Source organism: Streptomyces sp. NPDC043870, assembly GCF_056435785.1.
This window is the reverse complement of sequence record NZ_JBWKDT010000018.1, coordinates 1-54,661: the sequence shown is the minus strand read 5'-3', so window position 1 is coordinate 54,661 and position 54,661 is coordinate 1. Positions and strand designations below refer to the sequence as shown.

The 54,661-nt window shown below is 67.6% G+C and carries 63 protein-coding genes and 2 pseudogenes; 33 read left to right on the top strand and 32 right to left on the bottom strand.

What is annotated here, in order from left to right:
- Window positions 1-86: 86 nt before the first annotated feature.
- Window positions 87-200, top strand: a pseudogene (locus AC0699_RS22275) (IS5/IS1182 family transposase); the annotation flags it as partial.
- A 12-nt stretch (window positions 201-212) separates the two neighbouring features.
- On the opposite strand, the pseudogene AC0699_RS22270 reads toward AC0699_RS22275, so the two are convergent.
- Window positions 213-398 (bottom strand): annotated as a pseudogene (locus AC0699_RS22270) (hypothetical protein); the annotation flags it as partial.
- A 1-nt stretch (window position 399) separates the two neighbouring features.
- Here AC0699_RS22270 and AC0699_RS22265 point away from each other — a divergent pair.
- Window positions 400-825, top strand: a complete 426-nt coding sequence (locus AC0699_RS22265) for a contact-dependent growth inhibition system immunity protein (RefSeq protein WP_478662893.1) — start codon at window positions 400-402, stop codon at window positions 823-825.
- A gap of 1,514 nt (window positions 826-2,339) precedes the next feature.
- Here AC0699_RS22265 and AC0699_RS22260 read toward each other — a convergent pair.
- Window positions 2,340-2,828, bottom strand: coding sequence for a hypothetical protein (locus AC0699_RS22260; protein WP_478662890.1), 489 nt, complete (start codon window positions 2,826-2,828; stop codon window positions 2,340-2,342).
- 304 nt (window positions 2,829-3,132) lie between these two features.
- Here AC0699_RS22260 and AC0699_RS22255 point away from each other — a divergent pair, with 304 nt between their 5' ends.
- Genes AC0699_RS22255 through AC0699_RS22240 form a run of 4 tightly spaced genes read left to right on the top strand, consistent with a single transcriptional unit; the run spans window position 3,133 to window position 5,946 of the window.
- Entirely contained in the window at window positions 3,133-3,573 is a 441-nt protein-coding gene (locus tag AC0699_RS22255; RefSeq protein WP_478662887.1) for a hypothetical protein, read from the top strand.
- Entirely contained in the window at window positions 3,570-4,157 is a 588-nt protein-coding gene (locus AC0699_RS22250; RefSeq protein ID WP_478662885.1) for a toxin, read from the top strand. The genes AC0699_RS22255 and AC0699_RS22250 overlap by 4 nt, the downstream gene beginning before the upstream one ends.
- A gap of 14 nt (window positions 4,158-4,171) precedes the next feature.
- On the top strand, window positions 4,172-5,374 hold the full coding sequence (locus AC0699_RS22245) for an MAB_1171c family putative transporter (RefSeq protein WP_478662883.1): 1,203 nt from the start codon (window positions 4,172-4,174) through the stop codon (window positions 5,372-5,374).
- Complete coding sequence (locus tag AC0699_RS22240) at window positions 5,371-5,946, top strand: hypothetical protein (protein WP_478662881.1); 576 nt, start codon at window positions 5,371-5,373, stop codon at window positions 5,944-5,946. The genes AC0699_RS22245 and AC0699_RS22240 overlap by 4 nt, the downstream gene beginning before the upstream one ends.
- 208 nt (window positions 5,947-6,154) lie before the next feature.
- Here AC0699_RS22240 and AC0699_RS22235 read toward each other — a convergent pair whose 3' ends face one another.
- Window positions 6,155-6,367 carry a hypothetical protein gene (locus AC0699_RS22235; protein ID WP_478662878.1) on the bottom strand — a complete coding sequence of 71 codons (213 nt, stop codon included), beginning with the start codon at window positions 6,365-6,367 and terminating at the stop codon, window positions 6,155-6,157.
- Window positions 6,367-7,596: a hypothetical protein gene (locus AC0699_RS22230; RefSeq protein ID WP_478662877.1), complete on the bottom strand. Its 1,230-nt coding sequence runs from the start codon at window positions 7,594-7,596 to the stop codon at window positions 6,367-6,369. The genes AC0699_RS22235 and AC0699_RS22230 overlap by 1 nt, the downstream gene beginning before the upstream one ends.
- Window positions 7,597-7,699: 103 nt before the next feature.
- On the opposite strand from AC0699_RS22230, the gene AC0699_RS22225 reads away from it, so the two are divergent.
- Entirely contained in the window at window positions 7,700-7,900 is a 201-nt protein-coding gene (locus AC0699_RS22225; protein WP_478662875.1) for a hypothetical protein, read from the top strand.
- A 489-nt stretch (window positions 7,901-8,389) separates the two neighbouring features.
- Here the strand turns inward: AC0699_RS22225 and AC0699_RS22220 are convergent, their stop codons facing one another.
- The 5 genes from AC0699_RS22220 to AC0699_RS22200 form a co-directional block, all read right to left on the bottom strand.
- Entirely contained in the window at window positions 8,390-8,794 is a 405-nt protein-coding gene (locus AC0699_RS22220) for a hypothetical protein (protein WP_478662872.1), read from the bottom strand.
- Window positions 8,795-8,866: 72 nt separating this feature from the next.
- Entirely contained in the window at window positions 8,867-9,775 is a 909-nt protein-coding gene (locus tag AC0699_RS22215; RefSeq protein ID WP_478662869.1) for a deazapurine DNA modification protein DpdA family protein, read from the bottom strand.
- A gap of 143 nt (window positions 9,776-9,918) precedes the next feature.
- A complete protein-coding gene (locus tag AC0699_RS22210) occupies window positions 9,919-11,643 on the bottom strand; it encodes a hypothetical protein (protein WP_478662867.1) in 1,725 nt (574 codons plus the stop codon).
- A 195-nt stretch (window positions 11,644-11,838) separates the two neighbouring features.
- Entirely contained in the window at window positions 11,839-12,258 is a 420-nt protein-coding gene (locus AC0699_RS22205; RefSeq protein WP_478662864.1) for a hypothetical protein, read from the bottom strand.
- A 208-nt stretch (window positions 12,259-12,466) separates the two neighbouring features.
- Window positions 12,467-12,886: a hypothetical protein gene (locus AC0699_RS22200; RefSeq protein ID WP_478662862.1), complete on the bottom strand. Its 420-nt coding sequence runs from the start codon at window positions 12,884-12,886 to the stop codon at window positions 12,467-12,469.
- 265 nt (window positions 12,887-13,151) lie between these two features.
- Between AC0699_RS22200 and AC0699_RS22195 the strand changes: the two genes are divergently transcribed.
- The 6 genes from AC0699_RS22195 (at window position 13,152) to AC0699_RS22170 (ending at window position 17,169) form a co-directional block, all read left to right on the top strand.
- Window positions 13,152-13,814, top strand: coding sequence for a hypothetical protein (locus tag AC0699_RS22195; RefSeq protein ID WP_478662859.1), 663 nt, complete (start codon window positions 13,152-13,154; stop codon window positions 13,812-13,814).
- Window positions 13,814-14,032: a hypothetical protein gene (locus AC0699_RS22190; RefSeq protein ID WP_478662855.1), complete on the top strand. Its 219-nt coding sequence runs from the start codon at window positions 13,814-13,816 to the stop codon at window positions 14,030-14,032. The genes AC0699_RS22195 and AC0699_RS22190 overlap by 1 nt, the downstream gene beginning before the upstream one ends.
- A 206-nt stretch (window positions 14,033-14,238) precedes the next feature.
- Window positions 14,239-14,616 (top strand): hypothetical protein, encoded by a 378-nt coding sequence (locus AC0699_RS22185; protein WP_478662853.1) that lies wholly within the window; start codon window positions 14,239-14,241, stop codon window positions 14,614-14,616.
- A 112-nt stretch (window positions 14,617-14,728) separates the two neighbouring features.
- Window positions 14,729-15,409, top strand: coding sequence for a hypothetical protein (locus AC0699_RS22180; RefSeq protein WP_478662851.1), 681 nt, complete (start codon window positions 14,729-14,731; stop codon window positions 15,407-15,409).
- An 87-nt stretch (window positions 15,410-15,496) separates the two neighbouring features.
- The gene (locus AC0699_RS22175; RefSeq protein WP_478662850.1) at window positions 15,497-16,144 is read left to right on the top strand and encodes a hypothetical protein; all 648 of its coding nucleotides are present in this window, start codon (window positions 15,497-15,499) and stop codon (window positions 16,142-16,144) included.
- Between the two features lie 170 nt (window positions 16,145-16,314).
- Window positions 16,315-17,169: a hypothetical protein gene (locus AC0699_RS22170; RefSeq protein ID WP_478662848.1), complete on the top strand. Its 855-nt coding sequence runs from the start codon at window positions 16,315-16,317 to the stop codon at window positions 17,167-17,169.
- A 252-nt stretch (window positions 17,170-17,421) separates the two neighbouring features.
- Here AC0699_RS22170 and AC0699_RS22165 read toward each other — a convergent pair whose 3' ends face one another.
- On the bottom strand, window positions 17,422-18,324 hold the full coding sequence (locus AC0699_RS22165) for a hypothetical protein (RefSeq protein WP_478662847.1): 903 nt from the start codon (window positions 18,322-18,324) through the stop codon (window positions 17,422-17,424).
- Window positions 18,321-18,974, bottom strand: a complete 654-nt coding sequence (locus AC0699_RS22160) for a hypothetical protein (protein WP_478662844.1) — start codon at window positions 18,972-18,974, stop codon at window positions 18,321-18,323. The genes AC0699_RS22165 and AC0699_RS22160 overlap by 4 nt, the downstream gene beginning before the upstream one ends.
- A 318-nt stretch (window positions 18,975-19,292) precedes the next feature.
- Here AC0699_RS22160 and AC0699_RS22155 point away from each other — a divergent pair, with 318 nt between their 5' ends.
- The 11 genes from AC0699_RS22155 (at window position 19,293) to AC0699_RS22105 (ending at window position 28,930) form a co-directional block, all read left to right on the top strand.
- A complete protein-coding gene (locus AC0699_RS22155; RefSeq protein WP_478662842.1) occupies window positions 19,293-20,621 on the top strand; it encodes a DNA cytosine methyltransferase in 1,329 nt (442 codons plus the stop codon).
- Window positions 20,622-21,174: 553 nt separating this feature from the next.
- Window positions 21,175-21,675 carry a hypothetical protein gene (locus AC0699_RS22150; RefSeq protein ID WP_478662839.1) on the top strand — a complete coding sequence of 167 codons (501 nt, stop codon included), beginning with the start codon at window positions 21,175-21,177 and terminating at the stop codon, window positions 21,673-21,675.
- Complete coding sequence (locus AC0699_RS22145; protein WP_478662837.1) at window positions 21,647-22,333, top strand: HU family DNA-binding protein; 687 nt, start codon at window positions 21,647-21,649, stop codon at window positions 22,331-22,333. The genes AC0699_RS22150 and AC0699_RS22145 overlap by 29 nt, the downstream gene beginning before the upstream one ends.
- Before the next feature lie 248 nt (window positions 22,334-22,581).
- Window positions 22,582-23,052: a hypothetical protein gene (locus AC0699_RS22140; protein WP_478662836.1), complete on the top strand. Its 471-nt coding sequence runs from the start codon at window positions 22,582-22,584 to the stop codon at window positions 23,050-23,052.
- A gap of 92 nt (window positions 23,053-23,144) precedes the next feature.
- Window positions 23,145-23,498, top strand: coding sequence for an HNH endonuclease (locus AC0699_RS22135; protein WP_478662833.1), 354 nt, complete (start codon window positions 23,145-23,147; stop codon window positions 23,496-23,498).
- On the top strand, window positions 23,495-23,791 hold the full coding sequence (locus tag AC0699_RS22130; protein WP_478662831.1) for a hypothetical protein: 297 nt from the start codon (window positions 23,495-23,497) through the stop codon (window positions 23,789-23,791). The genes AC0699_RS22135 and AC0699_RS22130 overlap by 4 nt, the downstream gene beginning before the upstream one ends.
- 290 nt (window positions 23,792-24,081) lie before the next feature.
- The gene (locus AC0699_RS22125; RefSeq protein ID WP_478662828.1) at window positions 24,082-24,678 is read left to right on the top strand and encodes a hypothetical protein; all 597 of its coding nucleotides are present in this window, start codon (window positions 24,082-24,084) and stop codon (window positions 24,676-24,678) included.
- 290 nt (window positions 24,679-24,968) lie between these two features.
- The gene (locus tag AC0699_RS22120; RefSeq protein ID WP_478662826.1) at window positions 24,969-25,220 is read left to right on the top strand and encodes a hypothetical protein; all 252 of its coding nucleotides are present in this window, start codon (window positions 24,969-24,971) and stop codon (window positions 25,218-25,220) included.
- A 224-nt stretch (window positions 25,221-25,444) separates the two neighbouring features.
- Window positions 25,445-27,238, top strand: a complete 1,794-nt coding sequence (locus AC0699_RS22115; protein ID WP_478662824.1) for a hypothetical protein — start codon at window positions 25,445-25,447, stop codon at window positions 27,236-27,238.
- Between the two features lie 279 nt (window positions 27,239-27,517).
- Window positions 27,518-27,808, top strand: coding sequence for a hypothetical protein (locus AC0699_RS22110; RefSeq protein ID WP_478662822.1), 291 nt, complete (start codon window positions 27,518-27,520; stop codon window positions 27,806-27,808).
- Window positions 27,809-27,880: 72 nt separating this feature from the next.
- Window positions 27,881-28,930 (top strand): hypothetical protein, encoded by a 1,050-nt coding sequence (locus AC0699_RS22105; RefSeq protein WP_478662819.1) that lies wholly within the window; start codon window positions 27,881-27,883, stop codon window positions 28,928-28,930.
- 67 nt (window positions 28,931-28,997) lie between these two features.
- Here the strand turns inward: AC0699_RS22105 and AC0699_RS22100 are convergent, their stop codons facing one another.
- From AC0699_RS22100 to AC0699_RS22040, 13 genes are all read right to left on the bottom strand, one after another.
- The gene (locus AC0699_RS22100; protein WP_478662817.1) at window positions 28,998-29,411 is read right to left on the bottom strand and encodes a hypothetical protein; all 414 of its coding nucleotides are present in this window, start codon (window positions 29,409-29,411) and stop codon (window positions 28,998-29,000) included.
- Window positions 29,412-29,560: 149 nt separating this feature from the next.
- Complete coding sequence (locus AC0699_RS22095; RefSeq protein WP_478662814.1) at window positions 29,561-32,641, bottom strand: type I restriction endonuclease subunit R; 3,081 nt, start codon at window positions 32,639-32,641, stop codon at window positions 29,561-29,563.
- A 3-nt stretch (window positions 32,642-32,644) separates the two neighbouring features.
- A complete protein-coding gene (locus AC0699_RS22090; RefSeq protein WP_478662812.1) occupies window positions 32,645-33,838 on the bottom strand; it encodes a restriction endonuclease subunit S in 1,194 nt (397 codons plus the stop codon).
- Entirely contained in the window at window positions 33,831-35,402 is a 1,572-nt protein-coding gene (locus tag AC0699_RS22085) for a type I restriction-modification system subunit M (RefSeq protein ID WP_478662809.1), read from the bottom strand. Before AC0699_RS22085 ends, AC0699_RS22090 begins: the two co-directional genes overlap by 8 nt.
- Before the next feature lie 409 nt (window positions 35,403-35,811).
- Complete coding sequence (locus tag AC0699_RS22080; protein ID WP_478662806.1) at window positions 35,812-36,246, bottom strand: hypothetical protein; 435 nt, start codon at window positions 36,244-36,246, stop codon at window positions 35,812-35,814.
- A 74-nt stretch (window positions 36,247-36,320) separates the two neighbouring features.
- On the bottom strand, window positions 36,321-36,644 hold the full coding sequence (locus AC0699_RS22075; protein WP_478662804.1) for a hypothetical protein: 324 nt from the start codon (window positions 36,642-36,644) through the stop codon (window positions 36,321-36,323).
- Complete coding sequence (locus tag AC0699_RS22070) at window positions 36,634-38,595, bottom strand: FtsK/SpoIIIE domain-containing protein (RefSeq protein ID WP_478662802.1); 1,962 nt, start codon at window positions 38,593-38,595, stop codon at window positions 36,634-36,636. The genes AC0699_RS22075 and AC0699_RS22070 overlap by 11 nt, the downstream gene beginning before the upstream one ends.
- Window positions 38,596-38,836: 241 nt before the next feature.
- Window positions 38,837-39,196 carry a hypothetical protein gene (locus AC0699_RS22065; protein ID WP_478662799.1) on the bottom strand — a complete coding sequence of 120 codons (360 nt, stop codon included), beginning with the start codon at window positions 39,194-39,196 and terminating at the stop codon, window positions 38,837-38,839.
- Between the two features lie 38 nt (window positions 39,197-39,234).
- Window positions 39,235-39,492 carry a hypothetical protein gene (locus AC0699_RS22060; RefSeq protein WP_478662797.1) on the bottom strand — a complete coding sequence of 86 codons (258 nt, stop codon included), beginning with the start codon at window positions 39,490-39,492 and terminating at the stop codon, window positions 39,235-39,237.
- On the bottom strand, window positions 39,489-40,133 hold the full coding sequence (locus tag AC0699_RS22055) for a hypothetical protein (RefSeq protein WP_478662794.1): 645 nt from the start codon (window positions 40,131-40,133) through the stop codon (window positions 39,489-39,491). Before AC0699_RS22055 ends, AC0699_RS22060 begins: the two co-directional genes overlap by 4 nt.
- Window positions 40,130-40,450 (bottom strand): hypothetical protein, encoded by a 321-nt coding sequence (locus AC0699_RS22050; RefSeq protein WP_478662792.1) that lies wholly within the window; start codon window positions 40,448-40,450, stop codon window positions 40,130-40,132. Before AC0699_RS22050 ends, AC0699_RS22055 begins: the two co-directional genes overlap by 4 nt.
- 73 nt (window positions 40,451-40,523) lie before the next feature.
- Entirely contained in the window at window positions 40,524-40,907 is a 384-nt protein-coding gene (locus AC0699_RS22045; protein WP_478662790.1) for a hypothetical protein, read from the bottom strand.
- 322 nt (window positions 40,908-41,229) lie between these two features.
- Window positions 41,230-41,502: a hypothetical protein gene (locus AC0699_RS22040; protein WP_478662788.1), complete on the bottom strand. Its 273-nt coding sequence runs from the start codon at window positions 41,500-41,502 to the stop codon at window positions 41,230-41,232.
- Between the two features lie 308 nt (window positions 41,503-41,810).
- Between AC0699_RS22040 and AC0699_RS22035 the strand changes: the two genes are divergently transcribed.
- From AC0699_RS22035 to AC0699_RS22025, 3 genes are read left to right on the top strand one after another with little or no spacing between them, the layout of a single operon-like run.
- Window positions 41,811-42,737, top strand: coding sequence for a hypothetical protein (locus tag AC0699_RS22035; RefSeq protein WP_478662785.1), 927 nt, complete (start codon window positions 41,811-41,813; stop codon window positions 42,735-42,737).
- A complete protein-coding gene (locus tag AC0699_RS22030; protein WP_478662783.1) occupies window positions 42,731-43,858 on the top strand; it encodes a tyrosine-type recombinase/integrase in 1,128 nt (375 codons plus the stop codon). Before AC0699_RS22035 ends, AC0699_RS22030 begins: the two co-directional genes overlap by 7 nt.
- 2 nt (window positions 43,859-43,860) lie before the next feature.
- Window positions 43,861-44,199, top strand: a complete 339-nt coding sequence (locus AC0699_RS22025; RefSeq protein ID WP_478662781.1) for a GNAT family N-acetyltransferase — start codon at window positions 43,861-43,863, stop codon at window positions 44,197-44,199.
- A 26-nt stretch (window positions 44,200-44,225) separates the two neighbouring features.
- Here the strand turns inward: AC0699_RS22025 and AC0699_RS22020 are convergent, their stop codons facing one another.
- The 8 genes from AC0699_RS22020 to AC0699_RS21985 form a co-directional block, all read right to left on the bottom strand.
- A complete protein-coding gene (locus tag AC0699_RS22020) occupies window positions 44,226-44,699 on the bottom strand; it encodes a TrmO family methyltransferase domain-containing protein (RefSeq protein WP_478662779.1) in 474 nt (157 codons plus the stop codon).
- A gap of 37 nt (window positions 44,700-44,736) precedes the next feature.
- Complete coding sequence (locus tag AC0699_RS22015) at window positions 44,737-46,128, bottom strand: Tat pathway signal protein (RefSeq protein ID WP_478662776.1); 1,392 nt, start codon at window positions 46,126-46,128, stop codon at window positions 44,737-44,739.
- A gap of 175 nt (window positions 46,129-46,303) precedes the next feature.
- The gene (locus AC0699_RS22010; protein ID WP_478662773.1) at window positions 46,304-47,137 is read right to left on the bottom strand and encodes an aminoglycoside phosphotransferase; all 834 of its coding nucleotides are present in this window, start codon (window positions 47,135-47,137) and stop codon (window positions 46,304-46,306) included.
- Entirely contained in the window at window positions 47,118-47,873 is a 756-nt protein-coding gene (locus AC0699_RS22005; RefSeq protein WP_478663076.1) for an aldo-keto reductase family protein, read from the bottom strand. The genes AC0699_RS22010 and AC0699_RS22005 overlap by 20 nt, the downstream gene beginning before the upstream one ends.
- A gap of 8 nt (window positions 47,874-47,881) precedes the next feature.
- A complete protein-coding gene (locus tag AC0699_RS22000) occupies window positions 47,882-49,105 on the bottom strand; it encodes a JmjC domain-containing protein (protein ID WP_478662770.1) in 1,224 nt (407 codons plus the stop codon).
- Window positions 49,106-49,177: 72 nt separating this feature from the next.
- Window positions 49,178-49,348, bottom strand: coding sequence for a hypothetical protein (locus AC0699_RS21995; protein ID WP_390730670.1), 171 nt, complete (start codon window positions 49,346-49,348; stop codon window positions 49,178-49,180).
- A gap of 174 nt (window positions 49,349-49,522) precedes the next feature.
- The gene (locus AC0699_RS21990; protein ID WP_478662766.1) at window positions 49,523-50,050 is read right to left on the bottom strand and encodes a GNAT family N-acetyltransferase; all 528 of its coding nucleotides are present in this window, start codon (window positions 50,048-50,050) and stop codon (window positions 49,523-49,525) included.
- On the bottom strand, window positions 50,047-51,300 hold the full coding sequence (locus AC0699_RS21985; RefSeq protein WP_478662764.1) for a helix-turn-helix domain-containing protein: 1,254 nt from the start codon (window positions 51,298-51,300) through the stop codon (window positions 50,047-50,049). The genes AC0699_RS21990 and AC0699_RS21985 overlap by 4 nt, the downstream gene beginning before the upstream one ends.
- A gap of 414 nt (window positions 51,301-51,714) precedes the next feature.
- Between AC0699_RS21985 and AC0699_RS21980 the strand changes: the two genes are divergently transcribed.
- The 6 genes from AC0699_RS21980 (at window position 51,715) to AC0699_RS21955 (ending at window position 54,528) form a co-directional block, all read left to right on the top strand.
- Entirely contained in the window at window positions 51,715-52,149 is a 435-nt protein-coding gene (locus AC0699_RS21980) for an ATP-binding protein (protein ID WP_478662762.1), read from the top strand.
- Window positions 52,149-52,565 carry a DUF6415 family natural product biosynthesis protein gene (locus AC0699_RS21975; RefSeq protein ID WP_478662760.1) on the top strand — a complete coding sequence of 139 codons (417 nt, stop codon included), beginning with the start codon at window positions 52,149-52,151 and terminating at the stop codon, window positions 52,563-52,565. Before AC0699_RS21980 ends, AC0699_RS21975 begins: the two co-directional genes overlap by 1 nt.
- The gene (locus AC0699_RS21970; RefSeq protein ID WP_478662757.1) at window positions 52,562-53,116 is read left to right on the top strand and encodes a DUF6302 family protein; all 555 of its coding nucleotides are present in this window, start codon (window positions 52,562-52,564) and stop codon (window positions 53,114-53,116) included. Before AC0699_RS21975 ends, AC0699_RS21970 begins: the two co-directional genes overlap by 4 nt.
- Window positions 53,113-53,580: a helix-turn-helix domain-containing protein gene (locus AC0699_RS21965; protein WP_478662752.1), complete on the top strand. Its 468-nt coding sequence runs from the start codon at window positions 53,113-53,115 to the stop codon at window positions 53,578-53,580. Before AC0699_RS21970 ends, AC0699_RS21965 begins: the two co-directional genes overlap by 4 nt.
- On the top strand, window positions 53,568-53,963 hold the full coding sequence (locus tag AC0699_RS21960; protein WP_478662750.1) for a DUF6415 family natural product biosynthesis protein: 396 nt from the start codon (window positions 53,568-53,570) through the stop codon (window positions 53,961-53,963). The genes AC0699_RS21965 and AC0699_RS21960 overlap by 13 nt, the downstream gene beginning before the upstream one ends.
- Before the next feature lie 376 nt (window positions 53,964-54,339).
- Window positions 54,340-54,528 (top strand): FxLD family lanthipeptide, encoded by a 189-nt coding sequence (locus tag AC0699_RS21955; RefSeq protein WP_478662745.1) that lies wholly within the window; start codon window positions 54,340-54,342, stop codon window positions 54,526-54,528.
- Window positions 54,529-54,661 lie beyond the last annotated feature (133 nt).

Below are 54,661 nucleotides of genomic sequence, written 5' to 3'. Positions count from 1 at the left end.
GAGGAATGCGGCGGCGGCGCGGGCGTCGGCGGCGACACCGACCGTGACCCAGGTGCCGTGGTCGTCGAGTTCGAGGAGGAGGCGCGGAGGTCGAGCGCACGATCAACCGGCTCAAACACTCCCGGGCCGTGGCGACGCGCTACGACAAGCGCGCCTATGTCTTCCACGGCACGGTCACCGTGGCTTCGATCCACCTCTGACTCAAGCCGTGATCAGCGCGTTTCCAGAGCATCGGCCTGCCTCGTCAGATCCGCAGCGATGTCGTCCCAGTCCGGGCCGTGCATCCACAGATTCTCGGCAGCCTCCCGCATCAGGGCCGGCTCATCCGGCCGCTGCAAGAGCGCCAGCCGATATGCCAGATTCCGGACCCAGACCGGCAGATAGCCGTCAACCACCCCTATGGACAATCTGCTGCACCTCGACCGCACGCTCGATGAGCTGGACCCACCCCACTGGGCGCCTCCTGCCTCTGACTCGACCCATTTGGTCTGCAGGGTGCATGAGTTGCGGGGTGTTCCACTGGGCGAACTCGGTCCGGCGGATCTGCGCACCCTCATCTCTCAGCAGGTGGCGCTGCCGTACGTCCTTCCGCTCGCAGTGCGCTTGCTGCTTGAGGAGCCGCTGCTTGACGCCTACTTTTACGAGGGCGACCTGCTGCTTGCCACCGTAAATGCCCCCGCTTCGGCCTGGTCCCTGCTGCCAGACCTCGGCGCGCGGCTGCGCACCGTGATCACGACATTGCCAGAGGCCGTAGTCGCCAGCCTGCCACGCGGCGCCGCCGAGGAGCTCGCCCGCTTCGTCGCACCGCCCGAATCGCTTCGCTGACCCGTTGAAGGTGCGGGTGAAGGAACTCGCGAAGGGCTAACGATCCAAACCAGAGATTCGGTGGCAGTAGGCGGCGTTGGCCGCCTTATGGGCGAGGGTCTTGGACGCCACAGCCGCGGGGTTGGCCTCACGGGTGCGATCGTGGTTTTGGCCTCTGGCCGAATTGATGATCTGGCCCCAGAGCTTGTCACAGGTGACAGCCTGCTGAGCAGTCGCGATGCACGACGACAGTGGCGAAGGCAGGTGCTGACCCTGTTCCTGTTCACTCTTGGCATCGCAGGAGTGGTGTTCGCTTTCGCCTCATCGGGCATTGCCGTCGCCGTCGCTACCGTCGCTGCGACAGTGCTCCTCGGCTCGTGGACGAAGGTCTTCCGACTTCCGACCAGCCAGCCGGAGACCACACCCCCAGCATCATCGGACAGCATCAACGCGACTGGTACTCCGGGGCCTAATCAGCCGGCCATGAGCAGCAGGGTCTGAGGCAGGTCCGCCTGCGAGGACCGCGGCCCATTCGCCGATGGAGCCGAGCCGATTAGGGACGTGCGCGGGTGCCACAGCGGGACGAAGTGCTGGCCGTCGACGATGGCGAACAGCGGCGCGCGGACCTGCGGCTCGGGCCGGGCGGGGCATAGGTGACGTGCTCGGTGGCGACGAGACGCCCACTGATGAACGGGGAAGATGCGCCCCCGTGAGGCGGCCGACTCTCCCCAGAAGCTCCCCACGGGCCCTCTGGATCATGAAATGTGGCGCCTCGCCCCTGGTCAGGGGCGGGAGTGGCAGACGAGTCGGGCTATACGCCGGGGAGTGTCACCGCAGCGCTATGACCTGCACATACGCGCAGGATGGCCATGTCCGTGGCTACTTTGATGGCTACGCAAGTTTATGATCTTGCTCTACGGCCGCTTACTGTGGCTTCACTTCCCGTCGCAGCCCCAACGAACCCCCAGGCTGGCCAGCCTCCCAGGGAACGCACGCGAGGCCTTCGCGCCGGCGCATGCCCGCCCCGAGCATGTCCAACATATGGACACGATCTGTGATGCGCATCACGCTACCCCGGTAGGTAGACGTTTCCAGTGAGGGTGTCTCCGGAATTCAGGGCACCGAGCTGAACCAGACACCAACTCGCTACGGACGAGATATTGCCGGCCATCGGCTCACGCTGCCCGAACGCACAGCCGGATCGATTCCAGTCCAACCCCGATTAGTTCCGGTGGCCTCATTCTGAAGCCTGCCGACGGACGGAGCGGGACGACCTACCCCCGACCCTTGAACTTGCAGCGGACCCGCGGAACGAAGACTCACCAATTCCGAAACGGCAACTGCCCAGATATGCAGAGCCATACCCATCACGATCGCCCCCGCGAGCCCGAGTGGTCATCAGTGATGGGCCTCCATGACGTGATCGCGGCGGGAGTCGCCGGGCAGCGGGAGTGCGGGCCGCACCTGGACCTCCGGAGGCAAGCTGCGGGCGATGGCACCCGGAGAGGCATCCGGGGGCGACCGTACCGGCAGGGCTACCGAGCCTTCGGCAGAGTCGGCACGGACGCCCAGGTCACGTACCCAGCTTCGTCGCCGCGGTACTGGCCAATGTCGTCGACCGAGCGGTGCACGATGAACAGGCCCGGCTCCGCCTCCGGATCCGGCAAGGGCCGGTCCATCTCTCCGACGGTGAGCAAGACGTGAGCCCCGTCGTATGAGATCCGACCCGCCAGGTCAACGCTCGCGCGATGCCGCGCGGTGACGTCGACCAATTCCGTGAGCACTTTAAGCACTGACTCGGCGACGGCTACAGCATCCGGCATCTCGCCGAGTAGCGCAGGCAGCACCATTTCGGCGAACCGGCGTGAGCGGCGCAGGGCTTCGGCGGGCTCATGCTCGGGGCCGAGTCGGAACTCAAGGGAGTTCGCCGCGCCGAGAACCTGCGGCACGGCGGCGTTCTGCCTGGCCGCGGGAGTCCGCAGGCTGGAGGCCCAGAGCAGTGGCACTGCGTCGGAGATCGTCATGGTTCTCCATCACTCCATCGCGTCGAACGGACGCACGGAGCTGCCCGCTCCCCCGAGCCGGGCAGTCCCGTGCGCAGCTTCAGGGCACGGCGAAATCCGGCCGCACCACCCCTACAGGCGGCCCTGTGTGTCATCGAGTTAACAGTGACGTAGAGTGTTTACGCAAGCGAGATGAGAGTCCGGCGAATCACGAGGTCAGAACGTAGACAGGGGGCGAACTCCTGCCCGACAGCGGTGGACTAGAGTGACGAAGCCATTAGAAGCAAACGACGCAAAATCGGACATGAGTAGCCTGGGGGCGGAGATGAGTGCTGGCGAGAAGGATGAGCCACGCACCTTGCAGGAGAAGATCAACTACCTGCTGCAGGAGTCGTTCCCCGACGGCGCCCCGAGCGACCGCGAGTTCTGTCGAATCGTGGAGGCCCGCGGCGGCGCCTTGTCTCACAGTTACTTCGGCAAGCTCCGCAAGGGCCAGCTCACCGAGGTCAGGGAGGAGACTCTGCAAGCCCTGGGATTGGGCTTCGACTGCGACTGGCGCTTCTTCAAACCGGAATCGCAGGTCGAGGCGGAAGTCGCCGCCGGGCTCCGCTTCCTGGCCGACAAGCGCGCCGGTGGCATCAGCGGAATCGCCGGGCGAGGCCTTTCCGAAGAGGGGCTCTCGCCCGATCTGCTCAACTTCGCACTCGACCTCGTTGAGAAGGCGCGCCAGGAGGCGCAGGAACGTCCGGCGGACCCGCAGAAATGACGGACGCACCTTCTTCCGAGCCGTCTCTGAGCGAGGTGCAGGAGCTGTGTGAGACCGGCCTGGCAGACCTTCCGATCCCCAACCCGTTCTCAGTAGAGCAGCTGCGGATCAACATGGAGAAGGCTCGCGGCCGCCGGATCATCATGCAGCCCATCCCTGACTCGATGGTCACCGCGAGCGCGGCGTGCGGGCTGAGGATCAAGGACACCGACTTCAGCGTCGTCCTCTACCGCAAGCGCCCGTCGGCCTACTTGACCGAGCACGTCATGTTGCACGAGCTGGTCCACGAGTGGCTCGACCACGGCACCCAGCTCGGCCCGGACGAACTCAGGGCACTGGTGCCCGTCTTCGGGCCGGACCTGATCAAGCGCGTCATGGCCGGCGAGGCCACCGTGCAGGCACGCTCCAACTACCGCACCGTCGAGGAGAAGATCGCCGAAGTCGGCGCCTCCCTCATCCCCCGCATGGCCCGCGACGTGCCGAGCGACGACATGTTCGGCCGCCTGGGCGACACCCTCTCCCGGCCAGCCGGAGGCAGCTACCGACTAGGACGCCGCCTTCGCAATCTCTTCCGCCGTTCGTAACTGAAGGACCCCCCTTGCTCGACATAGCCGGCTACCTCGTAGCCGCCCTGATGACCGCTGTCGCCATTTGGCGTGCGCTCGGCGGTTCCGACGCCCGTCGAAGATCCCTCTGGGGCTGCTTCGTGGGCTTCTCCATCGCCCTGTGGACCAAGACAGAGGTCGTACGGATCGGGCTCAACAACAGCTCGATCACCGATGCCTCGATCCTGCTCAAGCACTACTCGGCGGGCGCAGCGATCTTGGCGATCATGTACTACATCGTCGCCGTGTACGGGCAGTACCCCGCTGACGGCGAGATGGCCCGCGCCGTACGAGTAGCCCGCGTCATCCAGCGCGCAGCGACCAAAACGGCTCTCGCCAGCTTCGCCTTGATGACGATCATGTTCTTTACGATCGTCGACCGTTCGGTACCGAGCGACCGCTTCGTCAGCGATCACGCCGGGCAGTGGGGCGCCACCGCCTACATGACCGTTTTCTACGTCTACCTGGGCTCCGCATCCGCCATCTGCCTCTACCAGTGGGCCGGAGCCTTCCGCCGTGAGGAACGCGGGCTGCTGCGCGTCGGCCTGGGCATGATGGCTTTCGCCATGATCCTCGGCGTCATCTACTCCTTCGGTCGCATGCTGGCCATGTGGGTCTGGCTCGCCGACCAACCCAGCTTCGCCGTCGCCCGCAGGATCGAGTCCTCCACCGAGGCGATGCAGCTTCTCCTCTTCGTGCTGTTCGCGCTCGGGGTATCGGTCCCGGCCTCGGAGAATGGCCTCCGCCGCGCCCGCGCCTGGTGGGCCCTGGCCCGCCTGTATCCGATGTGGCACGAGCTGATGACCGCCTTCCCCGCCATCCCGATGGAGCCGCCGCGCTCCCGGTACCGCGAGCTGACCCGCCGCGACATGGACGCCGAGCTCCGGCTCGACAGGTGGATCCACGATGGCGCCGACGCGATCGAGAAACTGCGTCATCACGTCCCCGACACCCTGATGGCGGCCGCCACGGAAAAGGCTGCCCACGGTGCCGCCGCCCAGGCGTACTGGATCAAGGCCGCGCTCGCAGCCAAGGCGGAAGGCGCGCCCGCGGGCCCGGTCGCGGCGTTCGAGCAGCCCGCAGCCACGGACCAGGACGGAGAGGTCGCGTGGCTCCGCCGAGTGGCCAGGGAGTACAAGAAGACCAGTCCGGCCCAGGCGCAAAGCCTGCTCGCCGCCGCGGGGATAGCTGCATGACGAGCGACGCCACTACGGCCCGAACCGTCACCGATGTTCTCCAGCCGCGCAACGTGCTCGTGGTCGGCATGGTCGGTATCGGCCTGGCGGCCGCCGGCGACTGGACCGGCATCCCGTGGGGCCTGCTCGGCGCGCTGTGCGCCGGGCTTGTCCCGGCGGGGTACATCGAGTGGGAGCGCAAGCGCGGCACTTGGGGTGACCGGCACGTGGTGGACCGCACGAAGCGGGCTCCGATCTTCTTCGTCATTCTGGCGTCGATCGGCTTCGGCTCGCTCGTCATGGTCCTCGGCCACGCACCGAGCGGCATCCTCGTCGCCATGCTTGCGCTGTGGGCCATGACCGTCGTGCTGCTGACGGTGAACACCGTATGGAAGATCAGCGTGGACAGCGCGGTTGCCTCCGCCGTCCCCGCGCTGCTGGCCGTCGTCCACTCACCGTGGTGGCTGCTCGCGTACACGCTGACGATGGCGGTGTGTTGGTCTCGAGTGGCGCTGACTTACCACACCGTGGCCCAGACCATGGCGGGCGCCTCACTCGGCGCAGCCACTGCGACGGCTTTCCTGTTCTCGTAAGACCCCAGACGCACCGGAGCCCGGCCAGTCATTGGGACCGGCCGGGCTCCTGCGTGGACTGCCGTCAACTGCGCAGCGAACCTGGGGCCCTCTGTGCTGTTCCGCTGGGCGCGGGCGGCATCGGCCCGACAGGCCGCACGGCCGGGGTCCTCTCTGTGATGGTGGGGCAAGGATGCCGGGCAGCACCGACACCGCCCGGCTGCGAGGGTTAGAACAACTCGGATTGGCCCGCGTCCTCGAGGGCCTGCCGCTCGGCGCCCGCCTTTTCGGTGGCGGCCTGCTTGCGCAGCAGCGCGACGAGCGGGGCTTGCCGTTCGGCCTGGGTCCGCTTGCGGGCCTGCAGTTCCTCCGACGTCGCCCACCGGACCAGGACCTCGTGGTCGCCGAGGTGCGGAGCGTCGGAGAGGACGCGGGTATGCACTATCTCCTCGCAAGTCGGTCGACTTGGCGGTCGATTTCCTCAGTCTGATGCACGAGATTCGCCGACGCCGCGATGGCACGCCCATCTACCAGAGAAGTTTCCGCCGTCCTTATATCCCCCATCGCAGAGTGATAGCGCGCCAACGCCCGCGAAAGCCTGACAGCATACAACGGGCTGAGCTTAGATCTGTCCACTCCGGTCAGGCGCTCTGCTAGTCGCCCGGCCCTTCGCATACTGGACCGAGCCACATAGTTGTCCAATAGTCTGCACTCTATTCCGGTCCTTTGCGGCATCATCGATTCGGCCAGATTGCACGCTTCGTCGGCCTGCCTCTCTGCATCACTAATCCTCATTCTGGGCATTCCGGCCATAGACCTCAGAGATTCGTCGAGGAAAGATCGCCTCCAGCCTTCGTATCCCGGCGCCTTCCCCGCTCGCTCGGACGTCTCCGTGGCGTTCATTTGAAGGCCGAGATTGTTGAGTGTGACGACTTCAGCAAATAGCGCGTTCGCCCTGAATCGCTCGACAAGGTCTCTAGATCCGCGTTCGCTGCCGCCAGTGCCGAGTACAAGCGAGGCGCGGCGGGCGTACCCAAGCGCAAGGTCATGCCGGTTCAAGACAGATGCCGCATCATGTAGATACAGAAGAAATTGAGCATGCTCGACAGGGAAATCAACAGGATCCACCCTCTCGATAATAGGTCGAGCCGAGATCCACATTTGGGAGTACGTGTTCGCAGTGTCCTGAGGGTCTGTCGCGTGAAGCGCAACAGCATGGATGTCGCCAATCAGCCTCATTGCCTGCGCGACCTCATCCCCCCTCAGCGGCGCCGTCAATATTTCCGGCGAGCTCGGACTACGGGCTGCCGCCATCCTCATGTGATGATAGAGGACCTCGCGTCGCTCTCTATTCGAGCACAAACTTTCCGCTATCTGCCTTGCCCGCAATTGGGACGGCGTCTTCATGTACTTCAAGACATTGGAAAGCTCATCCAGGGCAATCTCCTGAGAGTCGCCCCAGTAGGCATATCGCCGCTTTTCTTCCGGGGTCCTACGCTCTGCGCTAGGAAGCCGAAACGGCTCCAACATGAAGGATACGTATGCGTCCTTAACGTCAAGCGCCCGCGCAAGTTCCCTCTGCGTTCCGTAATCAGCAAGATAGGCGCGGACCAAGTCAACATACATCTGCCGGTGAAGTATGCGGAGTCGAGGCCAGGTCGAACTGTCCACGTGAACCTCCCGTCGCAAACTCTGCACGGTTTTAACCAGACTGCCGCGCTCACGCCCTGAAGGCTAGGAGAGCAAGGTCACCAACGAGCTCGGCAGGTGTCACATGGGGAGCAAGGTCGGGATAGCTGTGGCGCTGGTCATCATCGCGCTGTTGATCGGCCTCATCGTCGGTTTGGTGTGCGGATGGCTCACCCGTGCCACCGGGGCCAGGTGGGCAACGTGTGCCATGCGGGCGGGCGGTGCCTTCGCACTCGCCACGGGCACCGCGATCGCGATCTTCAGCTTCCTCGGGCTGGGCCCCTAGGGCGGTCAGTCCGGTGACCAGAAGTGCACAACCGAGAACGCGTAGTGCGCGGGATAAACAGGGTCAGCGCTCTCATCGTGCTTCTCCTGGGATGATCGGCATTCCCAGGCTTACGGTGCCGCGTCCGATTCCGGGCGAGTCGGTCGCGCGAGGCGAGTTTGTTCCGCGCGGCTTCGAGGCTGGTCTGGAGTCCTTGGACCTCGCCGAGCCAGCCGTTGACGCGGGCCTCCTCGATGCGGTCACCGAGGTTGCGGATGACTGCGGATCACCGCGTTGCTGTGGCGGATCGTGCGTACGGCGTACTGGTCTCCCGGGTGCTGCTTGCACGTGATCGGGTTGATCGTGCCGGCAGTGGCGGCCGTCTTCTCGGGGCGGGGGCGTCGGCGAACAGGGTCAGTTGGGCGCTCACGGTGTCCTCGTCGGGAAGGTGCGGGCGGGGGCGGGGAGGGTGCCGGGGCGCGGCGGTCTGCGTCGCGCCCCGGCGGGCGGTCAGGCCGCGAGTGCGGCGCGGGCGTCGGTGTCCCAGGCGGGGACGGCGAGGCCGAGTTCGATGTAGCGGGCGGCGCGCACATTGGCGCGGTGCGGCCCGGAGAACTTGCAGCCCTTGTGGCGGCGGGGCGGGGCCGGGTTCTTGCCCTGGCGCTCGCGCATGTGGCTGTAGAAGACCTCGATGTCGACGGCGCACAACCTGCAGTGCAGGCTCCATCGGTGTTCGCTGCCCGGGTAGCCCTCGTGGACTCCGGCGCATCGGCTGCGGGTGCAGCCGTCAGGCTCGTCTACGGGCTTGGTGCGGGTGGTGTAAGCAAGTTCGAGCATGCGCTGCCAGGCGGCGGCGAGGCTTTCGCGGTTGCGCGGGGTGTCGGGCAGGAACGTGGACAGGAACGGCGCGATCATGGCGCTGAGCCCTTTCGGGAGTGGTGGAGGAGAAGGGAGGCCGGGGCGCGAACGGGCGCCCCGGCGGGGCGGTCAGGCCGCCAGGTCGAGCAGGGAGACGGCGCTGTCCTGCTGCCAGTCGGACAGGGAGGCCAGGAGCCGGTTTCTCCAAGCGAGTGCGTACCTGGAGCAGTTGGAGCACGTCTTGTGCGTGCAGCCGGGCAGCGGGGCGTGGCGGCGGGCGTTGAACGACCACGCCAAGGAGTCGGAGCTGTAGAGCAGGTGGTGGACCTCGCGCAGGCCGGTCACCTTGAAGCCGAAGCCGTGCAGGCGGATGCCGAGTCCGTACAGGGTCTCGACGATCCGGACGGCTTCCTTGGTCGACTGCCGTCGGCATACGGAGCCGAGTCCGACCAGGGGTTCAAGGGTGAGGTCGACGCCCATGGAGGCGTACATGTCGACGCACCGGAGGTAGTCGTCGAGCGTCCAACCTTGGAGGACGGGCATCCACGGAAGTTCGTCGTCGTGCCACATCAGGTTGAGGTACGAGGCGACCGTGCGGCACTGGTGGTCGTAGACCGTCTGGCCCGTCTTGGCGAGGATCTGGGGCTCGCACATCCAGTCCTGGATTGCCGCGCGCTCCAGTTCGCCGATCTCGTCGGCGTACCGGCGGACGGCGGCCGCGTACTGGGCTGGGGGCACGGTCCACTGGCCGTACAGGCTCAGTTCCGTGAATCCGCCGGAGTCCAGCATCCAAGAGGTGACGGCGCGCGGGAGTCTGCGGCGACCGGCGAGGCGGCGGTGCGAGACGCACAGCGGTACGGCCATGCTGCCGCCGAACTCGGGCCGTTCCAGCCATGACGGCTGGTGCGTGCCCAGGTAGCTCCAGCGGTCGGCCTCTCCGTACTGGAGGTAGGTGCGGCCGGGGTCGACGGGGCCCGGCGGTAGCGTGGGGGCGACTACCGCGGAGGCGGGCATATCGAAGAGTGCGACGGACTGCACGAGAGAGTCCCTTTCGGTTCGGGTCTGTGGCGGTTGCTCTCCGCCAACACTCAAAATAGTACAGCACGCGTCACACGTGGGCTAGTGACCCCTGGAAAACCCGCGTGGTTCGGTCCCGTCGTGCTGCGCGCTGTGCTGCTGAACTAGTTAGTCATCATGTTGGTCAAGTGCGGGCCCACGTACCCGACAACCAGGCGGCCGGCACTTCCGTCCCGCGCGCCCTTCACCTCGTCCAGGAAGTACACGCGCGGCGCGATCCGACCGCGGGCGGCGAGCTTCAGGTGCGCCTGCATCTCCACGCGCTCCCCGCCGGGCACCGGGAACAGCCGCTCGTGCCCGTACTTCTCCATCGTGGGCCCGCTCTCCACCATCGACACCTGCTTGATCGGGTACGGCCTCGCGCCCGCGGGCGGGGTGGTGCAGAACTGATAGAAGCCGCCCTGGAATCCGTCGCGTGCCGCCGCGGCGTACGAATCGAGCGAGACCAGAGCTGTCCACCCCTTTGCCGCCCACGTGCGGGACATGGGGTGCTCGTCGAGACGGAGCGCGATCCGCGGATCTGCGGTGACCGTCAGGTTCCCCAGCCCCTCCAGGCGCTCCCACAGCTCCTCGAAGGACACGGGAATGCTCGGCAGACTCTCGGCAACCTCGGCCACCTCTTCGGAGCGGCCCTGGCGCAGCAGCAGAAGCCGGAGCCGGTCCGCCTCGGCTCGGGCCTGCTGCAACGCGTCCAGCGTCGTCAGGTGGTCCTCGATCTCGTTGTCCCGCTCGGCGATGACGACCTGAAGCTGGTCCCGTGTCGACGTGTTCGCCCGCTCGGCCAGATCGGCGCTGCGCCCCAGCTCGGACAGCTCCTTGTCGGCCTGCTCCAACAGCCCGGTGAGTAGAGCCACTTCGGCACGCAGCTTCTCGTCTTGCTCGCCCGTGCGCTGCGCCGGTATGGAGGCGAGCACCCGCGCCTTGTCCATGGACTCGCGGCGCTCCTGCCGGTGCTGCTCGGCGACGCGGTCGAGGAACGCCACGGTGGAGAGCTGCCGGGTAAGCGGCCGCTCCAGGGCCAGCGCGTGCACGCGGCGGGCGACGCTGCGCCATGTCTGATCTGCCGTGTCCAGCCAGCGGGCGGAGACCATGATCCGGTGCCGTGACGCGTCCGCCGCCCAGGCCGGGTCGACCATCGGCAGGAAGGTGCGCACCGAGCCGGGACCGACGCGGTGGTCGTAGCCGATCGCCTGGCGGAATGCGTCCACCGCAGCCAGGTCCCACAGCAGGTACGTGGAGGCGTCCCCGGCGACGTTCCGCACGGTGTCGGCTACGCGCTCCGACCACAGAGGATCGGCCTGGGTGGGCCGTGCGGCGACGATGGCGGGCATCTGCCGCCCGGGGTCGCACAGCACGTCGACGAGCGAGTGCACGCGGTCGTGGGTGACGCGCAGCGGGTTGACGCTCAGCCGGGACAGCCCGTCGCGCGGCTCCAGTTCCGCCACGAGGGTGCGGATCAGGTTCGGCTTGCTGGTGCGGAAGGTCTGTGTGGTGTTCGGGAAGCACTCTAGGTCGACGCTCACGGTGCCGCCGTCGCCCGCGGTGGAGCGGGCGGCCGTCACGGTGGTGCGCCAAGTGGCTTCCGCCTTGTCCTCGCGGAGCTGGATGCGGGTGGCGTACTCGGAGCCCTGGTCGTCGTACGCTGCCTGCGTCAGGAGAAGGGACGACTCGTCGAGCGCGTGCTGTCCGGTGCCGAGCTGCACGGCGGCATGCGGGAACTTCTTCCGCAGCCACGCCCCGGACACCCATCGGACGGTGTCGAGCAGCGTGTCCGCGTCGGAGACAGCGAACGCGGAGCGATGGGCAAGAGTGCTGGCAGGTGTACTCACGGGAACCTCAACGTGTGCGGGGTCTGGCCTGTGACCAGACCGGGGGTTGGGCCCCGTACGCAGCCAGAGAGCCTATGAGCGGTCGCTGACGGCGTACGGGGAGATCACGGAAGCTGGCCGACACCCGACCCCCAGTTAGGGGTGGGCGCGGCGTTGAGCGGGTGCAGCGGCAGGGCTGCCGGATGGGCGAGCGCGTCACGAACCGAAGTGGCTGCGCCCGTCGTGGTGCAGGTGGATGCCGTGCACGTGCAGGTGCTTGGTGGCGTCGTAGTCCTTCCAGGTGCGCGCGTCCGAGTCCCAGCCGGAGGCGCCGACGATCCAGCCGTAGAAGTACCCGGTGCCGAACCGCTCGTACTGGCCAAGGCCCTGTTCGTCGGGGTGCGCGGCGAGAACGGCCTCGAAGAGCGTCCGGATGGCGCGCGTCTCGTACGTGTCGGCGTCGAAGCGGCGGGACTCAAAGTGGCAGTAGCCGTAGTCCTTCACGTCCGTGCGGGAGGAGGCGGCCAGCCGTGCAGCGACGTCGTCGGGCAGCACAATGACGGGCCGCTCCCACTGGTCGAGCGTGACGGTCACGTGCGCCACGGTCAGGTCATCGGCGGTCGTTGGAGAGGTCATCGGAAAAGGTCCTCCAGGGATGAGTGGACGAGGTTTTGAGCGGTTTCGAGCGGTCTCTACGCGCGCGCACGCGTAAGGGCGCGCTGGTTCACGCTGTTTCGCGTGGTGGGGCGGGTGTGACCGGCGAGCCCGGCGCCGGCACCGCGCTTGGTCGGTGCGTACGGCGGGTCGCACCGCCCGCCGGGGTGGGGCGGGCGGTGCGGGCCGGTCAGGTGGTGGTGGGCTCGCCGTTCTCGCGCATGGCTTCGATGAGCGCGAAGTGCTTGAGGGGCGCGTAGCTCTTGAGGACGTCGGTGAGCCAGGAGGCGCGGCCTTCGGGGGTGAGTGCGCGGGCCCATGTGCGGCAGTCCCGGTAGACCGTGCGGGCAGCGCCGTAGGTGACGCCGACGCGGTCCATGTAGTCCTCGATAGCGGTCGCGCGGTCGTGTGCGGCGATGGCGCGGATGCTGGCGGCGTAGCCGTCGACGGCGGTGACCTCGAAGACGTCGAGGCAGTCGCCCCAGTAGGCGTCGAAGTTCAGGAGTTCGCGGTCCTCGTCGGCCTCGGGGGTGAGGGTGACGCCGCGCACGGTGCCGTCCTGCATGAGGACGGTGAAGGCGCGGGGGTTCTTGTCGAGGGTGACGGGCATGGGTGTGCCTTTCGGTTCGGGTCTGCGCCCGGTTGCTCTCCGGGCTGTCGGCGGTTGCTCTCCGCCCACATGAATAGTACAGCACATGTCGCTGCGTTGTGAAGCCCAGGCCATTAGGTCGTGAATGGGAAGCGCGAACACACCCAACGAAAGGGAGGTGCGACGCTCGCTGTACTTTTACTCCGTGGGGTGTGTAGCTTACGGAGTGCACCACCGGCCCGGAGAGCAACCAGGCCAACCGACCTGAACCGAAAGGGACTTCGTCATGCGCGCGCTGACTCTCGTCGACGGCACCGCCACGTTCCATCTCGACGACCGGCCGACCAATGACCCCGACTACGAGCCCCTGCCGTACGGGCTTACCCTCGACCAGGCGATAGCCGTCCATGCCCGCCACGTGGAGCCCGGTGATCTCGTGATCGCCGAATTCACCGACAAGGGCACCACTGGACACATCCCCACGCCGTACACCTCCATCCCGCACGCCATCGCCGACTGCCCGTGCAACGGATGCGAAGAGTGCGACGACATCGACGCGTGGACGATGGAGAACCACGCTCGCGTCGCCGACATCGGCTGGAGGTACGTGTGCCTGTCGCCCTCCGAACCCGCCACCGAGGAGTTCGAGGCGGAGCCGTGTGCCATCGCCTTCAGCAACCGGCCCATGGCCGTGATCCGAGCGGAGACCGTGGAGAGCGCCCAGGCGGCCGCCGAAGCGGCCCAGGACACCAAATCGCCCGTGCGCACCTACGGCGTCATGTGGTCCGCCGACTTCGAGGCGAGTAGCCCGCAGGAGGCCGCGCGCCTCGCATACGAACAGCTCAAGGGCTACGCCGACGACGCGTGGCCCCCGGAGCTGGAGGTGACGGGCGACGACGGCCAGGTGACCGTGATCGACCTGAACGCCGGGACGGCGGCGAACAACTGATGGGCAGCGACTGGAGCCGGATGGGGCGCGGCGAGTTCGACGAGTCCGCGCCGCTCACCCTCATCGACGAGCGCGCCGCGCGGGCAGGTGCCCGGGTGCCGGCCGCCCCTGACGCGTACGGCACCGCCGCCCTATTCGGGGACGAGGTACCGCCCGCCCGCCAGGCCGCGCCCCGTCGGACACGGACTGAGGAACCGCAGCCCGACGCCCTGTTCTGAACCACACGGCGAGGACAGCACGCGTCGAATCTACCGATGGGCGAGACCTAGTCGGGCACGCACCACCCGACATTTTCCGCAGAAAAGCAACCCGTTCAAGGCCGTTCGCCGGTGCCGAACTAGACCCAGCGCGACGCGTGCTGTACTATTTCTCGTGTTGGTGGAGAGCAACCGCCGACGCAGACCCGAACCGAAAGGGGACTTCGATGTCCGCCAACTCCCGTCGCGCCGCCGCTGTGATCCGCAACCGTGCTCGCGCTAACCGGACCGAGGCCCGTGCTCGCCGCGCCGCCGCCACCGCCGCCCGCCGCGTCCGCACCGGCCCCCGGTCACTGGCCACCCACGTCATCGCCACCGGCGCCCCGCTCGACATCGTGGCCGGTGCCACCGACGCGCTTCGCACCCAGGCCCGCAAGGCAGGCATCCGGGGCCGCGCCGCCCGCATCCGCCGCACCCTCAACGGCCGCGCCCGCCGCGCCGTGACCGTCTACCGCTACACCGCCGAACAGGTCGCGCAGATCGTCGCGAACTACAAGCCGCGCAAGGCCGAGTACAAGGCGATCCGCGCCGCCCTCGCGGCCTGACGGACACAAGCCCCCGCCGGGGCGCGCCCTTCCGTGCCCCGGCCCACCGAAGAGAACGCCCCCCACCTTTCGGCCGGAGAGCAACCGGCCCAGACCCGAACGGAAAACCCTCGTGAAGCACGCCGCACACCCGCTCCAGATCTCTGCCGTCGCTCGCGCCCGCACCGCCGCCGCTGTCGCCCGCGAACGGTTCGCCGCCCCCGAGACCATCCGCGCGCTCCACTTCATCGCGGCGCACTTCGACGCCGCCGCCACCGCGTGCGATGCCTACGACGGCACCACGAACGCCCCCTTCATGGAGATGTGGCGGGCTCTCGGCGACGCACGCGAGCTGATCAACATGCACCCCGACAGCCGTCTCCCGGACGAGGTGATCGAGTACATCACCGCGCCGCTGACCGCCGCCCCACTGCCCACGCTGCCGCGGCTTCTCCCGCCAAGTGAGCGGGACGCCGCCGAGGAGACCGCGCTCCGCGCCGAACTCGAACGACTCCACGGCGACACCGAGGCGGCCGACTCCGACACGGAGCGCTGGTTCCGCGCGGTGCTCGCGCTCCTCGCGAAGTGGAAGCGGCTCGAAGGTGCCGTCGACGTCGACAACCGCCGCCCCTGCAACCAGGCGCGCGTCGCCGAGCTGCACCTGAAGTGCATCGCCTGCGGCGGCTCCACCATCCGGTTCAGCGTCCGCGAATGGGCCGTCTGCAAGTGCGGCACGGGCCAGAGCTGGGCCGACGTCATGGTCTGCGACTGCTGGGCCTACGACTGCCCCGCCATCCAGACCAACCGCGCCTGACCCACACCTGCATGGGGCGCACCGCACCGGTGCGCCCCGCTCAACCCGGGCTGGAGAGCAACCGGCCCAGCCCCGAAGGGAAACCCAATGAACACCACCCCGCTGGCGACCGAGGCCCGCGCCGCGTACGGCGTCTTCGCCACCTTCCCCCGCCGCCGGTACTCGGCCGCCAACATGCTCGTCCAGCGGCTCATCCCTATGCAGGCCCACGCGTCGGCCCGCGCCAAGCACAGCCGCGCCTGGAAGGACGCGGCGCGGCAGCTCGACGGGGCCGTCGACGCGGTGGGCACGGCCGTGGACGCCCCGCTCGTGTTCGGCCGCCCCATCCGCCGTGCCGCCGTCGCGATCATCGTGGACGCGATCGTGGCGTTCGAAAAGGCGCACACCAGGTTCCTGCCGCACGACGACCATGGCCGGTACATGCCGGAGCCGGGCACCGAGTACCCGTTCAGCGTCTCCGACATCGGGCGCGCCGCCGTGCAGCTCCTCGGGCCCGACTGGCACGCCGAGTCCACCCCGTGGGGCGTCGGCGCCTTCCTCCAGTACCAGGACGAGGCGTCCGGCTACCTGCTGCTCGTCGACACCGAGGGAGACCCCTCCACCGACGGAGACCTGTACCTGGCCGACGACTCGGACAGCGGCAGCCGCAGGTACCTGCCGGGCGTGTCCGCTGCTGACGGGCTGCCCGCGCTCGCGTCGCTCGTCGCCGACACCGTGCGCAGCCTCCGCGACTGACCAGCCACCCGCACCACGTCCCGGCTGCACGGCCGGGGCCCCTCGGGGCCGGAGAGCAACCGGCCCCACTGACCCGAACCGAATTCCGTCGGCAGAGCGCGACGCAAGCCGTCCCCTGCCGGTCCACTCCCCGGCGAGAGCAACGCCGGAAGACCCGAAGGAACCGCCAGATGGCAACTGTCCCTGCCCCCGTGACCGCTGCGCCGGCACTCGCCCACCGCGTCGCCGAGCACCTGCCGCACCGCCGGGGCTACGCCTGGACTGCCGCTCCGTACGCGGCGTGGTGGACGACCCGCCCTGCGGCGCGCCTCACCCAGGACGGGCGGCACGGCGCGCTGATCATCGCCGAGCACTACGCGCGCACCGAGATCGCGTGGCAGGCGCCCGGCCGCGAGCCGTACGAGCCAGACCTGTCCACCGACCGGCTGGCGCCGAAGCCCGTTGCGCGCGAGATCCTGCGGCTCGTCCTGCCGCGCCTGGACGACGCGATCAGCGCCGTCACGTGCGCCCACCCGTCCGTCCCCGAGGCCGCGCACTCCCGGCTGTGGAGCCTGAGCGCGATCGGTGACGCGCTGCGCGCCCACGGGGCGGTGACGGACAACCGTGTCGGCGTCCGGCCGAACAGCCACACCCTGACGTGGGGCGGCCGAGTAGCGCGGTATGCGGTGACGCTCGTCGGCGCGAACCCTGCGTGCGACCTGTCTGTCACCGGCCAAGTGGCGGTCGCTGAGAAGGTGTTGGAGGAGTTCCTGCCGGAGCGCCCCGCCCTCACGCCGAGGTTCCCGATGCGCGACGTGAGTAGCAGGCTGGGGCGCCGTGTGGCCGCGCACCTGGTGCAGTTCACGCCCGTTGACCAGCTCGACGATGGCGGGCTCAGCTTCGGCGCAGCGACCGGTCCGTTCGGGTACGTCGCCCCGCCCGCCGACCCGATCGCCCGCGTCCGCGACACCACGCACGTGACCGCCGAGCTGCACGGGGTTGGCGTCGACCACCTGGTCCACCTCGCCCCGCTCCTCGCCCGCTGACCTGCCCCGCCCGTCTGGGGTGCCCCTTCACGCCGAGGGGCACCCCGGATGCCGTTCCACCCCGTCGACACTCCCTCGCTTTCCCCCTGTCCTGGCTCGGACAAGTCTGGGCAGGGGAATGCGCTGACCTGCGGTGCCCGGACTTGTTTGAGACGGGCCGTGGCGATCCGTCTCAAACAAGTCCGGGTAAAGCTCGGGTGCGCGCTTCCGTAGCAGGCACTTCGCTGTGATGGCCAACGAGCGTCTTGGTGCTCAGCCCGTGATCATCGCGACGATGCGGTCCAGGCCAGCGAGGACGGCCGCGGATCCGACTCGGGTGCCGCCTTCTGCGAGTGCTGCCCTGAGGCGTTGCCCGGCGCTGAGCCGGACCTGTGCATCCTGGCTGGAGTCGTCCAAGATCTCGATGTCCTCGATGAAGCTGTCGCGCTGAGACTCATCGAGTTCAAGTTGGGGGGCCACTTCGCGCAGTTGGCGGATGAGATCGGCGAGTTGCGAGGGCTGGACACCCACGTGCTGAACGACGTGCATACCCTGTGCTCCAGTGCCGCCGTTCGAGTTGTACTGGTTGAATACGGGGCCCGCCGCGGGGGTGCTCTGTTCGCTCACGAACTGCCTCACTCTCTTCCCGGACAACGCGCAGTCGATGCCGCGCGATGTCAGTATCAACGCTTCTGGTTGGTGACCTGCACCGATAGTGACCGTGGCCAGGCCATGGTCGTGGAGATACTGAGCAGCACGCAGGACTTCGTCGATCGTCATGTGCTCGCCCAGGAAGACCGCAGTGGCGATGAACTGGTCCAGCCGCACCGTGCCGGTTGGATCTTCGTCAGCTGAATTGACCAGTTCGCCGAGCACATGGTCGAGTCGGGCCGCGCGACTACGGCGCTTCGCAGCGATGTCATCGGCCGCCCGCAGTCCATCCCAGGTAAGCCGAGCATGGAGAGTGGGGCCGAACGTGACCGTTAGTGTGACGAACCCAGACCGCTCAAGGAGCCGGGCGGCCTCCTCCAAAAGGCGTCTGGCTTCCTCCGATTGCTGCAGTGGCAAGTGCTCGACGTCGGCAAACTCATCGATGTTGACCAGCTGGTAGGTGTCCCGGCCGGTGCGGTCGGTAAGCCACATCAGCAGGGCATACGAGTAGAACTCGGCGGTCATAGCGCTCTGTTTCTCTGGTCGCCGTGGTGCTGAGTGACGTCGACGCCTTGAGCACCCACGCCGCCAGAATGGATGTGCTGGACGAGTTGGACGCCGTTCCCGCGTAGGTACTCCCTGACAGGCAGGCCAGACATCACACATGAGCGGCCCTCCGGCTCCAGCCAGGCTCCGGTCAGCGGACCGCCTGTCGTGGCCAACATGCGCAGACCCACGAGGCTCGACGTGGCTTCGGTGATCTCTTCCGCAGTGAGCCGGTCGCCATAGAAGAAGCTTGCTGGACAGCCGATGAAGTCAATGAGTTCCACCGGACGGCCAGGGGAGGCTGTCTCGAACACCCAGTTCAGGATGGCATTCTCGGCATACTCCAGACGTGCCCGGCGGCTGGCGACCGCTTCACGCCGGCGTTCCGCTTCCCGTACTCCTGCAGGTGTCAGGGAAAATTCCACAACCTGATGGGTGATCGCTCGCCTGCCGGTGACCAACTCCTGTGCCATAAGAGTTGAGACGGCCCGTTGCGCGACATCGCCTGAAGGATCAGTCGGCGAGTCCGCAGGGGCCCACCGGTCGATCCTGAGCCAGCACGTGGTGTCGCCTGCGGTCGACTCCAGTGCCCAGAAAAGCAGTTCATCCGCGTGCGGGTCCGTTGCCATGACGCAAGCCTAGTCGGCGGTCGAGCGTCTCATCTTTCCCGTCCAGTCGCTCGCTGCTCAGCCCGGAGAAGACCGAGACACCCCCACCAAATGCCCGGAGATGACTGAGACGTCAACGCAGATGCCCGGAGATCTCCGAGCCTGCCCGGACATCACAGAGACAGGACACCCCCACAACGGACGTCACTCGAGTAACTGCGAGCTGCATAAATAGACCTCACGTGACGTCTGCTGTACTATTTGTCTGGTTGGCGGAGAGCAACCGCCGACAGCCCGGAGAGCAACTGGGCGCAGACCCGAACTGAAAGAGGAACCGCAGTGTCCGAGCTGACCGTGGACGAAGAGTCTGTCGTCACCACCGCCCTTTCCTGCAAGGCGACCGGCGCCCCGATACCCGCCCACGTCATGGCCGAGCTCGACGAGATCGCCGCGCCATGGCCCGGCCGCTGGTTGCTCCCCTGGGAGGAAGGCGAGCCGGAGCGCGTCATCGAGCTGTGCGCCGGGCCCGGCGGCTGGGGTGAGGGTCTGAAGACGGTCCTCGGCATGACCCGCTTCGACGTCGTCGGCGTCGACATCAACGAGGACGCGTGCGCGACGGCCCGCGCCGCCGGCCACGTCCGCATCTGCGCCGACGTGACCAAGCTCGACCCCGAGCACCCCGCGCTGCTGTGGGTTGTCGGCGTCATCGTCTCCCCGCCATGCCCCAGCTTCTCCACAGCAGGCAAGCGCGCCGGGCTCCTGCAGGCCAACATCGACATCCTCCGCGAAGCCATCGCCGCCGTCGGCGAAGCCGCCGGGTTCATCCGCCTCGACGAAGTGTGCTGCGACGAGCTGTTCCCCGACCTCGAAGACGACTGCCCGCTGTGCGCTGACCTCGGGTACCACGAGGGCTACGCCCCGCGTTCCGGCCAGAGCTGGGCCGAGGTCCGCGCGATGCTCGACGGCCTCACCGACCCGCGCATCGGCCTCATGCTCGAAGTCGCCCTCTGGCCGCTCGGTCTCCAGGCAGCGGGCGCGCCGATCGCGTGGATGGCCATGGAGCAGTCCAGCAACCTGCCCGAAGAGGTCCTGGAAGAACTCTCGGTCGAGTTCGGGTGCGCCGACTGGTTCCGCACCTCCTGGGCCGTCCTGGAGGCCGCTGACCTGGGCGTCGCCTCCCGCCGCAAGCGTGTCTTCATGCTCGCTTCCCGTCACAAGTGGGTCGACATCACTCCGCCCGCCGAGACCCTGCCGGTCACGACGATGGCAGAAGCGCTCGGCTGGGACGAGGGCGAGCGGATCAACACCCGGGGGCAGCGCCCCGTCGACCCGGCCACCGGCCGCGCGAAGGGCGGGAACTGCTTTTCCGCCGACAAGCCGTCGTGGTGCCTTACCGGCAAGACGCGCACCTGGGTCCGCGAACGCGATGGCAGGCGCTTCACCCCCGCTGAGGCCGGGACGCTCGTATCCTTCCGCGCCTCCTACCCGTGGCGGGGCTCCCGGTCATCACAGTTCCAGCAGGCCGGAGACGTCGTATGCCCCGCCGTCGCCGCGTACGTCCTCGCCGTGCTACACGGCATCGACTGGGAGCCACGGGTCCGTGACTACCTCACCGGCCTCTACCACTACGAAGACCTTTGGGCCGACGAGTACGACCTAGCGGTCTGACCCCTGCCGAGCGCCCGGCCTCCACTGCGGAGGCCGGGTCTCAGTCGTTGGCGGTCTGACGCTCGTGGTCTTGGGCCAAGGTGATCCCCGTGTGCTGCGCCCGAAGACTTGGCCGACCTGCAATCCGGACTACTCCAATGGCTCAACGGGGGAAACATGCGCCGGCCCTGTGAACCGCTGTGCTGTATTAGTGTGATCACGCATGTCAGGCGAGCCATGGCTGGCACGTTTCTGAATAATAGAAATAGGCGGCGGAGTCTGGCGTTGGGGTTCCCACACATGCCACGGTCGCGCTCTGCTCGCATAACGGCCGCCCTGCCCCTTCCGTCACGGAGACTCATGCATGGCTACCAACGGCGTACCCGGCGAGCATCCACAGCCGCCTGGGCCAGGTCAGCAAAAGACAGCTCCCGCGACTGAGCCAGCATCTGTTCCCGAGCAACCCCTGAAAGAGGTGGGGCCCTGGAAATCGGGCTGGCAACGCTTAAACCCATGCACCTGGCTCGCTCGCCGTAGGGCCAAGCGAGCAGAGCAACAGGCAAAATTTGGCGCCATGATGGAAGCAGCAAGAGCGGCAACCGGCTCCGACGCCAAATTCAAACTCGCCTACGACTCTGCCCTAAAACAAGTCTCCCAACAAGACACCACCCTGACAAACCTTCGCAACCGCGCAACGGGCCTATTCACTGTCGCTTCTCTCATCGCATCCTTCGCTGCGGCCATCGGGTTCATCAACAAGGATCACCCTCTGCCCATCGCTTTCCTGATCAGCCTGATGGCGGTCCTGGTGGTTATCGTAGGTTGCGCTCTCGCTGTCCTGTGGCCAAGTAAGCAATGGAAATTCGGTCCTCACCCTGCAGGAATTTTGAAGGTTGATGAGGGAGAGCAAGGCAGCGAGAGGGAAGTTCACCGTCAGATCGTCCTAGGCCAGCTTCGAGCGCTCACAGCCAATGAGAAAGACCTGAAGCGGCGCGCCTTCTGGTATCGGTGGGGGGCCGTCGTGCTGGGTATCGAAGCCATGGTGGTTGTCGCAGCTGCTCTTGTGGTTCGGTGAGGGAACGGAGACCGATGTGATGGTCATGAGAGACAACCAACCGGACCAGACAGAGACTTCCCCTGAGTCTGAGGAAGTAGAGCCATGGGAAGGCGTCAGCGTTGCTGGGGAAGTAGAGTCGTGGGAAGGCGTCAACTTCGTTGGTCGCCCTGAATTGGTGGCAGCGATTGCCGAGACTCTGGGCGGAGAGGATACCGCGCAGATTGCGCTTGACGCCGTTCTCACCACGATTGCCACTGCGGTAGCCGACGGCGAGCGTGTTTCCATCTCCGGATTCGGAACTTTCGAGAAGCGCCAACCTCGGTACGCACGCAGTCCACAAACAGGCGAGCGAGTGCGCGACACAGAGACCGCCGTCCCCCATTTCCGCCCCGCGCAACGCTTCCAGAACCTAGTGAGCGGGACCAAGAAGCTACCGAGGGCTAGCAAAGCGGCCACGAAAGAATCGCCAAAGGAAAGATTGACAGGCACTGCAGAAGCGGCATCCAGAAAGAAGGCAGCACCGGCGGCGAAGAGCGCCGTGGCCAAGAAGGATGCCGCGAAGAAGGCACCGGCCAAAAAGGTGACGCCCACCGCCAAGAAAGCATCCGTCAAGAAGGTGGGAGAGAAGGAGGAACCCGCAAAGAAGGCCACGGCCAAGAAGAGTGCACGACGCTAAAGGGGAGGGCTGCGAAACGCCCGCGCATGCCGATCGACGAACGCCTCGCGCGCCTAGGAGTTTCCGGTCAGCCGCGGACCCGATGGCCGCATCTCCAAGTACCGCTGCCACGTGCCGTTTGACGTCCTTCCCACAGGTCTCCGCGACGTAAGCCCCTTCGGTCGGGATGCTGCCCCGTTGCATTACCCCTGCCGGGCGCACGGCCGTCACTCGCTGGCCGGCTGCCTGGTGATCGAACGGAGCACCACATGCAGCCCGCCGTCCTCCAGGCCATCGACACCTGGGAACAGCACTGGAACGAGACACAGAACGCGGCCGTCGCCGCGCTGAAGACCGCGTTCCCCCACCTCCACGACTGTCCGCGCTACGTCGGCTGTGACGACATCCGCCTGGAGTACGAGGAAGACGGACGCGGCGGCGGACGGGTCTGCGTCGACAACGAAGGCCGCGCCAACATCGAGTTCGGCCAGGTCCCCAACGAGGTGATCGCGCGCGCCGTCGACGAGGTCCAGTTCCCCTACCTCGATGACGCGGACGGACCGCTGGGCGACGCGCCACCGGGCACGTACGTCTACGAGTGCGAGACGTCGGCCGCGCAGTTCGAGTTCACCCTCGGCATTCTCGGGCACGGCGAGGTCGTCATCTCGTTCGCCACCATCCCCGACGCCGCGGCGGTGCTCGATGCCCTGGCGCGCGCGTCCGGGGAGGACGCGACATAAGGCCCAGGCGCCGTCCACTCTCCCGTCTCTCGCCCCGCCGCTCCTGGTGGCCGCACTCCGCGGCCGGTGGCCGGGCAGGACGGAGACCGATCGTGGCCCGACGACGCACCGGCCCCACCGACACGGTGAAGGACCTGGTCTATCAGCGCGACGGCGGGCGCTGCGTGCGCTGCGGCTCCTTGTACCGGCTGACGATCCATCATCGCGTCAACCGGGGCATGGGCGGGGCTCGGGAGCCTTGGATCAACCAGGCGCACAACCTCCTGCTGGCCTGCGAGCCGTGCAATGGCTGGTTCGAGGACAACCCGCGGGAGTCGTACGAGGTCGGGTGGAAGGTGCGTCGCCCGCAGCTCCCGGACGAGGTTGAGGTCCGGTACCCGGACGGGCAGGTGTACCGCCTCACCCCCGATGGTGTGCGCGCCGCGATCACGGGGGCGGCCCGATGAAGCGCGAGGCGTCCCGGTTTGTTGGCTTCGGCCGCTGGTCGGCCGGCACCTGGACCACGAAGACCCCCGGCATCTGGTTCGCGATCGGCTACACCTACAGCCGCAACGAGCGGCCGTACGGCATCGGCGGGCCCGCCATCACCTTCGGCAGACGCACGTGGGCCGTGTTCGCTCTGTGCTCCCGCGCCGAGTACAAGGCCCGCAAAGTCGACCCGTGGGCGAAGGAGAGCGAGGAGTTCCAGCCGATCGTGCAGCCGCGCCGCGGTCTCGCGCGTCTGGCGTGGTGGCGGTGAGGCGCCTGTCCGGAGTCGGGGTGCTGCGTCCTGGGGCAGCGCCGCGCACGCAGGTCGGCCGGATCGCGCTCACCGAGGCGCCGCACGCATGCGATCCAGCTATGGCAGAGGACGTCGAGGGGCGGGTGATCTTCCTCGGGCGGCTCGGGTTTGCCCTGTTCAGGAGGGGTGCGCGCCGCTCGCAATGACAGGGTCGCGCCTCGCGCTGTACTATTTCGGCGTTCGTCGGCATGGGGTTGCCCCAGCCTTCGCCGGCACCAGCGCGGTGCCCGACCCGAGGGAGGCCAGTCATGCCCGCTGCGCACCACCACAACCTCACCGTCCCCGACCACAAGACGCTGCGCGCCGACGCCGAGCGCCAGGTCAAGGACGAGCTGGGCCAGATCCCCCGGCCTGACGACCGGTTCAAGCGGGCCTGCGAGATCGTGCAGCAGGCCGACCTCGAGATCTCCGCGCACGCCGAGGAGCGCAACGAGGCCGCCATGTCGCTGTGGTTCTACGACGGCGTCCGCGGCCTGGGCAACGTCTTGGGGATGCTGCCCAACGCCTACCGGCAGATGCGCCGCATCGCCCTGTACGGCGAGCGGAACGCGCCGCTGACCGTCGACGACGAGCGCATGAGCGCCGAGGAGCGCCAGACCGCCGCGAAGAAGGCCGGCCTGCCGCACATCAAGGATGCTGCGGACCGGCTGCCGTCCCTGGCCGCTACGGTGTCGGTCGCCACGGCCCGCCGCAAAGCCGCGATGCCGTTCCTCCAGGACGCCGCGCTCGCCCTGACCGAGGAGCCCTACGGATGGACCACGGACCGGATCGCCGAGCTGGGAGACACCACCCCGAAGTACGTCCGCGACGTGAAGAACGCCGCGAAGCGCCGCCGCGGCCACTGAACCGCCCGACCCCAGCCCGGCCCCGAAGCACCACCGGGGCCGGGTTTTCAGTCGCCGGTGACCGGGGCCTGAAAATCCGGCGCCGGTGAACCCGGCTTCCGGTCGTCCGGGTTCCGGCAGGTCAGGCCCCTTTAGTAAGAACATCAAGCATCACCATCAAGTAGTTACGGTGCCTTCGCTTCGCTCAGGCACCGTCGGCATCCGGTGGTAGGGGAGGCTCCAGCAACGAAGCGGCGGCTCGGCGCCGTGGCTCGCTGTCACAAAATCCGGCAACTGACGTTCCCCCCGACATGAAGACCATGCCCGGCCTCCTGCCCCTGGCCCGCCACTACTACGAGACCCGCCGCGAGGTCCTGGCCGCCGCTGGCGTGCAGACCACGCCCTGGTACCGGCTGACCGCCGATGAGCTCGGCGTCGCCGTCGCCGAGGCCCGGATCATCCTCGAAGCTGTGCGCAGGGCGAACGAGGAGCACACCGCGCTCCTGGACGGAATCTCCGGCCACCCACTCGCGCCCGCGGGCAGCCCGCCGAGCCAGGTGTAACAAGATTCGGATTCCGACGTACTACTAGGTGCTGAGGCCCGCGCGACCACTCCCCCCAGTCGCGCGGGCCTTGAGCGGGAACCTCCGGCGTGAACACCCCAGCAGGCAGCGAGGGTTCGTAGTCACACACCGCGCCGGAACCCGCGGTCTGGTCGGGGCGTCAGGGCATGGGCTCCCCGGCCAGACCGCGACACAAGAGAGGCCCGAGCGGCACCGTCGCGATCATGTCCCGTACGCAGCCCGAACAGCCGACGCACGCCCCCGTGGCGCCCTCGGCATCCGAGCTGCAACGCGCCCGGCCCGGCGTCATCTCCCGCGACGCCGCCAACGTCGCAGACATCCTCCTGCGCGCGCCGATCACCGAACGCCGCAACGCCTTCAAGCACCACCTGACCGACCGCGAACGCGCCGTCGTCATGACGGAGGTCGAGCGCGCCACCGGCTCCCTGTACGGCCTGTGGCGGGACTCGCCGTCCGGTTTCGTCGAGGACGTCCTTGGCGAAAGCCTGTGGTCGAAGCAGCGGGCCGTGCTCGACGCGATCGTCGACCACAAACGGGTCGCCGTCCCTGCCGGGTTCGGCGTCGGTAAGACCCACCTCGCCGCGCGCGCCGCGGTCTGGTTCACCAACGTGTATCCCGTCGGGACTGCGCTGTGCATCACCACCGCGACCCGTTTCCGTCAGGTGCAGCGGCAGCTCTGGCCGCACATCCGCAAGGTCGTGCCGCGCGCCGGACTGCCGGGCTACTGCGACACCGTCCAGTACAAGATGCCCGACCCGTACGGCAACGACTTCGTCGCGGCCTACGGCTTCTCCGCGCCCGCGAACGACGAGGCCGCGATGCAGGGCATCCACATGCCCCACCTGCTGCTCATCGTCGACGAGGCGGGCGGCATCGCCCCGATGATCGGCCACGGCACGAACAACCTGCTGACCGGCGGACACGCGGCGATGCTCGCCATCGGCAACCCCGCGATGGACGATCCGGCCTCATGGTTCGAGGAACTGTGCATCGAGGGCGACGACCCGGGCGAGCCGACCACCATCACCATCCCCATCTCCTCGCTCGACTCCCCGGCCATCACCGGCGAGTTGGCCCCGTTCTGCACCGACTGCCCCGCAGGCGTCGCCCGGCATTCCCTCGCCGACCACATGCCCGACCAGGACTGGGTCGACCGCACCATCCGCTCGTACGGCGACGACCACCCGTACGTGATCGCCAAGGTGTACGCCCGCTTCCCCAAGGGCGGCGGCGGCATCGTCATCCCGCCGAGCTGGGTCGAGGCCGCCATGGCGTACGAGGACCCGACCGGCGACGGCTGGCACCGACTACGCGACCTCGGCCTCGAAGGCGAGACTGCCGAGCACACGGTCCGCGAAGGCGCCTGGGTCCGCCTCGGCGTCGACGTTGCCGCGGACGGCGGCGACGAGTTCACCGTGTACCGGGTCGTCGGCGACGCGGTCGAGTTCCGGCACGCCTCCGCCGGCGCAGCGAACGACAACCAGGTGTCCGTCGCGGAGAAAGTCCTCGAGGAGATCCACGCCGCGCAGCGCCTGGCGGACGCCCTCGGCTCGCCACACCCAGTGCGCGTCAAGGTCGATCAGAACGGCATCGGCCACGGCGTCGTCTCGATGCTGGAGCGATGGGCCGAGACCGGAAGGCACCGCGCGCAGATCGTCGGCGTCATGGTGTCGGAGTCCCCGAGCCAGGACGACCCCGGCGCCGTCATGCGGCCGTGGCGCAAGCGAGACGAGATGTGGCTCGCAACCAGGTCGCTGCTCCAGCCAGACCCGTCGTCCGGCCGCGGTCGGCTGCGCCTCCACGTCGACAGGAAGGCCGCCGCGCAGCTCTCCACACCGAAGCTGCTGTCGACCACGAGCGGCTACACCCAGATCGAGAGCAAGAAGGCGATGAAGGCCCGCGGCATGAAGTCGCCGGACCGCGCTGAAGCCGTGTTGCTCGCTCTATACGAGCCGGAGCCCCTTCACAAGCCGCGCCGCCGCGGCCTCCTCAACTGAAGAAATGAGCCACCGTGAGTAGATTCGGAAGCATGAGCGAGGAGGCTCCGAGACGTCTGGACCCAAAGATGGACACGTCGTCGGCCGCGGTCATCCTGGGCTGCCAGCCGCGACAGATCGGCCCCTGCGCGCGCTGCCAGGGCCACACGATCAGGTACGGGAGTAAGGCCGAACCGGTATGCCGGGCCTGCCGCGCGGCCCAGAGCACCACGGCATCAAGCTGAGCAGGCCAGTGGTCGCATCAGTCCGGTTGCCCCGCACGCGCTACCCTCCATGTCTATGGCGGACCCGTTCCTCGCAGCCCTCGACCAGGCCACCCGAACGGTCGTCGCGCGCGTTCGCGGCGAACTGCTTGCTGTTGCGCCCGCAGCGTCGCCGACGCGGCCGAGTAGCGCGATCACCCACCAGTACTGCTGCGAGCCGGACTTGGCACTATGCGGACTCGACCTGAGCAACCTGCCGCCCGCCGGGGATGGGGACCAGGACTGCGTCGTCTGTGCTGACCTCAGCCTCAGTGAACTGGCCTGCGCACTCTGCGCGGACGGCGGCCAACAGAACGTCGCGTCCTGAACGGGGGCCTCGTTTCTGCGTCCGTGAGAAAACGCGTTGTGGCCCGCGGCAAGGATGAGGACGCTTGAGGACGTGAATTCGACCGTACGAACACCCGCGGCGAGCCTTTTGCATGGTCTACTCCCCGCTCCGGATCCGGTACGCCGCCGCCGGGTACGCGCAGCAGCCCGGCAGCTCATCGACTGCGACCCGTGGCCGGAAGATCACGAGACGACAGGCCCCGATGTCGCCAAGCTCGCCCTGCTGCGGCTTATGCACCTGCAGCAGCAGGTCCGCAGAGCGGCGATGGTCGGAGCTGATGAGGCAGTCGTGCAACTCGCCCGATCCTCCGTTGAGGCATGCGTACTTGGCGTGTACTCGTTGCACGATTCGAACGTGGTCTCGCAGCTGAAGGCCGGGTATCTCAAGGCAATGCGCAGCATGCTGGCTTACCTGATCGACGACGGGCTGGTCACGAAGGACGTCGTCGACCAGGCCGTCGCGGCGATGGGCGGGGGCGCCAACGGGCCCGGTGTGTGGGCGATGGCAGAACAGGTTGACACGGTCCCAGACAGCGCCGGAGCGGTCAGCCTCTACCGACGCTTCTACGCACCGACCAGCACCTTCTTCGTTCACGCCAACGCTGCTTCGCTGCTTCGGCACGTCGGGAAGGACAACCACCTCTCGGAACGTCCGTCGCTGCCCTGGACGCGTCGATCCGCCGTACACATCGCCGACGCCTGCATGGGTATCCTCGCCTCGGCCATCGCAGGCAGAGAGGGCAAGAAGTCCGCCGTGGTCGAGCAGTACGCCCACGACCATCTGGCGCTGGCCTACACGCCGGTGGCCGTCGCGATGACTCGGGGCCTGCGCCGCTCGCTTCGGGTCTCTCAGCTACCCGTTCTGGTCAGAACGATCCTCGACCTGCGTCAGTACGCGGCATCGCCCCAGGCGGCGTCGGACGAGCCGCAAGTTCGCGAGACCCGCCTGCGGGATGGGTTCGATCAGCTCCTGGGCTTGCTCGGACTCGATCTTCCCGATGCCATAGTCCGCCTGCTGCGCGAGGATTTCGTCACGCGCGTCCTAGATGCGATCACTGAGTACGCTGACCAGACAGCTCAGCAGGTTGCCCAGGAACTCTGATCGGCAACGGCAAGGGGCCGCCGAGCCGAGGCGTGATGCTCTCGGCTCGACGGCCCCTTGCCGTGAATCAGGCGACCGGATAGGAGCCGGTCACGGTGATGATCTCCGCCTCCGTCGCGCCCTCGGCGTCGCCGTAGACGTGGTTGATGTTCTGTACGGCGGCTCCGTTGGACGTGCCGGTCACACGCAGCCGGTCGATCTGCGAGCCGTCCGAGCCCGCGTAGATCTGCGCTTCACCGGTCCACACTCCGTGGTCAGCGTCCCGGCCGTCGAGGCTGAGGCTGAACACGTAGCGCACGCCCGCCTTCGCGGGCTTCGGCAGCGTCAGGCCGAATCCGGCGGACGACGCCGCGTTCGTTTCCTTCTTCGCCACGATCTGCGCCGTGAACGTCACTGCACCGCCGGCCTCGACGTACTCGCCGTAGCCGTCCGTGCCGTCCGTGCCCTTCACGTTCGTCAGCTTGGGGATCCACTGGGTCATAGGGAAAGGTCCTCCTGAATCGCGGGAACCTGCCAGGTACGGCAGGCCCGCGCACCTTGAGGGACCTGGCTGTCTAGTGTCGTGTCCTCACGGAAGCAGCGCGATGAGGCCCGGCAACCGCCACAGGTTGCCGGGCCTCATCTCATTCGTCAGTCAACGAGGTAGTGGGCCTCGATGTAGGCGACGGTGGAGTCATACGGCTCCCCCACCGGCTTCAACGCGTATCGGCGGAAGACTGCGGCGGTGGCACGACGGACGCCTCGGTTGCGAGCGTCGGCGTTGTCCCATGACTGGGCGAGAGTGCGCTTGACCACCTGGTCGATCTCTTCGGCCAGGTTCCGCTCCGTGACGGTGAGGCCGGACGGTGCATGGTCGTGGATGATCCGCGACAGGACACCCACGTGGTCGTCGTCCAGCACGACGACGGCTTCGTCGGGGTGCTTCTCGGCGTCCACGATGGCGCGGGCGACTCGGAGTGCTTCGGACAGGAAGTCCAGGGCGTCCTGGGCGTTTTGGATGATCCGGTCCCGCAGCTGCCTGATTCGCTCTGCCAGGGCGGTGTACTTCGCGGATCCCGGTTCGACGCCCTTTTCGAGGGCGGCCTTGATGTGGTCCAGGATCTCCGCCGCAGACGGCGGCCTCTTGTCCTCGCTGTCGCCCTTGTCGGGCTTGGGGCGGACGAGGGCCAGCAGCTCCTTGAGGATGGCGATGCCCTGGGCGTCCAGGACAAGGGGTTCCTCCTGGGAGGCGACCACAGAGAAGGAGTGGACGTGGGCATTGATTATCTCCAGGACCATCGGCCCCAGCTCGGCCAGCCGTTCCTTCCTCTCCTCGTCGGAGGACTTCTTGAACAGGGTCGTATACACGGACCCGAACAGCCCGAAGCCGTGCTGGTACTTGGCGACCCGCTTGTCAGTGTTGATGAGCGGGTACAGGCGGGCCAGGAGCCGGTAATCCTTGCTGAACGCCTCAGCAGCGCCAGGGTTGGCGTCCAGGAAGACATTGATGGCTCGCACGGACTCGTATCCGTGGATCGTGAGGTCCAGGCCGTCCACGTCCGCGAGGAGGTCTTCGATGCGGGCGAAGGTGGTGCGGAACTCGGCGACCAGTTCGGACAGGTCGGTGACGAACCCGCCACCCCTGGCGGCGGCGCCCTCCGAGGTGGGGTCGGCAACGGCCCGCTGGACTTCTTCGGCCAGGCCGATGTAGTCCACGACCACGCCGGAGGTCTTCACGAACCCGGTCGGGGACACCCAGGTGCGGTTCGGGCGGGTGATCGTCTGGAACAGGGTGTGGGCCTTCAGCGGCTTGTCCAGGTAGAGGACACCCTCATTGGGGGCGTCGAACCCCGTCATCAGCTTCGCGGTCACCACTAGGAAGCACAGCGGGTGATCCGGGGTGAGGAAGCGCCGCTTCTGGTCCTCCTCGTCGGCCTCCGAGATCCGGTACGGCCGCATGGCAGGGTCTTCGTCCTTGGCGTCCGAGACGGAGATATTCACCTCGGCAGTGATCCGGTCATGCTTCCCGACCTCGGCGAGCACCTGCGACGCCTCAAAACCGGCCAGCAACTCATTGATCTTGTCCGTGTACGCCACGGCCAGCTCACGGTTGTACGCGACGACCTGGGCCTTGAGGCCGTTACGGTAGGCGCCGGCCAGGTAGTGGTCCACGATGTCCTGGCAGACCGCGTGTATGCGGGCGCGGTTGGCGAACACCGAAGTCAGACGCCCAAACTTGCGGGACAGGACCTCACGGTCGGGGTCGTCGAGGTCGAATTCGTCCGCGAACTGGTCGAACTCAGCCTGCAACTCCTGGTCGTTCATCTCGAAGAGGACCGGGTGCGGATCCAGCATGACCGGGACGGTCGCCTCGTCACGCAGAGACCGCGATACCGAGTACCGGTGCATCACCCTGCCCGGGTCGGTCTCCTCACCGAAAAGGGCGAAGGTGTCGGTGGAGAGGTTCCTGACAGGGGTGCCGGTCATACCGAAGAACTTCGCATGCGGCAACGCCGCGCGCATCTGCCCGGCCAGGGACTCGGACTTGGCGGACTGGGTACGGTGCGCCTCGTCGACCAGCACGACGATGTTCCTCCGGGTCGACAGGCTCTTGCCGGCGTCGGCGAACTTGTGGACGGTCGTAGAGATGACGCCACGCACATCGTCGGCCAGCAGGGAACGCAACTCCTGGCTGGTAGCCGGTTGGTGGAAGTAGGCGCTGCCCATCGCGGAGGTGAACACCCCGGAGGTCTGCCGGACGAGCTGGGTCCGGTCCGAGAGCAGGATGATCGTAGGCGAGTCAGTGCGAGTATCGGCCAGCAGCAGCGAGGCAGCGAACACCATCAACAGCGTCTTCCCACTGCCTTGGTGGTGCCAGACCAGCCCCTTCTTACCGTCAGCGAGGACTCGCTCGTGGATCAGATGAGCGGCTTCCATCTGCGGGTATCGAGGCAGGTACTTCTTGTCCACCCCGCCCCCGGAGGTATCGAAGAGGGCGAAGTTGGCCAGCATGTCCAGGATCGTGGCCGGGTTGAGCAGCAACTCGACGGAGCGTTGCACGTCGGCCTGCCCGGACAGGTTCTCGTCGTCGGCGGTGGACCGGAACGGCTGCCACAGGTTCGTGGGCGCGCCGGCGGCACCGAACCGCAGCTTGAGCCCGTCGCAGGCGACGCCGAAGACGTTGGGGGTGAAGAACCACGGGTACTCGGTGGCGTACACATCGTTGATCTCGCGGGCGGCGTCGGCCCACCCGGACTTCGAGGTCGGTGACTTCACCTCGACCACTACCAGGGGCAGGCCGTTGACCCAGTACACGAGGTCGAACCGGCGGGGGGTCTTGCCGGGAACGGTGATGGTCACCTCGTCCGACACGACCAGCGTGTTGGCGGTCGGGTGCTCGAAGTCGAGGACCTTCAGGGCGTGCCACACGCCGTCGGCGTCCCGGAACTCCTTATGCCCGCGCAGTAGGTGGACCACCTGCTCGTTGGCCCGCACCAGCCCGCCTTCGACAGCGTTGACCGTGGCGACGATCTCCTCGACCACCGCATCCACGTCGAACCCGTCGATCACCCCAGGGTTGAGTCGGACGATGGCGTCCCGCAGCTGGCCGACGACTACTGTCTGCGTCGTCTCACGCGGCAGAGCTCTACCCGCCGTGAATCCCCACCCCATTGGGAGGGACCACTGGATCATCAGGTTCTGGAACTCGCGCTCCCGAACGCCCTTCGCCACGGCTCAGACCTCCAGATCGGCGGACTCGATGTCGATGGTGCGATCCAGCAGCCCGGACAGCAGGGCAGCGCACACGGCACGCAGCCGCTCAGCCTCTGCCCGCACGGCCAGGACGGTTGTCTCGAGCGCCTGCAACTCGCAGATCGCCCGCTCCTGCTCCTGGGCCGAGGGCATACGGACGGGTGACTCCATCAGACGCTTGCGGCTCAGCGTGCGGTTACGTCCCGCACCGCCGGGAGAGCAATTAGACAAGAGCCGCGTGCCTGTCTTGGTGGAGAAGAAGAGTCGGAAGAACTCGATGTCCCCGCCATCGAGCCGCCGGTAGGCCGGGAAGCGGTGTGATCCACAGTAGCCCTCGATCTCCGGGGGCACGAGGGCGACTGCGCCCTCCCAGGCGAAGACGATGTTAATGACCAGGTCGCCGGGCTCGACCCAGAACACCCTCTTGGACCCCAGGGACTCTCCGGTCACCGCCTCCTTGGTGAACAGCCCGCGCCCGTGAGACCTGATCCCGATCTGCCGGTACTCAGCCGCAGGGTCGACCGTGATCGGGCGCTTGACCTCTTCCAGGACCTCACCGATCGGCAGACTGGTCCCGGTGGCCGCGTAGTGCGCGAACAGTTCTTCCGTGCGCCCCCGAAGCAGGGCATCCAGCGCGTCTGCCTCCCGTTCCAGGGCGGAGACCTGATCGTCGACCGCGCTGACAACCTCGACGATCCGCTCCTGGACCGGCTGAGGGGGCACAGGCATCTCAATCATGCTCAGGCTCGAACCTGAGATACGCACTACTTTCGTCTCGGATACGTACTTGATCTTCTGGGAATGGAACAGAGATGACGCGAAGAAATACGAGACGTACGCAGGATCGAGTCCATGACGGAAGATGTAGCAGTCATCGTGAACCGCAACGTCGCCGTCGCCCAGCCAAGCGACGGCCTTCCCGACGTCATCAACGTTCTCGCTGGTCGCGGCGATGACCAGATCTCCAGGGTGAGCAAGGCGCATGCGGGCACGGGAATCTTCGGCCAGGAACGTGAGGGGGTCTCTCGCGATCGCCCCAAAATGCGTGTGAACCTGCGCGTAATGGATACAGCCAAGCCCGGACTCCACGTAGTCGTTCTTGGTGAAACGACGACCACGGATCAATTCTCCAACTTCCGAGAGCGCCTTCTGGGGCCACCCTGACTGCTCACTCATCGAAGCCCTCAACTCCGGCGGACGCGAGCACCGCGAGCATGTGCTGCTCAACCTTCTGACGTTCGGCGCGCGCGATGTTGTAGCCGTCGATGAGGGTGCCGAGGTCTTCCTGTTCGGCAGCGGCATGATTGATGTACCTGCCGATGTTGAGGTCGTACCCGTTCGCCACGATCTCCGACAGTGGAGCGAATCGTGAGGCCAGGCGGCCGTCGCCGTCCGGGACGACCGGATTGCCGTCGACGTCGAAGGCGTAGTGGTAGGCGGTCACTACGTCGGCGATGTTGGCCTCGGTGAGGATGTTTCGGTTGGTGGCCTTGGCGAAGCGTGTGGAAGCGTCGATGAACACCACGCCATCTTGCCGCTTTGGGGTCTTGGTGCCGGGGGCACGGAAAACCAGGACACAGGTCGGGATGGTGGTGCTGTAGAAGAGGTTGGCTGGCAGCCCAATGACGGCTTCAAGGAGGTCGTCGTCCAGCACGCGCTGACGGATGGCTGCTTCCTGGCCGCCGCGGAAGAGGACGCCGTGGGGTAGGACGACCCCTGCGCGGCCCTTCTTGGGGTCCATGCTGGCGATCATGTGCTGCACGAACGCCCAATCGGCTGACTTCGCCGGTGCGGTGCCGCCGATAGCGCGGGGGTCTCTGGTCCAGGGCTTCCATTTCAGGCTGTAGGGCGGGTTCGCGACGATCACGTCGAACTGTGCGACGGACCCGTCCGGCTTCTTGAAGCGTGGGTCCTTCAGGGTGTCGCCGACTTCGACCTTGAACTGGGTGAGGTTGTGCATGAAGAGGTTCATACGGGCCACACCCGCGGTGTCCTGTACGGCTTCTTGCCCGTTCAGGCTGAGCGTGTATCCGCGCCCGCCGTGGGCTTTCAGGAGGTTCGCGGAGGCGATGAGCATGCCGCCTGATCCGCAGGTCGGGTCGTAGACCGACTCGTAGCTCTTGGGGTCCAGGACCTCGATGATCAGCTCGACGACCTCGCGAGGGGTGAAGAACTGGCCGGCGCGGGTGCCGGATCCGTCGGAGAACCGCTTCAGCAGGTACTCGTACGCCCCGCCGAGCACGTCATGGGACATGTTGCCTTCGTGCATCTTCGGCGTGCGGTCCATCGCCTGCATGACCGCCGCCAACACCTCCCCCGACAGCACCTCTTCAGAGGTCCAGGTCATGGACCCGAACAGGCGGGAGAACTTGTCCGGGTTGGCCGTCTCGATGGCTTGCAGGGAAGCGCGGACCCGCTGGCCGAGGCCGGGCTGGGTGACAGTGGCAAGGATGGACGACCACGAAGCGCGACGCTCCTGGACGGTCCCGGGGTGGATGAACGGGATCTCGAACGACTGGTGGTCGCGGTACTCGATCTCGCGCGCTTCCTCAGCAGAGAGGTCCGCACCCTCGTACTCAGCCAGAAACTCCTGGTGGTGGTGCTCCCAAGTGTCCGACAGGTACTTCCAGAACATCAGCGGGAAGACGACCGAGGCGTACTGCGCTTCGGGCATCGCCACGCGCAGCTCGTCGGCCGCGTCCCACAACCGGTTCTCGATCTCCTGCTGGGTCACTGCCATCAGTCAGTGGTGTCCTTGCTCGTCAAAAGGTGGCGGCCCGAAGGCCGTGTGGTCCTGTTGGTCACCCTATTTAGGGCGTGCCCTGCATGTACACGACGGGCGTGCCCTGCCGGGGAGGTACACGCGGGGCATCGCATTCCCTGCGCGGGCGACTCGCCAACGATATCCCTCCCTAGGACCAGGAAATACGGCAAACGACCCAAACAACGACGCGGCCCAGTGGCCAGACCCCCGCTTGTTGATCTTCTTCCCGCTCCAGCAGACTGCCCGTCTGAGCCACGCCGTCGAATCCCTCGGCCAGGCACGCGCCACGGCGTCCGTCCTGCCCGGATTATCAAGGCGTACCGTGAGTTCGTCGAAGCTGTCGAGCGCGCCACCGTCGCGATCCTGGCCGAGGCGTGACCGAGGGCTACTGGGTGGGGTGCTCGTCGAGCCAGTCCGAGAGGTCGTGAGCTGACCCGAGGACATCCGGCCTGTTGGTGTAGGTGTCCTCGCCGACGGCCATCCCGTCTTCCATTTTGTCGAGGAGGACGTACGCCTCCGTCCAGAACTTCGGACCGGTCGCCCTGTCGGCGTTCATCGCCTTCCGCAGTGCCTTCGCGGGCTCGGCAACAGCCTGCATCTTCTCCCAGCATTCCCCAGCGGCCCTCGGGCAGCCGTCGCTGGCGTCGAAGTCGGCGACGGCATCCTGGAACGTCTTCGTCGACTCGGTCACGCTCGGCGCCTTGGGCTTCGCGGCCGGCTTGCTCTGGGCCTCGACCTCACCGCCGCAGGCGCTCGTCGTCATGACCGCGGCCGCGAGCAGCGCGCCCGCCGCCATCCTCCCCCACACGTATCTCCCCATGGGAGGGGATCATGCCACGGGCCTCCGACATAGGGCCCGAAATAGGCCGAGAAGCCCGCTTCGGGGCCCTTCGGTCACTTCGTCTTGCCGCCTCCGAACAGGCCCCGTAGGGCACGTGCAGCGACCGCGATGCACAAGGCGCACGCTCCGGCTGCGACCAGTGCGACGACCAGGCCGACGAGCAGCATCACAGCGATGGTCGCCGCAGAGAACCCGATCGCCACGTACCGGCCCCACCGGTCCGCCTGCTTCACGATGATCTGCTGTACCGGCTGGCCATGGCCGTGTCCGCACTGGCAGGTCGTGGGCAGGCCGCCGTGGTACTGCTCGGCGGGCAGGTGCTGCGCCATCTGCTCGTAGGGGTAGACGGTGGCTGGGTACACAGGCTTACCGGGCAAGGGCGTTCTCCTTCTCCAAGGTCGGGGCGGCGGGCGTGGGGGTGTGTTCGGCGGCAGTGAGGACGTAGACCTTGGCGCGGCCGCGGGTGCCGGAATCGTCGACCCAGCCCTTCGTGACCCACTGGGAGATCGGGCCCTGGACCGAGGTGCGGTGTCCCGCGATGCCCTGAGCGACGGCGTCCTGGAGCGTCAGTCCCTCGGGTCCGGCCTTCTGCAGGGCCTCCCACAGCGCGACCCGGTTGTCCGGGATGCGCGAGCCGTCCGGGAATGCGGGGACCGCGCGCAGCCGCGGCCGCTCGAAGGGCACTTCTGGGGCCGGAGCGGGAGTACCGCCTCCTGGTCCTCCGTGTCGCGGGCCGCCGGCTGGCGCCGTAGGTTCCAGCAGCGTGCCGTCCGCGGCGACGCCGCCGAACTCGGCGATGGTTGCGGCGATGTCCTCGTCGGTCGGGTAGTACGCCCTCCGCTCGAGAGGCGCTTTGTGCGTGCTGTCGCGGGAGGCGATCATCAGCTTCCCCGGCAGGTTGAGCAGGTCGAGCCGCCAGCCCTCGCCGTGCGCGCCCACGCCGAAGATGAGGTTGGTTGCGGTCGGCTCGGTGACGCCCAGGCCGATGCGGACCTGGTACTGCTGGCGCGCGTCGGTGGAGTCGCCGAAGACCTTCGCCGACGGGGACTGCGTCGCCTCGATGAACATGATCCCGGCGAACCGGGCGAGCTGCTTGAGCGATTCCAGTTCCTTGGCCAGGTCCGGGGCGCGGCGGATCAGCTCCGCCAGCTCGTCGATGACGATGAACCAGGCCGGGCGGCCGTGCTTGGCCGGGTCCCACTTACGCACCGGGACGCCGGTCTCCCGGCGCCACTGCGACATCAGCTCGCCGCGCTCCTTGATCTCCTGCCGGACCATGGCGAACAGGGCCTTGGCTCGGTCCACGGAGTCGGCCAAGGCGAGCGCGCACGGCTCCCAGGGGCCCAGCTCGACCGCGCCGGGCTTCATGTCGACGAGCAGGACCTCCGCGTCCTGGCAGGCGGCGAGGTTGCCGAGGATCACGTTCAGGACACCGGACTTGCCGTTATCCGTCGCGCCCGCGACGAGAACGTGGTTGTAGAGCGGGTGGAATCCGAACGGGGTGCCGTCTGGGGACAGGCCGAGCGGGAGCCATTCGGTGCACGACGTCATCGACGGGCCCGGCCAGGCGAGGGTCTCGGCGAGCGGGTCGCGGACCTGCATCTGCACTAGGAGCTGGTTCTCCCGTTCGCCGACGCGGAGCCGCAGCGTTCCGGGCAGGTCGAGGTTGGCCGCGAGCTGCTTCTGCTTGGAGATCACGACAGCGGCGGAGGTGTTCTTGCCAGGTGGCAGCGTCACCACGCAGTTCCAGCCGATCTCGGTGAACACGATCCGGGACACGTCCTGGGCGGGGATGCCGAGGGCCACGAGGGCTCGGCGCAGGGCGGTTTCCTCCTGGGTGTCGCCTGTGACGCCGGGCGTGCCGACATTGACGCCCATGGAGTCCGGTAGGCCGCCGTTCTTCGCTGCCTTGATCTGGAGGTTCATCCGGTCGTGCCGGGACTTCACCAGCCACGGCACGTACAGGCCGTACGCGCCGATCATCGTGACGCCGGTCGCGATGAAGGAGGGGATGGACGGGCCGAGGGCGGCTCCGAGCCAGGCGTCGACGGACATCACGGTGCCGCCGAGACCGACGGCGGCGGCCTTGGTGTTCTTGTGTTCCAGGCCCTTGGCGCAGAGGGCTCCGGTGGCGGCGGTCGCCAGGCCGTAGCCGGTGTGGTCGGGCCAGCCGAGGCCGGTTGCGTGGTGCCACCAGGACATGGCGGTGAGACCGAACGTCGCTGCGGCCGGGGCCAGTTCGTAGCGCAGGCGGCCGCACCAGCGGCACACGGCGATCGACGCGCCGGCCACCGCGGTGGCAGCGCGGCGCAGTCGGGTGTCTTTCATCGGGGGCCTTCCGCAGAGGTGACGTGACGAGGGAGGGGTGAAGCCCTGTCGGGCACGTCACGTCACCTGCGGAAGGCAACGAGGAGGGTACGCGCGAACATCGCGGTGGCCTTTCGGTTCGGGTCTGTGCAGCGGTTGCTCTCCGCCGCGTGGGGTGGGCCCTGGGCCCGTATTCGATTAGGTGATCACTGTAACTCGGAGGTCCGACATATGGCTGTGACGCGGGCCGCCCTTCCCTTAGTCAGGGGCCGTCGGACTTTCGGCGTCCCGCCTCGTACCCGCGGTCCCACGCGTCCTTGACCTCTCGGCGCGGGACGTCGACGAGCCAGGGCACCAGGGCCTCCGCGAGGTACCGGTACTGCTCGCCGCGGCCGGGCAGCTCCCGCTCTATCTCCTCGAGTCCTGCGTCCATCTCCATGACCCGGCTGATGTAGTCGGCCAGGGCCTCGACGCGAGGGTCTTCGCGGCCGGACTCCTCGGGCGGGGGTACCGACACCAGGACCTGGGCGAGGTCCGGGCGCCGGTCGGACGGGCCGACTCCGTCAAGGTGGCAGTGCAGCTCGGCGTTGAGCCAGCCCTTCATCGGCAGAAGCTGCCCCATGAAGCGGGTCCTCGCCGACTGGGGGCCGATTTCCCCGCTCAGGCGGCGCATGGCGCGTTCAGCGTCTCGTTGATGATCGTCTCGGCCTTGCTGCGGCAGTCCTGGCAGGCGCTGCTGAGGTTGCCGCAGATCGCAGCCGCGAGAGCGTCTAGGGCGCCATTGGTGGCGATGTTCAGGAGGCCGGGCGCCTTCCGTGCACACGTGCGGCACGAGCGCGTCTTGCCCTCGCGGCGGCCGCACGCGATCAGCGCGACCTCCCTCAGCAGCTCGGCGGACGGCGTGGTGGGCGTGCTCATGCGCGGGCTCCCTTGGGGGACTTGGGCTTGAAGTGAGCGATCGGCTTCAGGTCTGCCGCTCCCACCTGCTCGTACACGTTCATCTCCTGGCAGTACGAGCAGCGGTACGCGGCGAGCCAGCGCAGCGGGTTGTCCTTCGCCAGCGGATTGCCCTGGCGGCCGCCCGCCATGAGGCACGGCCCGGCATCGCCGCACCAGTCGCATCCGGCAGAGTAGTGCGACAGCTTCGGTGCCTCGACCCACTCCGACCAGCGGATGGGCTGCCCGCCATGCTCGGTCGGCAGGGCCGGTGCGGTGTAGGTCGGCAGGTCCGGGACTGCCCGCAGGCGGCGTCCGTTGTGGTCCAGGTCCGGCAGGGGCTCGGCTGCCCCCGCAGGTAGTGGCCAGGCTGGCTCTGGCTCACCGCGTAGTGCCCGCAAGCACGAGGCACACAGATGCTGCTCGTCCACGGGCCCAGCCCAGGGACGCACCCCCGGCGCGGATGTGGCGTTCGGCCGGCACTCCACCGGTACGGTGAACATGATCGCATCGGGGACCTGGGCCCCCGCGACGGCGACGTGCAGTGCCATCCGGCCAGCCGCGCGCACAATGACCCGCCCGGCCCAGATCGGTGCCTGCGTCTCGACAGCCAGGGCGGTCACGCCTCAACTCCCTTCCACAGGAAGGGCAGGGGCGGGTCCATCACGAATACGTGCTTGCGCCAGCAGCCCGAGCCTGCGACTAGGGCGCGCCGTTCCATGCGCCAGTACCTCGACACCCGGCCGCGGCCGCATGCCGGGCAAGGGACCTCGCTGCGGACCTTGACCGTGGTGTGGGGCAGTGGCGGCGGAAAGATCGGGAATCCGGCGGCGAGCGCCAGGGCCTCGGCGGCATGGGGCTGGAGCCGGATGTAGACCTGCTCCCATTCCACCCACCGGGTGGAAGTGCCCACGGTGGGCACGTCGAGCGTGGTGCTCATGGAGGGGCATCTCCTCGGTAGACGTACGAGGGACGCAGCCCTCACGAACCCTTACGTCCGGTCGCTGGATCTGTTACACCGCGCCTTGTTGCCGCGGGTCAGGAAGCTGCGGCGCGATCTCCACGACGACGAGGGACATGCGCGCGCCGCCGGTTGTCACGGGCGGCCCCATCTCGGGGTACGGGCCGAGGAGGTGGGCGGAGTTGTCGTCCGGGAGAAGCCCGGCGTCGACCAGGCCGTCCACGTACGCTTTGGCGCTGGGCGACCAGTTCCCCGGATCGCGCTTCCGCTTGATGGGCCTAGGGTGCAGGACGTAGTACACGACCGCCCGCTCCAGGCGCGGCAGGCGGCGAGCGCGCACGGTCAGCGCGGCTTCCTCCCTCAGCCTCTTCTTCAGCCGGTACTCGGCCATGTGGTGCAGCCGCTGATTGCTGGTGAGCAGGTCACCGTAGGGCATGAGCATCGTCCAGGACCGCCCCGCGCCCGGCAGAGCGGCAATGGCGGCGCTCAGGTCGGGCGGCTCCGGAGTCGACGCAGGCCCGAGCGGCGCCGCCCTGCGACTGCCACGCGCTTGGCGGGACGGAGGCTTGGGCGACGTGGCGCCACGGCCCCCAGCGAGCCGGGCCTGAAGTACGGCGAACTCGCGTTGTGTCACGCGGAAGTTCACGTCAGTCCTCTTTTTCGGTTCGGGTCTACCGGCGGTTGCTCTCCGCCGGGTGGCAGAGCCAGGGACACCGATCCGTGGAACGGCGTGACGCCCTGGCGTGTGACAGTGCAGTTCAGGCAGTGCGCGGCAGTACGGAAGCGACCGAAGCGACCAGCGCGCGGACCAGCCACTTCGCAGCCCCGGTGAACGCGGTCGGGAAGGCGTACGCGAGCACGGCAGTCGCCGCGGCGGTGCACGTAAGCGACAAGTGGGCGAGCACCCAGCCGACGGCGGCCACCGCGGCGCCGGCCACGGTGGCGATGGTGCCGAGAACGGGCGGCACGAGCGGCGGGAAGGCTACGGCCAGCAGGCCGAGCACCAGGAGCAGCGCGTCGAACTTGCGCATCACGGTCCCTTTCGGTTCGGGTCTGTCGGCGGTTGCTCTCCGCCGGGGGTCACGCATCAACTGGCTGGGCCAGAGGCGTAGTTTGCTACGCACCTAAGTATGCAGGTCCGGGGCCCCCATACAGGAAAATTACAGTTTTCCTGTAGCGTACGAGGAAGGTCGCTGGCGTAAGGTCAAGCGCTGCATGGGGTGGGTAGATCTGAGTGGTATCCGAAGAATCTGGCGTTATAGCTGCGTCCCGCAAGTCGTTCCGGCCGAGGTACAGGACTGGCTCAGCCCAGATCGACTTCCCGCCGATTCGCAACGGGGTGGACTACCTCGTCAGCGTCGTGGAGTACCTGGACGCCGAGTCCGGCACCGGGCCCCGGGAAATCAAGTACGGCGTCCTGCACCTCCAGGCCGCCGCCGAGGTCCTGCTGAAGTCACGCCTGTTGAGGGAGCACTGGAGCCTGGTGTTCAGCGACCCCGCGAGAGCCACCTCCGAGAAGTTCGCGGCGTCCGACTTCAACAGTTGCGGGACAGACGCCGCCGTGGAGCGGCTGAGGAACATCTGCGGCCTCGACATCAGCAAGAAGGACACCGCGGCCCTCAAGGACCTCGGCAAGGACCGCAACGCACTGCAGCACTACGGATTGACCCACAGTGCAGAAGCCGTGGAATCACGCGCCGGCGCCGTGCTCGACTTCCTGCTCCGCTTCCTCGACGCCGAGCTACTGCCGCTTCTCGACGAGCAGGAGCGCGACAGCATCAAGGAAGACATGACGCGCGTGCGCAGCGGCCTGCACTCCATCAACGGGTTCGTCACCGAGCGCATGAACCGACTGCGCGGCAACGAACTCAAGGGCACCACCGACTCTATTCTGCCCTGCGCCGTGTGCGGCCAGTGGGCTCTCGCCGTCATCCCGAACGGAGCCCACTGCCACTTCTGCACCACCGATGTGAGCGCCGATGAATTGGCCCTGGCCTTCCAGGAGTTTGCCCCCGGCCACCCGGCCAACGAATGCCCCCAGTGCTGTTCGTCGACGCTGGCCTGCTTCGCCTTCATGGACGGCCCTGGCGATGAGTGGTTCTACTGCTTCACCTGCCAGGCCCGCTACAAGCCAGAGGAGTTGGCCCACTGCTCGGGGTGCGGGCACCTGTGGCCCCATGGTGGCGAAGGTGACGGAACAACGCAGACGCTGTGTGACGACTGCCGACGCCGCATCGAGGACGAGGAGTTGGCCAGCCAATGGTGACACCCGTTCCCGCCACCGGCCACGCGCTCACGCTGGCGACTGACGGCAACGAGCGCTCAGCCCGCTCCGCTCTCGCCAAGACCACACTGGACCCGCGCGACGAGTGGCCCCCTCACGCACGCCGACTCTACGACTACCTGGTGGCCCGCTACGGCGAGCACGACGCACTCCCCACCCTCGCCGCGGCCTGGATCGCCCACCAGCGATCCGACGGCACCCGCAAGACGTACGCCCAGAACTTCAAGATCCTGGAGACATACGCTCGGGAGCTCGGCGTGCACCCACTCGCCGTGACCTTCCTGGTCGCTGACGCCTTCGCGAACCACCTAAAGACATTCCCCACCCTCGTCTGGCGCGATGGGCAGCGCGTTCCAGAGGGCAAGCCGCGCGACGACGCCACCCGGCACAACGTCCTCTCCGCCTGCTCCTCCTTCTACAAGTTCGTGCTCCAGACCAAGGCTCTCCGCAAGGACCAGATGGACGCCAACCCCTTCGACGGAGTGCTGTATCCGGCCATCGATCCGCTGTTCACCCGTACCGAGGGCCTGACCGAAGCCGAGTACATCAAGCTCGCCCGCACCGCCCGCGACGAACACCCTGTCCGCCGCACCGCGTTCCGGCTGTACGTCCTGATCCTGGTGCTCTACCACCTGTGCCTACGCATCGACGCAGCACTCGGCGCCCGGATCGAGAAACTGGGCTACGACAAGGGCCACCACACACTGGAAGTGCAGATCAAGGGCGGCACCTGGGTCACCAAGGCGGTGCCACCGTTCGTGTGGCACGCCATTCAGACCCTCATCGCCGCCCGCACCGACGGCTTCATCTTCTGTACGAGCACCGGAAAACGGCTCGACGAGCCCTCTCAGTGGCGCGCCATCAAAGCCACCGCCAAGCGCGCCGGGCTCCCGCAGAAGAAGCTCGGCCCCCACTCACTCAAGCACAGTACGATCACCCACGCCTACGACCGGCCCGGCGCCCGTCCGGAGAAAATCCAGCACTGGGCCGACCACAAGGACCCGCGCACGACGCAGCGATACAACCAGCGCCGCGGCGCACTCGAGGGAAGCCCCGCGTACGACGCGGCCGCGTCCATGGCCGAGGAGTTGGAGGCCACGTAGAGATGCCGTTTGATCCCGAGCGTCCCGCCCCACCAGATGGGATGAAGCACAGCACGGCCCACGGCTACATCATCGCCGGACCTGACGACCGCGGATGCTGCGTGATCCACGAAATGTGGGTCGCCCCTGAGCACCGCGGAACCGGCGAAGGCCGCGCCCTGGTCGACTGCGTCCGATCGTGGGCACGCGAGCGGGAACTCGGTCCGCTCCTCGTCCACTGCTCGCCCCGTAACCAAAGCGGCCAAGCCTTCTACGAAGCCATCGGCATGCGCCCCGTCGCCATCGTCTACCAAGAGGATCTAGACGACGGCGCAGAGCACGGTCACTCCAGATCGCGATAGCGACATCGGACCCGGCTACGCAGGGGTCATGCCTTGCTTGCCCAGTAGTCAGCCAGCATCTCGCCCGGCCAGGCGGGCTCATGGACAGTGCCTCGCGGACCCATCTCGGCGAAGTACGGCGACAGGTCATAGATCTTCGTGCCGACCACTGCGTCCAGATCGGTCACGCGCAGCGTGAGTCCATCGACCTTGAGCAGTCGGGGGAAGCTCTGGGCCAGTTGGTTGGGGCGCCGGTGATTGCGGTGCGCGAACGTCCCGGTTGCCGGCCACGCCGTGTTCCCGCGTGGGCTCCGGGCGTGGTACTCGACGTCGTCGGGCGAGGCCAGGTTGAAGTGCCACACCACTACCAGGTGGGAGAACTCCCCGAGGCCCTGTACGGAGTCGAGGGGAAACTCGGCCTCGTCGAGCTGGATCACTGACTCGACGCCGCCCCAGTAATCGTCAGCGACCTCGGTGCGACCTTCGACGACTTCCCCGATCGGTTTGATCTCCAAGGTCATGCCCCAGCCCTTCGTCTCTGCCTCAATGACGTTGCGCTCAATCTACTTGCGCGAGGTACGAGGCTGCACGGGCGTCGAGCACGCCTACCGCTGGGATGCCGCGCTTGCGGTAGGGCGACAGCAGGTGGCGCATGTCGACGACTGTCTGCCGGGCCCGGCCGGAGTAGATGCCGTCCTCCATCGCGTCGAGGACGTTGGTCCACGTCGTGCAGGCTTCTTCGACGCCGCCCTGGGCGATTTGCGTTGCGCCCATGTACCCGAGGGTGACCGCGTGTGTGCGCCTGAACGCTGCGCCGCGCGTGCGCACGGAGCGCCGGAACTGCTTGACCGCCCGTTGGTGGTCACCGAGGTCCCGCAGGGTGCATGCGGTTTCGTGCGCCAAGGAAGCCTCACCGAAGAAGAAGGTCCGATCCGGCTCCCTGATCCCGTCGTGGGCGTTCGACAGGTCGTCCTCGGCGCGAAGCAGCGCCCGCGCTGCCTCCTCCTTGTGGCCGCTCGCGGCGAGGGTCCGCGCGTGCACGACGCCGAGGAGCGCTCGCTCGCGGGGTTTGGCGGCTGCATACCGCTCGCCGTGCACCGAAGCCTGCGCGATCTGGAGGGCGTCGCGGCGAAAGCCCAGGTCGAGCGCCTGGTGCGCCATGGCACGCAAGATGTGTCCGCTCAGGGGTGCGTCGCCTGACCGGGCAGCGAGCTTCACCGCGGTGTTGAAGCGCCGGAGCGCAACCGCATGCTCGCCGTTGTCGAAGGCCATCCAGCCCGACACGTACGCAAGCTCGGCGGAAGCCGAGAACATGGCACGTCGGGTCGCGTCGTCGGCGAACCGGCCCCGAAGAAAGTCGTGGGCCTCATGCTTCAGGTACTCGTCGACCGCCCGGCGGCCGTGGCCGCCACCACGCCGCTGGTCCATGCGAGAGAAGGCCAGGGTCAGCTCCCGCACGGTCTCGACGTCGCCGCGACCGACCCGTTTGCCCATCGAGGGCTCCTCGGCCGGCGGCCTCGACATCGCGTCCCACCAGGTCTCCTCGGGAAGGATCAGGGCCGCCGCGGAGTACACCCCACCCGCCAGCAGTCGACGCCGGTCCGTGTCCACGCCACTCCCCAAGTCGTTCAGCGCGATCAACGGATCAACGCGCCAGTCCAGCGCCCCCTGCGCTGGTGAGGTGGAAGCTGCGAACCCGATCTCTTGTGGCGTGATCTCACGCTTCAAACGACGGGACAGCGCCTGGCACAAGATAGCGGGCGCGATTCCCGACGGCTGGGTGCCTCCCACCCACATGCTGACGTGGGAGCGTCCGATCTTGGAGTTCTCACGCACGTCACCGTTCAGTGTCTCGACGGCGACCCGGTTGTACGCGGTGGCGGCTTGTGCTCGTGACCAGCCCGCTTCCAGGAGGAGTGCGGCCAGCCGCTCGTTTCTCTCGCGCGCCATCCTGCGCCCCCGCCGCTGAAAACGATCTTTGACCACGTTGACCGGACCCGCCCCGTCAGCAGCTCGGGGACGGGTGCAGATCCAACGTAGTGCTCAACTGCCTCTTGGCGCAGCCGAGGTGGCGGAAAGCCACCCTGGCCGCCTCACGGTGAGGAGTTCATCCGCTCGCTGACGTTCAGCTCAGGGAGGCCAGCAGATCGGAGGCCGCAGCCTCCATGGCGCCGGTCAGCGGCCCCGCCTTCCCCGTCCGTCGGTACGCCCGCGCCACGTTCGCGCACAGCATCAGCCGTGACAGCTGACCGGTCCGAGTGTTGAGGACGTCGGCGAACTCGTTGAGGACACGCGCGGCCAGGGCGGGGACCGACAGCGAGGCTGACCACAGACAGGCCGCGTCCCAGCCGGCGGGCGCCAGCCCCCAGTCCTCCCAATCGAGCAGCGTGAGCGGGGCGGCGGTCAGGTTGGCGTATCCGACGTCGCCGTGTGCGCACGTCCACTCCGCCACTGTCGTGTCGACCTGGTCGCCGTACACCTCCCCGATCCGCCTGGAGAGGTGGCCCTGCTGGACGCATACCCGGCTCGTTTCGTGCCGGGCCAGGTTCTCGAGCGCCGTACGCAGGTCGGCCCACCAGGCGTCTGTCAGGCCCGGGTCGCGGTCGACGGTGCCGGTCGGCGAGAGCGCCGGGGCGGCGGCGAGGCTCATCTCATCGACCCGCCACACCACCCCCCGGTCCTCGTCGCGCCATATTGAGCCCGCGAACCAGTTCGGTCGCGGCACGCCTTCGATCGCGACGGATGCCTCCAGTCCGGTCCACGACTGCGCGCTGAACGCGCCTGGCCGCACCCATGCCAGCCGCACCCACGTGCCCGCCGACGTCGGGAACCCGGCCGTCCCGTTGTACTTGGAGTAGTGGGCACGGTCGCGGTCGAGGACGCGACCGGTACGCTTCTCCGCTTCGGCAAGGACGTCCTCGTGGCTGATGGTCGACAGGTCATCCATGGTGGGCTGCACGGGCGGCCTCCTTTCCGCGTCCGGCCCGTTCCCGTAGCAGTGTGCGGTAGGCGTGAACCGTCTGCATGCTGGCCGCGATGCGGGTAGCGGCGGCGAGCTCGGCGAGGTGGTCCGGCTGGGAAGTGCCCACGGCGATCCTGCTGACGGAGGGGACGGCGAACGCTGCTGCCAGCCTGGCCTGGACGCTCGTTACGGCTGGCTGCCCTGGTTCGAGGAACAAGCCGGTGTCGACGCCGGACCAGACCGGATCTGATGGGTCGCCAGCAAAGGGTGCCATACCCCACACCGCCCTGCCACTTAGCTCGTGGGCAAGGTTCTCGGCGGCGTCGAGGACCGGGCCGGGCACGGCCAGCCCAGCCCGCACCATCACCACATCTGGCCGTACGGGTACCCCGGCCGAGACGGGGGCCAGCGGCAGCGGGTTCCACGTGGCGACCCCCCACGCCCGGCAAAGGCCCGCTGCCTGGCAGGCGGCGAGCGTCTCGCACGCGACTGCGAACCGTCCTGGATCGTGCTCGGGGTTGTGCAGAAGCACCGTGTCGGGCACCCGGCCGAGGGCTTCCCCTGTCTCGGCTACGGCGGCCCTCAGCCGGTCCGGGTCGAGGTCGTGGCCGTCGGGGAAGTACCCAACTTTGGTCGACACCTCGAACCGCTCCAGGAGTTCGCCTGCCTCACTCGCAAGCGCCCGGTGCCCGTCGTACCCGCTGTAGTTGTAGGCCGTATCGACTGCGGTGATACCGACCTCTAGAGCCCGTTCGAGGACAGCACGGGAGGGACCAGACCGGTATAGCCCGAGGACAATTCGTCGGTCAGCTCCGCGCACAGCCCCTCCCGGATCAGGATATCGGCGAGTTCCCCAGCGTTGACGCCCGTCTCAATGCCTGCTTGCTCGATCTCCACCGGCGCGCCGGACAGGAATAAGCGCAGTGCGGGCAGGGCCTTGCCGTGGAAGGTGAGGCGCTTGCCCATGGCGGTGACGGTGACGTGTTCGCCGTCCGGCTCAACGAGCGGCGGGAACTCGGTCACGCACACCACGGCGGTCGGCGGCCCGAACAGGCCGGAGGTCTGCACGTGCCGGGCGGCCGTACGCTCCTGCTCGCGGGTGGCAAGGAAGGCAGCCGGAGGGAACTCCTCGACCAGTCGGGCGGTCGCGGCCGCGAGCGCGGCGGTCTGCTCAGACTTCCCCTCCGCCGCGCCCCACCGGTGCAGGTCCGTACGGAACGTCACCTCGCGCCGGCACTGGTCGGCCAGCCACGTCAGCCAGTTCACTCCCGTGCGCTTCACGAACCCGAACGTCAAGTGCAGGCTGTACCCGTCGCCGCTGTCGGTGCGGGTGGCCTGGTGCCAGTGGCCTCGGGGTATGTGCATGACGTCCCCGGCCTTGAGCGTCCCCCGCCATATGGACTGGTCCGGCGGGGTGTTGTTTGGCTCGGCGTCCCGGTACATCGGCACCGGTCGGGACGCACCACGCACGTCCCACGACTTCTCACCAGCCACCTGCATGATCACTACGTCATGGTCGTCCCAGTGCAACGCGAACCCGGCTGCGTCTTGGGTCGTGAGGTATGCGTTCACCTGGACGAGCTCGCGGGACCACCACTGCAATGCCCGGCAGGCGACCTCAAGGGTGGGGTCAAAGAAGTCGAGTTCGTCGAGGACCAGTGTGCAGCCCTCGCGCATCAGCGCCCCAAGGCGCGTCATGTTCGCGAAGCGGATGCCCTGCCCGCGGCGGGTGACGGTGTTGGTGAAGTATTCGCCGGGGTGAAGCTCACGCCCGTCCTGGAACGCCCGGAACTGGGGGTGGGATAGGCCGCGCCGCATCACCGTGTCGAGAAGCCGGGCCGGCGTCATCAGCCTCGGGAGAAGGGCTGGGGTGGGGATGCTGCCCCTGGTGAACGCGGAGCCCATGGGGGTCGGGCCGTCCCAACCGAGCGCGGATTCGATGGCGTGAACAAGCTGGTGCTGCACATGTCCTCCGGGAAGCGTGAGGGGGTGGGCCCGCCGCAGATCACGGCGGGCCCAGGTGCGGAGAAGCGGCGCCTACGCCTCGGGGTGGTTCAGGCCGTCGCGGTTCTCTCCGTCGTCCCCGGCGGAGGTTCCGGTGGGGTCGGACTCCTGAGTGTCGAAGCGGTCCTGCACACGGGCCAGTTGCTCGACGGCGATCAGGAGCCCGGACTCGCCGACGCTGCTGGACGGTTCTCGGTTGGCCATGGTCGTCCTCGCTCACTTCCGGTGAAGGGGGCTAATGACGTGCTGTGGTGCCCTGGAACCCTGCCTTCTCGAACGGATGTACGCAAGGGTGTGAATGAGCCCGCGCCCGGTGGTCTAGGCAAGCCGGGGTTCCCCGTGATACCCACACGCATGGGCGCTCCTACAGGTACGCCCTCAGCCGCGCAGATTCTTGACCATGACCGCGTACACCGGAGAGTCGGCGAAGGGCTGCTGCTCGCCGGCCTTGTGGTAGCCCCATGTCTCGTACATGTCCTGCACCTTCGGGTGGGTCACGTCGACCAGGAGCACGGCCAAGTCCTCGCCGCGGCCGCTCAGCAGCGCTTCGTGTAGCCGCTCGGAGATACCCTGCTTGCGCCACTTCGGGCGCACCATGACCTCGGAGACCGCGTACGTCGCGGTGTAGCCGTTGTTCGGCTTGAAGGAGGTGGAGCGCCACCACTCTCGGCCGGGCTGCAGCGGGGCGCCGTACGCGAACCCGGTCGGCTCCTCGCCCTCAAACGCGACGACGCAGGTGAAGCCATTCATCGCAGACCAGTGGTCGACGAACCAGGGGAACCGCTGGTTGAACTCGCTATCCATGGCGTCGGCGTAAGAGTCGGCGTGCACGTCGATCAGCATTTGCCTGAAGCCTTCGGGGAGGCTTCCGTGGTTGTAGTGGCGCAGGTCGATCAGCCTGGTCACGCTCGACTCCATTCTTCTCGCATACGGTCTGCCCAGTCGCGGGCGTACGCCGTGGACGGCGCTAGCCGGAACAGGTCTCGGTGGAAGTCTCCGATCAGGGTGCGCATGCGTCCAGGGAGCGGAGCGCCGTCCATGATCTGGAAGACGGTGGCCGCCGTCGCCGTAGCCTGCTCGGGCTCGCCTTGCCGTAGCTGGGCGAGCGCGAGCTGACACGTCGCCAAGGCGCGGTTGCGTTGGAACTCAGCCGGGATCTTGGCGAGCGCGCGGTGGGCCATCGCCTCGGCGTCGGCGGACTCCCCGTTGTGGTTGAGGATGATGGCCGCGAGGTGGTTGAGCTCGGCCGGTCCGTAGAACGCGGTCCAGCGCGGGCGGTCGTCCTCGACGGCCTTCCGAAGGGTCTCTTGCGCCGAACCGAGGGCCCTCTTGGCGGCCTGGGCGTCACCCATCGACGAATGGGCGAGTGCGAGGCGCACGCGGCCCATGGAGCTGAAAAAGGGATCGCTGCGTGCCGCCTTTGACGCATTGGCCGCCTGGGCGGCTGCAAGCTGTTCCGGCCAGTTCTTCCGCTGGTAGGCGAGCATCGCGACGTTGATCCATACCCGCATCCCCGTCGGGGCGTCTTGGGACAGGCCCGCGAAGGTGGTGGCCTCGTGGAGGTGTGCCTGAGCCGTGTCCAAATCGCGCAGGTCGATGCATGCCCAGGCCGCGATGGTCGTGTACTCGGCGGCGAGCGCGTACAGGGCGCGGCGCACGGTCTCGCTGGCGTTCTGCTGCTGGAGTTCCAGGATTTCGGCTCGGCCTGCGAGGGCTGCGGCAGCGAGGGATCGGTGTCCGCCCTGGCGGTCGTCGGCTTCTACGAGCTTGTTCATGCCGGCTGACGCTCGGGCCACGTCCGTCATGCCGACCGAGCGCCGCTGTTTCCCGACGGGCAAAGCGGCGGCCGCCGTTCCTGTGGTGGCAACGATGAAGTCGCGACGCCGCACGGGGTCCTCCGGAGGATGTTGCATGGAGCTGGGAGCGCTGAACCCTAAGTCCGCCACGGGGCAGCCGAACACACGCTCAAGTGCTATGCAAGTGCGGCCGATTGGGCGTCGGGTCGTCCCGTTGAGCAGGTTCCGGATTGTGCGTGACGACATGTCTCCCGTTCTGCCGGTGACCTCCAGCAGCGCATGGTTACAGCTGTCAGCCAACTCATCCTGAGTTAAGCCGAGTTCATCCATCCGCTTCTGAAGGATGACGTTCGCTCCCATGCACTGAAAGTAGTACCGCCACCCTTGAAGTGCCCAGAACCTAGGTAACGGGAACGCAAAGTCTTCCGGTTTGCGGTGATGCACGGACCCGGAACTCTTCCTGTTCCCCCATCACCGAGCGTCGTTGACTGAACATCAGCCGTCACGCCGGACTCGGCATGACGACATGGAGGGCAGCTCCGCTCTGCGTCCCGCGTCGAACTGGGCTCCCTCAGATGATCTTTGACCACCTTGACCACCTCCAGCCCCTTGACCCCATGCCAATCGCACCGGTTAAGCGGTTCGCTCTTGTAGGCCAGCTACTCGACGAGCGGGAGCACCCCACATGAACTCCTCTACTGGCAGGTCCACCCCCGTGATTGCCGTACGACTGGGCGGCGTCGGCCCGCAGTTGCGCAGTGGGACTGGCTCCCGATGAGCCCCGCCACAGCCGTCGCCACGGTCGCTGCAGAACTGCTGCAACGGACCGCCCGCGGCTTCGCGGTGGCTTTCACGCCGAAGGAAGACCGTGTAGGGCGCATGCGCCGGATCACGGTCGCGCACCTGCGGCTGTGGCGGGTGACTGGGCCGATCGCGGACGACATCGTGCTCGCTGTCTCGGAGCTCGTGACCAACGCCATCCAGCATGGCGATGGGGACGTCGCCTTGGAGGTCCTCTGCACCGACGATGAAGTGCGGGTCGAAGTCACGGACGGTAGCCCGGAGCCCGCTCAGCTCAGCAGTGCTCAGCCCGGCGACGTCTCTGGCCGGGGCCTTTTCATCGTCGCGGTCCTCTCCCTGGAATGGGGTGTGAGTGACGACGGCCGTAAGACCTGGGCCCGGTTCCGCGTCCCCGCGGGGAGGCCGTGATGATGACCACGCGCCCGCGCCCCGCCCCCGAGCCATGGACTCCTCCTCACGACGCCGACGTACTGGCGGCTTTCGCTGGCCGGCTGAAGGTCTGGAAGCCACTCGATGTGGACGCGCTGCTGGACGACGTCGCAGATGCCTTGGACGACTTACCGCCCACCGCGATGGACATGCCGGATCTACTTCAGCGCCTCCATGCCCATCTCGGCCAGCTCGCGACCATCTCAATCGCCAACGAGGCCAGCGAGAAGGAAGACGACGTTGCCCGCCTGCTCGTCCGCGGCGAGACCCTGCGGGCCTCTCCCCTTCCATCCGAGCCCGCCAAGGCCCAGGGGCACCTGCGCCAGGTCGGTTGGGTCGTCAACGAACTCGTTGAACGGCTCGTCGAGGCCCAGTACATGAAGGGAACGGAATGAGTACGGCTGCGGCGTCCCGCCCCAGGCCCCATGCGCGGCTCCTGGCCGCACGGGACGCCTTCGACTACGACTACTTTCGCGAGCGGCTGGCGGACCCCGGTCTCGCCGACGCTGGCGTCGCGGTCGCACTCTTCCGCATCCCACTGCTGGCCGTCCCAGTGGGCGGCGAACGACGCGGCGGATACACGAGCTTCCAGCAACTCGTGGACGCCGTTCAGGCCCACGCGCTTCTCAGCACCGTTCCCGGCTTCCCGGACCTGCGTATCGGCTGGTCGCCGTATCGCGACACCTGCCACACCGTCGAGTGGGGCGAACCCAGCCCCCCTTGGTGGGCGAGCGACGAGGTATTCGGCCGCTTCTACGGCTACGGCGCCAACGCCATCGCTGCCTTCGTACGGCATCGCTCACAGACTCCCTCTCCAGAGTTCTCCGAACCGTGTTCCCCCACGGCCCAGAGTCACTTGGAGGGCGCCCAACTTCTCACCGCGGAAGTGAGATTCGACGCGTCGTGCTGGCGGATCGCTCATGCCCAACAAGGAGGAGAACAGTGACCACGACGACTGTCGCCAGGATCATCCTCGCCCCGAGGGAGCAGCAGGTCCTCGAGGGCCTGGCCGACGGGAGCACGCTGGCCGTGGTCGCGCTGGACCTCAAGATCCGCGAGGGCACGGCTGCGGGCTACCTCAAGCTCGCCAAGCGCAAGCTGTACGGCATGAGCGAGAACGCTGCCGCGCTCGCCGTCGCCTACACCACCGAGGCCATCGCCCGCCCGCAGCTCCTAGACCCCGAAGCGCTGTTCCTGCCCGATGACCAGCGTGACCTCGTGCCGCTCCTCGCCCGTGGCATGGCGGCCGCGCAGATGGCCACCGAGCTGAAACGACCGGTCGACATCATCCGCAGGGACGGCCGTGACCTCCTGACCAATCTCCGGGCCATGAACCGCGCCCACGCCATCAAGAGGTCCTGGGAGTTTCAGGTCCTGACTGCGGAGCAGGTGGTTGCATGGCTGCGCTGACCCCCGCCGTCCCGGACAAGGTTGAGGTCCTGGCGAATGTTGAGACGGTGCGCGCCTGGGACCTGAAGGGCCCTGAACGCCCCTCCGTCCAGGACGCGATGGGCATGGTTGAGCAGTTCACCGAGTTCGGCCGGACCGTCGCGGAGGACTTGCGGACCCAGTGCCTCGGCATTCCCGCGGACTCGGAGGCCGGGCGAAGTGCGCAGACCATCCTCGGTGAAGCCGACCGTCGGCTTTATGCCTCACCCCCGAACCCCCTCAGCCAACAGGCGGCCACGCACCGCGCGCAGAACCTCGCCCGGCTCGTGAAGGGCCTGCTCCGCGCTGCCGGGCAGGTCAGCGAAGCACAGGCCCGCGCTACACCGAGACCGCTACGGAGATAGCCCCCAGGACTGGGACCTCCTGCCTGGCCATGTGGACCACCGCGCCCGTGCGCGGAGGAGCCAAGGCCGTCCCCCGAGGCGGAGGTGGCGCCAAGACTTCGCGCCCCGGCTGCGATCTGTGTGGGGAGCAAGCAGCCGGCCCGTTCAACCGCCCGCCCGTCGTCGGCGACGGGCGGGTGCACCACCCGGTAACCGGTCCTGCGAAGACGGCTCGGTGCCGGACGTCACGTGTGGGGAGGAGCCCATCTCCTCCCACCGGGTTCCTCCCCACACGAAATTACTCAACCCCAGATGCCGGGGTCCACGCGGTTCACCGCGTGAACCGATGACTCCGGAGCCCTTGCACCATCAGCCCACTGCCCCAAGGAGGCACGTAATGACCGTTCAACTGGAGCACCCGGTCACCATCGAACAGCCGCCCGTCGACGGCACCGCTGTCACCGACGACCCGTTCCAGCTCGACATCACCTTCATCGAGGGGACGCCGGCGACCGAGACGGTGCTGATGTGCAGCACCGGCGACAACTGCGGCAGCTCCTGCCCGAGCGCCTGCACCACCTCGTAAGACAGGTCAGCCCGATGGCGGGGGGGGGGGGGGGGGGGGGGGGGGGGGGGGGGGGGGGGGGGAGGAGGAGGGGGGGGGGGGGGGGGGGGGGGGGGGGGGGGGGGGAGGGGGGGGGGGGGGGGGAGGAAAATAG

Excerpts from the sequence above, each read along its gene's own strand:
- AC0699_RS22070 (WP_478662802.1), bottom strand. The coding sequence starts at position 38,595 with ATGAAAGACACCCGACTGCGCCGCGCTGCCACCGCGGTGGCCGGCGCG.
- AC0699_RS21985 (WP_478662764.1), bottom strand. The coding sequence starts at position 51,300 with ATGGGAGCGAACGTCATCCTTCAGAAGCGGATGGATGAACTCGGCTTA.
- AC0699_RS22170 (WP_478662848.1), top strand. The coding sequence starts at position 16,315 with ATGGCAACTGTCCCTGCCCCCGTGACCGCTGCGCCGGCACTCGCCCAC.
- AC0699_RS22150 (WP_478662839.1), top strand. The coding sequence starts at position 21,175 with ATGATGGAAGCAGCAAGAGCGGCAACCGGCTCCGACGCCAAATTCAAA.
- AC0699_RS22030 (WP_478662783.1), top strand. The coding sequence starts at position 42,731 with ATGGTGACACCCGTTCCCGCCACCGGCCACGCGCTCACGCTGGCGACT.
- AC0699_RS22120 (WP_478662826.1), top strand. The coding sequence starts at position 24,969 with ATGAAGACCATGCCCGGCCTCCTGCCCCTGGCCCGCCACTACTACGAG.
- AC0699_RS22205 (WP_478662864.1), bottom strand. The coding sequence starts at position 12,258 with ATGACCTCTCCAACGACCGCCGATGACCTGACCGTGGCGCACGTGACC.
- AC0699_RS21955 (WP_478662745.1), top strand. The coding sequence starts at position 54,340 with ATGACCGTTCAACTGGAGCACCCGGTCACCATCGAACAGCCGCCCGTC.
- AC0699_RS21995 (WP_390730670.1), bottom strand. The coding sequence starts at position 49,348 with ATGGCCAACCGAGAACCGTCCAGCAGCGTCGGCGAGTCCGGGCTCCTG.
- AC0699_RS22255 (WP_478662887.1), top strand. The coding sequence starts at position 3,133 with ATGAGTGCTGGCGAGAAGGATGAGCCACGCACCTTGCAGGAGAAGATC.
- AC0699_RS22015 (WP_478662776.1), bottom strand. The coding sequence starts at position 46,128 with ATGGCGCGCGAGAGAAACGAGCGGCTGGCCGCACTCCTCCTGGAAGCG.
- AC0699_RS22020 (WP_478662779.1), bottom strand. The coding sequence starts at position 44,699 with ATGACCTTGGAGATCAAACCGATCGGGGAAGTCGTCGAAGGTCGCACC.
- AC0699_RS22090 (WP_478662812.1), bottom strand. The coding sequence starts at position 33,838 with ATGAGTGAGCAGTCAGGGTGGCCCCAGAAGGCGCTCTCGGAAGTTGGA.
- AC0699_RS22250 (WP_478662885.1), top strand. The coding sequence starts at position 3,570 with ATGACGGACGCACCTTCTTCCGAGCCGTCTCTGAGCGAGGTGCAGGAG.
- AC0699_RS22220 (WP_478662872.1), bottom strand. The coding sequence starts at position 8,794 with ATGATCGCGCCGTTCCTGTCCACGTTCCTGCCCGACACCCCGCGCAAC.
- AC0699_RS22165 (WP_478662847.1), bottom strand. The coding sequence starts at position 18,324 with ATGACCGCCGAGTTCTACTCGTATGCCCTGCTGATGTGGCTTACCGAC.
- AC0699_RS22175 (WP_478662850.1), top strand. The coding sequence starts at position 15,497 with ATGAACACCACCCCGCTGGCGACCGAGGCCCGCGCCGCGTACGGCGTC.
- AC0699_RS22115 (WP_478662824.1), top strand. The coding sequence starts at position 25,445 with ATGTCCCGTACGCAGCCCGAACAGCCGACGCACGCCCCCGTGGCGCCC.
- AC0699_RS22225 (WP_478662875.1), top strand. The coding sequence starts at position 7,700 with ATGGGGAGCAAGGTCGGGATAGCTGTGGCGCTGGTCATCATCGCGCTG.
- AC0699_RS21960 (WP_478662750.1), top strand. The coding sequence starts at position 53,568 with ATGGCTGCGCTGACCCCCGCCGTCCCGGACAAGGTTGAGGTCCTGGCG.
- AC0699_RS22265 (WP_478662893.1), top strand. The coding sequence starts at position 400 with ATGGACAATCTGCTGCACCTCGACCGCACGCTCGATGAGCTGGACCCA.
- AC0699_RS22045 (WP_478662790.1), bottom strand. The coding sequence starts at position 40,907 with ATGCCCTACGGTGACCTGCTCACCAGCAATCAGCGGCTGCACCACATG.
- AC0699_RS22190 (WP_478662855.1), top strand. The coding sequence starts at position 13,814 with ATGGGCAGCGACTGGAGCCGGATGGGGCGCGGCGAGTTCGACGAGTCC.
- AC0699_RS22025 (WP_478662781.1), top strand. The coding sequence starts at position 43,861 with ATGCCGTTTGATCCCGAGCGTCCCGCCCCACCAGATGGGATGAAGCAC.
- AC0699_RS21970 (WP_478662757.1), top strand. The coding sequence starts at position 52,562 with ATGAGTACGGCTGCGGCGTCCCGCCCCAGGCCCCATGCGCGGCTCCTG.
- AC0699_RS22065 (WP_478662799.1), bottom strand. The coding sequence starts at position 39,196 with ATGGGGCAGCTTCTGCCGATGAAGGGCTGGCTCAACGCCGAGCTGCAC.
- AC0699_RS21980 (WP_478662762.1), top strand. The coding sequence starts at position 51,715 with ATGAGCCCCGCCACAGCCGTCGCCACGGTCGCTGCAGAACTGCTGCAA.
- AC0699_RS22100 (WP_478662817.1), bottom strand. The coding sequence starts at position 29,411 with ATGACCCAGTGGATCCCCAAGCTGACGAACGTGAAGGGCACGGACGGC.
- AC0699_RS22110 (WP_478662822.1), top strand. The coding sequence starts at position 27,518 with ATGGCGGACCCGTTCCTCGCAGCCCTCGACCAGGCCACCCGAACGGTC.
- AC0699_RS22125 (WP_478662828.1), top strand. The coding sequence starts at position 24,082 with ATGCCCGCTGCGCACCACCACAACCTCACCGTCCCCGACCACAAGACG.
- AC0699_RS22130 (WP_478662831.1), top strand. The coding sequence starts at position 23,495 with ATGAAGCGCGAGGCGTCCCGGTTTGTTGGCTTCGGCCGCTGGTCGGCC.
- AC0699_RS21975 (WP_478662760.1), top strand. The coding sequence starts at position 52,149 with ATGATGACCACGCGCCCGCGCCCCGCCCCCGAGCCATGGACTCCTCCT.
- AC0699_RS22140 (WP_478662836.1), top strand. The coding sequence starts at position 22,582 with ATGCAGCCCGCCGTCCTCCAGGCCATCGACACCTGGGAACAGCACTGG.
- AC0699_RS22240 (WP_478662881.1), top strand. The coding sequence starts at position 5,371 with ATGACGAGCGACGCCACTACGGCCCGAACCGTCACCGATGTTCTCCAG.
- AC0699_RS22080 (WP_478662806.1), bottom strand. The coding sequence starts at position 36,246 with ATGGGGAGATACGTGTGGGGGAGGATGGCGGCGGGCGCGCTGCTCGCG.
- AC0699_RS22195 (WP_478662859.1), top strand. The coding sequence starts at position 13,152 with ATGCGCGCGCTGACTCTCGTCGACGGCACCGCCACGTTCCATCTCGAC.
- AC0699_RS22200 (WP_478662862.1), bottom strand. The coding sequence starts at position 12,886 with ATGCCCGTCACCCTCGACAAGAACCCCCGCGCCTTCACCGTCCTCATG.
- AC0699_RS22260 (WP_478662890.1), bottom strand. The coding sequence starts at position 2,828 with ATGACGATCTCCGACGCAGTGCCACTGCTCTGGGCCTCCAGCCTGCGG.
- AC0699_RS22040 (WP_478662788.1), bottom strand. The coding sequence starts at position 41,502 with ATGCGCAAGTTCGACGCGCTGCTCCTGGTGCTCGGCCTGCTGGCCGTA.
- AC0699_RS22060 (WP_478662797.1), bottom strand. The coding sequence starts at position 39,492 with ATGAGCACGCCCACCACGCCGTCCGCCGAGCTGCTGAGGGAGGTCGCG.
- AC0699_RS22185 (WP_478662853.1), top strand. The coding sequence starts at position 14,239 with ATGTCCGCCAACTCCCGTCGCGCCGCCGCTGTGATCCGCAACCGTGCT.
- AC0699_RS22085 (WP_478662809.1), bottom strand. The coding sequence starts at position 35,402 with ATGGCAGTGACCCAGCAGGAGATCGAGAACCGGTTGTGGGACGCGGCC.
- AC0699_RS22050 (WP_478662792.1), bottom strand. The coding sequence starts at position 40,450 with ATGAGCACCACGCTCGACGTGCCCACCGTGGGCACTTCCACCCGGTGG.
- AC0699_RS22160 (WP_478662844.1), bottom strand. The coding sequence starts at position 18,974 with ATGGCAACGGACCCGCACGCGGATGAACTGCTTTTCTGGGCACTGGAG.